Origin of the sequence: Paracoccus sp. MBLB3053 (genome assembly GCF_031822435.1) — a bacterium.
GTDB lineage: Bacteria > Pseudomonadota > Alphaproteobacteria > Rhodobacterales > Rhodobacteraceae > Paracoccus > Paracoccus aurantius.
On record NZ_JAVQLW010000004.1, the window covers coordinates 1 to 54,468 of the forward strand.

59 protein-coding genes and 1 pseudogene (1 of these 60 only partly in view) are annotated in these 54,468 nt (G+C 62.7%); 39 read left to right on the forward strand and 21 right to left on the reverse strand.

Annotated features, from left to right (window positions below):
• The 3 genes from RGQ15_RS18540 to RGQ15_RS18550 form a co-directional block, all read left to right on the forward strand.
• On the forward strand, nt 1-876 hold an 876-nt coding region (locus RGQ15_RS18540), incomplete at its 5' end, for a heme/hemin ABC transporter substrate-binding protein (protein WP_311162244.1).
• Nucleotides 876-1,949, forward strand: a complete 1,074-nt coding sequence (locus RGQ15_RS18545; protein WP_311162245.1) for a FecCD family ABC transporter permease — start codon at nt 876-878, stop codon at nt 1,947-1,949. The genes RGQ15_RS18540 and RGQ15_RS18545, both read left to right, overlap by 1 nt.
• Nucleotides 1,946-2,728, forward strand: coding sequence for a heme ABC transporter ATP-binding protein (locus RGQ15_RS18550; protein WP_311162246.1), 783 nt, complete (start codon nt 1,946-1,948; stop codon nt 2,726-2,728). The genes RGQ15_RS18545 and RGQ15_RS18550 overlap by 4 nt, the downstream gene beginning before the upstream one ends.
• Before the next feature lie 323 nt (nt 2,729-3,051).
• Here RGQ15_RS18550 and RGQ15_RS18555 read toward each other — a convergent pair whose 3' ends face one another.
• Genes RGQ15_RS18555 through RGQ15_RS18570 form a run of 4 tightly spaced genes read right to left on the reverse strand, consistent with a single transcriptional unit; the run spans nt 3,052 to nt 6,462 of the window.
• The gene (locus RGQ15_RS18555) at nt 3,052-3,765 is read right to left on the reverse strand and encodes a GntR family transcriptional regulator (protein WP_311162247.1); all 714 of its coding nucleotides are present in this window, start codon (nt 3,763-3,765) and stop codon (nt 3,052-3,054) included.
• Nucleotides 3,766-3,770: 5 nt separating this feature from the next.
• Nucleotides 3,771-4,619, reverse strand: a complete 849-nt coding sequence (locus RGQ15_RS18560; protein WP_311162248.1) for an ABC transporter permease — start codon at nt 4,617-4,619, stop codon at nt 3,771-3,773.
• Entirely contained in the window at nt 4,616-5,428 is an 813-nt protein-coding gene (locus RGQ15_RS18565; RefSeq protein WP_311162249.1) for an ABC transporter ATP-binding protein, read from the reverse strand. The genes RGQ15_RS18560 and RGQ15_RS18565 overlap by 4 nt, the downstream gene beginning before the upstream one ends.
• A complete protein-coding gene (locus RGQ15_RS18570) occupies nt 5,425-6,462 on the reverse strand; it encodes an ABC transporter substrate-binding protein (protein ID WP_311162250.1) in 1,038 nt (345 codons plus the stop codon). Before RGQ15_RS18570 ends, RGQ15_RS18565 begins: the two co-directional genes overlap by 4 nt.
• A 177-nt stretch (nt 6,463-6,639) precedes the next feature.
• Here RGQ15_RS18570 and RGQ15_RS18575 point away from each other — a divergent pair, with 177 nt between their 5' ends.
• Genes RGQ15_RS18575 through RGQ15_RS18590 form a run of 4 tightly spaced genes read left to right on the forward strand, consistent with a single transcriptional unit; the run spans nt 6,640 to nt 9,639 of the window.
• Nucleotides 6,640-7,341 (forward strand): fumarylacetoacetate hydrolase family protein, encoded by a 702-nt coding sequence (locus RGQ15_RS18575; RefSeq protein ID WP_311162251.1) that lies wholly within the window; start codon nt 6,640-6,642, stop codon nt 7,339-7,341.
• Entirely contained in the window at nt 7,338-7,955 is a 618-nt protein-coding gene (locus tag RGQ15_RS18580; RefSeq protein ID WP_311162253.1) for an RraA family protein, read from the forward strand. The genes RGQ15_RS18575 and RGQ15_RS18580 overlap by 4 nt, the downstream gene beginning before the upstream one ends.
• A complete protein-coding gene (locus RGQ15_RS18585; RefSeq protein ID WP_311162254.1) occupies nt 7,952-8,821 on the forward strand; it encodes an NAD(P)-dependent oxidoreductase in 870 nt (289 codons plus the stop codon). Before RGQ15_RS18580 ends, RGQ15_RS18585 begins: the two co-directional genes overlap by 4 nt.
• Complete coding sequence (locus RGQ15_RS18590) at nt 8,821-9,639, forward strand: sulfite exporter TauE/SafE family protein (RefSeq protein ID WP_311162256.1); 819 nt, start codon at nt 8,821-8,823, stop codon at nt 9,637-9,639. Before RGQ15_RS18585 ends, RGQ15_RS18590 begins: the two co-directional genes overlap by 1 nt.
• A gap of 249 nt (nt 9,640-9,888) precedes the next feature.
• On the opposite strand, the gene RGQ15_RS18595 is transcribed toward RGQ15_RS18590, so the two are convergent.
• The 3 genes from RGQ15_RS18595 to RGQ15_RS18605 are packed head-to-tail and all read right to left on the reverse strand — an operon-like array spanning nt 9,889 to nt 11,553.
• A complete protein-coding gene (locus tag RGQ15_RS18595; protein WP_311162257.1) occupies nt 9,889-10,122 on the reverse strand; it encodes a hypothetical protein in 234 nt (77 codons plus the stop codon).
• A 40-nt stretch (nt 10,123-10,162) separates the two neighbouring features.
• A complete protein-coding gene (locus tag RGQ15_RS18600; protein WP_311162259.1) occupies nt 10,163-10,870 on the reverse strand; it encodes a GntR family transcriptional regulator in 708 nt (235 codons plus the stop codon).
• Nucleotides 10,867-11,553 carry a GntR family transcriptional regulator gene (locus RGQ15_RS18605; RefSeq protein WP_311162261.1) on the reverse strand — a complete coding sequence of 229 codons (687 nt, stop codon included), beginning with the start codon at nt 11,551-11,553 and terminating at the stop codon, nt 10,867-10,869. The genes RGQ15_RS18600 and RGQ15_RS18605 overlap by 4 nt, the downstream gene beginning before the upstream one ends.
• 198 nt (nt 11,554-11,751) lie before the next feature.
• Between RGQ15_RS18605 and dctP the strand changes: the two genes are divergently transcribed.
• The 5 genes from dctP to RGQ15_RS18635 all read left to right on the forward strand — a co-directional run bounded on the left by dctP (nt 11,752) and on the right by RGQ15_RS18635 (nt 15,765).
• Nucleotides 11,752-12,744 (forward strand): TRAP transporter substrate-binding protein DctP, encoded by a 993-nt coding sequence (dctP, locus tag RGQ15_RS18610; protein ID WP_311162262.1) that lies wholly within the window; start codon nt 11,752-11,754, stop codon nt 12,742-12,744.
• A gap of 73 nt (nt 12,745-12,817) precedes the next feature.
• A complete protein-coding gene (locus RGQ15_RS18615) occupies nt 12,818-13,324 on the forward strand; it encodes a TRAP transporter small permease (RefSeq protein ID WP_311162263.1) in 507 nt (168 codons plus the stop codon).
• On the forward strand, nt 13,321-14,622 hold the full coding sequence (locus RGQ15_RS18620; RefSeq protein ID WP_311162264.1) for a TRAP transporter large permease: 1,302 nt from the start codon (nt 13,321-13,323) through the stop codon (nt 14,620-14,622). Before RGQ15_RS18615 ends, RGQ15_RS18620 begins: the two co-directional genes overlap by 4 nt.
• Before the next feature lie 17 nt (nt 14,623-14,639).
• Nucleotides 14,640-15,068 carry a type II 3-dehydroquinate dehydratase gene (locus RGQ15_RS18625; protein WP_311162265.1) on the forward strand — a complete coding sequence of 143 codons (429 nt, stop codon included), beginning with the start codon at nt 14,640-14,642 and terminating at the stop codon, nt 15,066-15,068.
• 388 nt (nt 15,069-15,456) lie between these two features.
• Complete coding sequence (locus tag RGQ15_RS18635) at nt 15,457-15,765, forward strand: type 2 periplasmic-binding domain-containing protein (protein ID WP_311162267.1); 309 nt, start codon at nt 15,457-15,459, stop codon at nt 15,763-15,765.
• A 219-nt stretch (nt 15,766-15,984) separates the two neighbouring features.
• Here RGQ15_RS18635 and RGQ15_RS18640 read toward each other — a convergent pair whose 3' ends face one another.
• On the reverse strand, nt 15,985-16,737 hold the full coding sequence (locus RGQ15_RS18640) for a helix-turn-helix transcriptional regulator (protein ID WP_311162268.1): 753 nt from the start codon (nt 16,735-16,737) through the stop codon (nt 15,985-15,987).
• A gap of 187 nt (nt 16,738-16,924) precedes the next feature.
• Between RGQ15_RS18640 and RGQ15_RS18645 the strand changes: the two genes are divergently transcribed.
• The 6 genes from RGQ15_RS18645 to RGQ15_RS18670 are packed head-to-tail and all read left to right on the forward strand — an operon-like array spanning nt 16,925 to nt 22,879.
• A complete protein-coding gene (locus tag RGQ15_RS18645; protein WP_311162270.1) occupies nt 16,925-18,133 on the forward strand; it encodes an amino acid ABC transporter substrate-binding protein in 1,209 nt (402 codons plus the stop codon).
• A gap of 54 nt (nt 18,134-18,187) precedes the next feature.
• Nucleotides 18,188-19,063, forward strand: coding sequence for a branched-chain amino acid ABC transporter permease (locus tag RGQ15_RS18650; RefSeq protein WP_311162271.1), 876 nt, complete (start codon nt 18,188-18,190; stop codon nt 19,061-19,063).
• On the forward strand, nt 19,060-19,971 hold the full coding sequence (locus RGQ15_RS18655) for a branched-chain amino acid ABC transporter permease (RefSeq protein WP_311162272.1): 912 nt from the start codon (nt 19,060-19,062) through the stop codon (nt 19,969-19,971). The genes RGQ15_RS18650 and RGQ15_RS18655 overlap by 4 nt, the downstream gene beginning before the upstream one ends.
• Nucleotides 19,968-20,693 carry an ABC transporter ATP-binding protein gene (locus RGQ15_RS18660; RefSeq protein ID WP_311162273.1) on the forward strand — a complete coding sequence of 242 codons (726 nt, stop codon included), beginning with the start codon at nt 19,968-19,970 and terminating at the stop codon, nt 20,691-20,693. The genes RGQ15_RS18655 and RGQ15_RS18660 overlap by 4 nt, the downstream gene beginning before the upstream one ends.
• Nucleotides 20,686-21,441: an ABC transporter ATP-binding protein gene (locus tag RGQ15_RS18665; RefSeq protein WP_311162274.1), complete on the forward strand. Its 756-nt coding sequence runs from the start codon at nt 20,686-20,688 to the stop codon at nt 21,439-21,441. Before RGQ15_RS18660 ends, RGQ15_RS18665 begins: the two co-directional genes overlap by 8 nt.
• Nucleotides 21,428-22,879, forward strand: a complete 1,452-nt coding sequence (locus RGQ15_RS18670; RefSeq protein ID WP_311162276.1) for an aldehyde dehydrogenase — start codon at nt 21,428-21,430, stop codon at nt 22,877-22,879. The genes RGQ15_RS18665 and RGQ15_RS18670 overlap by 14 nt, the downstream gene beginning before the upstream one ends.
• Before the next feature lie 139 nt (nt 22,880-23,018).
• Here the strand turns inward: RGQ15_RS18670 and RGQ15_RS18675 are convergent.
• A pseudogene (locus RGQ15_RS18675) lies at nt 23,019-23,226 on the reverse strand (IS6 family transposase); the annotation flags it as partial.
• A gap of 80 nt (nt 23,227-23,306) precedes the next feature.
• Here RGQ15_RS18675 and RGQ15_RS18680 point away from each other — a divergent pair.
• From RGQ15_RS18680 to RGQ15_RS18690, 3 genes are all read left to right on the forward strand, one after another.
• Nucleotides 23,307-24,409 (forward strand): IS3 family transposase gene (locus RGQ15_RS18680; protein ID WP_311162278.1). Its coding sequence is split into 2 segments (ribosomal slippage): nt 23,307-23,568 and nt 23,568-24,409, totalling 1,104 coding nucleotides; the frame shifts between segments, so codons are not numbered across the junction.
• A 510-nt stretch (nt 24,410-24,919) separates the two neighbouring features.
• Nucleotides 24,920-25,513: a DUF433 domain-containing protein gene (locus RGQ15_RS18685; RefSeq protein ID WP_311162280.1), complete on the forward strand. Its 594-nt coding sequence runs from the start codon at nt 24,920-24,922 to the stop codon at nt 25,511-25,513.
• 6 nt (nt 25,514-25,519) lie between these two features.
• Nucleotides 25,520-25,918, forward strand: a complete 399-nt coding sequence (locus tag RGQ15_RS18690) for a DUF5615 family PIN-like protein (protein WP_311162282.1) — start codon at nt 25,520-25,522, stop codon at nt 25,916-25,918.
• 132 nt (nt 25,919-26,050) lie between these two features.
• On the opposite strand, the gene RGQ15_RS18695 is transcribed toward RGQ15_RS18690, so the two are convergent.
• The 3 genes from RGQ15_RS18695 to RGQ15_RS18705 all read right to left on the reverse strand — a co-directional run bounded on the left by RGQ15_RS18695 (nt 26,051) and on the right by RGQ15_RS18705 (nt 27,798).
• Nucleotides 26,051-26,689: a 3'-5' exonuclease gene (locus tag RGQ15_RS18695; protein WP_311162284.1), complete on the reverse strand. Its 639-nt coding sequence runs from the start codon at nt 26,687-26,689 to the stop codon at nt 26,051-26,053.
• Nucleotides 26,595-26,972 carry a UvrD-helicase domain-containing protein gene (locus tag RGQ15_RS18700; RefSeq protein ID WP_311162285.1) on the reverse strand — a complete coding sequence of 126 codons (378 nt, stop codon included), beginning with the start codon at nt 26,970-26,972 and terminating at the stop codon, nt 26,595-26,597. Before RGQ15_RS18700 ends, RGQ15_RS18695 begins: the two co-directional genes overlap by 95 nt.
• A gap of 388 nt (nt 26,973-27,360) precedes the next feature.
• Complete coding sequence (locus tag RGQ15_RS18705) at nt 27,361-27,798, reverse strand: Rrf2 family transcriptional regulator (protein WP_311162286.1); 438 nt, start codon at nt 27,796-27,798, stop codon at nt 27,361-27,363.
• 159 nt (nt 27,799-27,957) lie between these two features.
• Between RGQ15_RS18705 and RGQ15_RS18710 the strand changes: the two genes are divergently transcribed.
• From RGQ15_RS18710 to RGQ15_RS18735, 6 genes are all read left to right on the forward strand, one after another.
• The gene (locus tag RGQ15_RS18710) at nt 27,958-28,854 is read left to right on the forward strand and encodes an NAD(P)/FAD-dependent oxidoreductase (protein ID WP_311162288.1); all 897 of its coding nucleotides are present in this window, start codon (nt 27,958-27,960) and stop codon (nt 28,852-28,854) included.
• Between the two features lie 4 nt (nt 28,855-28,858).
• The gene (locus tag RGQ15_RS18715) at nt 28,859-29,506 is read left to right on the forward strand and encodes a class I SAM-dependent methyltransferase (protein WP_311162290.1); all 648 of its coding nucleotides are present in this window, start codon (nt 28,859-28,861) and stop codon (nt 29,504-29,506) included.
• 539 nt (nt 29,507-30,045) lie between these two features.
• Nucleotides 30,046-30,495 carry a DUF3768 domain-containing protein gene (locus RGQ15_RS18720; protein ID WP_311162291.1) on the forward strand — a complete coding sequence of 150 codons (450 nt, stop codon included), beginning with the start codon at nt 30,046-30,048 and terminating at the stop codon, nt 30,493-30,495.
• Nucleotides 30,496-30,752: 257 nt separating this feature from the next.
• Entirely contained in the window at nt 30,753-31,073 is a 321-nt protein-coding gene (locus RGQ15_RS18725; protein ID WP_311162292.1) for a ParB N-terminal domain-containing protein, read from the forward strand.
• A gap of 3 nt (nt 31,074-31,076) precedes the next feature.
• On the forward strand, nt 31,077-32,594 hold the full coding sequence (locus tag RGQ15_RS18730) for a ParB/RepB/Spo0J family partition protein (RefSeq protein ID WP_311162293.1): 1,518 nt from the start codon (nt 31,077-31,079) through the stop codon (nt 32,592-32,594).
• A 250-nt stretch (nt 32,595-32,844) separates the two neighbouring features.
• Entirely contained in the window at nt 32,845-33,105 is a 261-nt protein-coding gene (locus tag RGQ15_RS18735; protein WP_311162294.1) for a WGR domain-containing protein, read from the forward strand.
• An 89-nt stretch (nt 33,106-33,194) separates the two neighbouring features.
• Here RGQ15_RS18735 and RGQ15_RS18740 read toward each other — a convergent pair whose 3' ends face one another.
• Complete coding sequence (locus tag RGQ15_RS18740; protein ID WP_311162295.1) at nt 33,195-33,443, reverse strand: hypothetical protein; 249 nt, start codon at nt 33,441-33,443, stop codon at nt 33,195-33,197.
• Between the two features lie 595 nt (nt 33,444-34,038).
• On the opposite strand from RGQ15_RS18740, the gene RGQ15_RS18745 reads away from it, so the two are divergent.
• Nucleotides 34,039-34,929 carry an ArdC family protein gene (locus tag RGQ15_RS18745; protein WP_311162296.1) on the forward strand — a complete coding sequence of 297 codons (891 nt, stop codon included), beginning with the start codon at nt 34,039-34,041 and terminating at the stop codon, nt 34,927-34,929.
• 133 nt (nt 34,930-35,062) lie between these two features.
• On the opposite strand, the gene RGQ15_RS18750 is transcribed toward RGQ15_RS18745, so the two are convergent.
• Nucleotides 35,063-35,725 carry a hypothetical protein gene (locus RGQ15_RS18750; protein WP_311162297.1) on the reverse strand — a complete coding sequence of 221 codons (663 nt, stop codon included), beginning with the start codon at nt 35,723-35,725 and terminating at the stop codon, nt 35,063-35,065.
• The gene (locus RGQ15_RS18755) at nt 35,725-36,441 is read right to left on the reverse strand and encodes a nucleotide-binding protein (RefSeq protein WP_311162298.1); all 717 of its coding nucleotides are present in this window, start codon (nt 36,439-36,441) and stop codon (nt 35,725-35,727) included. The genes RGQ15_RS18750 and RGQ15_RS18755 overlap by 1 nt, the downstream gene beginning before the upstream one ends.
• A gap of 645 nt (nt 36,442-37,086) precedes the next feature.
• On the opposite strand from RGQ15_RS18755, the gene RGQ15_RS18760 reads away from it, so the two are divergent.
• The 5 genes from RGQ15_RS18760 (at nt 37,087) to RGQ15_RS18780 (ending at nt 42,504) form a co-directional block, all read left to right on the forward strand.
• Nucleotides 37,087-37,641: a ribbon-helix-helix protein, CopG family gene (locus RGQ15_RS18760; protein ID WP_311162299.1), complete on the forward strand. Its 555-nt coding sequence runs from the start codon at nt 37,087-37,089 to the stop codon at nt 37,639-37,641.
• A complete protein-coding gene (locus RGQ15_RS18765; protein ID WP_311162301.1) occupies nt 37,634-39,463 on the forward strand; it encodes a relaxase/mobilization nuclease domain-containing protein in 1,830 nt (609 codons plus the stop codon). Before RGQ15_RS18760 ends, RGQ15_RS18765 begins: the two co-directional genes overlap by 8 nt.
• A gap of 30 nt (nt 39,464-39,493) precedes the next feature.
• Complete coding sequence (locus RGQ15_RS18770) at nt 39,494-39,739, forward strand: DUF6429 family protein (RefSeq protein ID WP_311162302.1); 246 nt, start codon at nt 39,494-39,496, stop codon at nt 39,737-39,739.
• On the forward strand, nt 39,736-40,731 hold the full coding sequence (locus RGQ15_RS18775) for a tetratricopeptide repeat protein (protein WP_311162303.1): 996 nt from the start codon (nt 39,736-39,738) through the stop codon (nt 40,729-40,731). The genes RGQ15_RS18770 and RGQ15_RS18775 overlap by 4 nt, the downstream gene beginning before the upstream one ends.
• Nucleotides 40,732-41,253: 522 nt before the next feature.
• Nucleotides 41,254-42,504, forward strand: coding sequence for an IS256 family transposase (locus RGQ15_RS18780; RefSeq protein WP_311162305.1), 1,251 nt, complete (start codon nt 41,254-41,256; stop codon nt 42,502-42,504).
• 686 nt (nt 42,505-43,190) lie between these two features.
• Here the strand turns inward: RGQ15_RS18780 and RGQ15_RS18785 are convergent.
• Nucleotides 43,191-43,319 carry a hypothetical protein gene (locus RGQ15_RS18785; RefSeq protein ID WP_281352155.1) on the reverse strand — a complete coding sequence of 43 codons (129 nt, stop codon included), beginning with the start codon at nt 43,317-43,319 and terminating at the stop codon, nt 43,191-43,193.
• A gap of 424 nt (nt 43,320-43,743) precedes the next feature.
• On the opposite strand from RGQ15_RS18785, the gene RGQ15_RS18790 reads away from it, so the two are divergent.
• Together RGQ15_RS18790 and RGQ15_RS18795 are read left to right on the forward strand one after the other, a co-directional pair.
• Nucleotides 43,744-43,905, forward strand: coding sequence for a hypothetical protein (locus RGQ15_RS18790; protein WP_311162307.1), 162 nt, complete (start codon nt 43,744-43,746; stop codon nt 43,903-43,905).
• 475 nt (nt 43,906-44,380) lie between these two features.
• Nucleotides 44,381-44,974 (forward strand): hypothetical protein, encoded by a 594-nt coding sequence (locus tag RGQ15_RS18795; protein WP_311162308.1) that lies wholly within the window; start codon nt 44,381-44,383, stop codon nt 44,972-44,974.
• 185 nt (nt 44,975-45,159) lie between these two features.
• On the opposite strand, the gene RGQ15_RS18800 is transcribed toward RGQ15_RS18795, so the two are convergent.
• The gene (locus RGQ15_RS18800; RefSeq protein ID WP_311162309.1) at nt 45,160-45,624 is read right to left on the reverse strand and encodes a hypothetical protein; all 465 of its coding nucleotides are present in this window, start codon (nt 45,622-45,624) and stop codon (nt 45,160-45,162) included.
• Between the two features lie 294 nt (nt 45,625-45,918).
• On the opposite strand from RGQ15_RS18800, the gene RGQ15_RS18805 reads away from it, so the two are divergent.
• Together RGQ15_RS18805 and groL are read left to right on the forward strand one after the other, a co-directional pair.
• Entirely contained in the window at nt 45,919-46,233 is a 315-nt protein-coding gene (locus tag RGQ15_RS18805) for a co-chaperone GroES (protein WP_155097028.1), read from the forward strand.
• Nucleotides 46,234-46,277: 44 nt separating this feature from the next.
• The gene (gene groL, locus RGQ15_RS18810) at nt 46,278-47,915 is read left to right on the forward strand and encodes a chaperonin GroEL (RefSeq protein WP_311162310.1); all 1,638 of its coding nucleotides are present in this window, start codon (nt 46,278-46,280) and stop codon (nt 47,913-47,915) included.
• Between the two features lie 842 nt (nt 47,916-48,757).
• Here the strand turns inward: groL and RGQ15_RS18815 are convergent.
• Entirely contained in the window at nt 48,758-48,964 is a 207-nt protein-coding gene (locus RGQ15_RS18815; RefSeq protein WP_311162311.1) for a cold-shock protein, read from the reverse strand.
• Nucleotides 48,965-49,235: 271 nt separating this feature from the next.
• Here RGQ15_RS18815 and RGQ15_RS18820 point away from each other — a divergent pair, with 271 nt between their 5' ends.
• Nucleotides 49,236-49,667 carry an alkaline phosphatase family protein gene (locus RGQ15_RS18820; RefSeq protein ID WP_211596481.1) on the forward strand — a complete coding sequence of 144 codons (432 nt, stop codon included), beginning with the start codon at nt 49,236-49,238 and terminating at the stop codon, nt 49,665-49,667.
• A gap of 44 nt (nt 49,668-49,711) precedes the next feature.
• On the opposite strand, the gene RGQ15_RS18825 is transcribed toward RGQ15_RS18820, so the two are convergent.
• Entirely contained in the window at nt 49,712-50,458 is a 747-nt protein-coding gene (locus RGQ15_RS18825) for a Crp/Fnr family transcriptional regulator (RefSeq protein WP_311162312.1), read from the reverse strand.
• A gap of 175 nt (nt 50,459-50,633) precedes the next feature.
• Between RGQ15_RS18825 and RGQ15_RS18830 the strand changes: the two genes are divergently transcribed.
• Nucleotides 50,634-52,607, forward strand: a complete 1,974-nt coding sequence (locus tag RGQ15_RS18830; RefSeq protein WP_311162313.1) for an alkyl/aryl-sulfatase — start codon at nt 50,634-50,636, stop codon at nt 52,605-52,607.
• A 238-nt stretch (nt 52,608-52,845) separates the two neighbouring features.
• Here the strand turns inward: RGQ15_RS18830 and RGQ15_RS18835 are convergent, their stop codons facing one another.
• Together RGQ15_RS18835 and RGQ15_RS18840 are read right to left on the reverse strand one after the other, a co-directional pair.
• Nucleotides 52,846-53,166 carry a hypothetical protein gene (locus tag RGQ15_RS18835; protein WP_311162314.1) on the reverse strand — a complete coding sequence of 107 codons (321 nt, stop codon included), beginning with the start codon at nt 53,164-53,166 and terminating at the stop codon, nt 52,846-52,848.
• A gap of 335 nt (nt 53,167-53,501) precedes the next feature.
• Nucleotides 53,502-54,468, reverse strand: partial view of a DUF1254 domain-containing protein gene (locus RGQ15_RS18840; protein ID WP_311162315.1) — the 3' portion only. Its footprint extends 641 nt past the window's final position; 967 of the gene's 1,608 nt are visible here — the last part of the coding sequence; its start codon lies off the right edge, out of view; the stop codon is at nt 53,502-53,504.

The following is a 54,468-nucleotide window of genomic DNA, read 5'->3' on the forward strand; positions in this document are numbered from 1 at the left end:
ATGAAACGGCTGCTGCTTGGGGCGTTGCTTCTGGCCGCGCCCGCCCATGCCGAAAGCTATCCTAAGGCCAGCCGTGTGCTGTCCCTGGGCGGCTCGGTCACGGAAATCATCTATGCGCTTGGCGAGCAAGACCGTCTGGTCGGGCGTGACACGACCTCGAACTGGCCGCCCGAGGCCAATGCTCTGACCGATGTCGGCTATATGCGCGCGCTTGCGCCTGAAGGCGTGCTGTCGGTTTCGCCCGATCTGATCCTTGCCGAGGAAGGCGCGGGTCCGCCCGAAACCGTCGCGGTCCTGAAATCCGCCAATCTGCCCTTTGTCAGCATCCCCGAAAGCTATGATGTCGCGGGGGTTCTGGCCAAGGTCGACGCCGTGGCCGAGGCGCTTGGCGTGGCGGATAAGGGCAAGACCCTGCATGACAAGCTGGCCGCCGATCTGGGCGCGGCCGAAACCCGCGCCAAGGCGGTCGATGGCCCGAAAAAGGTGCTGTTCGTCCTGTCTTTGCAAGGCGGTCGCGTGATGGCGGGCGGCGAGACAACCTCGGCCGATGGCATCATCCGTCTTGCCGGGGCGGAAAACGCGCTTGGCGGCGTTCAGGGCTACAAGCAAGTCACCGACGAGGCCGTCATCAAGGCAGCGCCAGACGTCGTCGTGATGATGCGGCGCGGCAATGCCATGGCCGACGCGACTGCCAATGGCGCTGCGGATGATACGGCGGCCATTCAATCGGCGCTGGCGCTTCCCGCGATTGCCGAAACGCCTGCGGGCCGCAATGGCCGCATTGTCATCATGGACGGGCTGAAACTGTTGGGCTTCGGCCCCCGGACGGGCGAGGCCGCGGTCGAGTTGCATGATCTCGTCTACGGAACTCCGTGATGGACGCGGTTTCCCACCCACCAACGGTTCGGATCAGCGGGGATCGCAGCCATCGCGCGCGACTTACCGGCTGGATTTTGGTGGCGGTTCTGCTGGTGACGACGGTGCTGTCGCTGGGCTGGGGCGCCTCCGGGACCTCGCTTACCCGCGCAGTCTCGGATCTGCTGGCGGGGCGCGAGCTTGCCTTGCAGGACCGGGTCGTGCTGTTCGATATCCGCCTGCCGCGCATGCTGATGGGGATCTGCGTCGGGGCCTCGCTTGCAGTATCGGGCGCGCTGATGCAGGGGCTGTTTCGCAACCCGCTGGCTGATCCGGGCATTGTCGGCGTCAGTTCGGGTGCCTCGCTGGGCGCGATCATGGCCATCGTGCTGGGCGGTGCGCTGCCTGCCTCGATCGGCGCTTGGCTGGGCTGGTCCCTGGTGCCGCTGGCGGCATTCGCGGGCAGTTGGCTGACCACGATGGCGCTTTACCGGATTGCAACGCGGCAGGGGCGGACCTCGGTCGCGACCATGCTGCTTGCCGGGATCGCCCTTGGCGCGATCATGAGCGCGATCGCCGGTCTGGTGATCCTGCGCGCCAATGACAGCCAGCTGCGCGACCTGACCTTTTGGGGACTTGGCTCGCTGGCCGGGGCGAATTGGCCAAAGCTCGCCGTCGCGGTTCCGGTCATGGCGGCAGGCCTGCTGGCCGCGCCGCTGCTGGCGCGCGGGCTGAACGCATTGACCTTGGGCGAGGCTGCTGCGGGCCATGTCGGCATCCGCGTTCAGCGGATCAAGAACCGCGCCATTCTGAGCGTCGCCGCCGCCACCGGGGCGGCTGTCGCAGTCTCGGGCGGGATCGGGTTCGTCGGCATCGTGGTCCCGCATCTTCTGCGGCTTGCCAATGGGCCGGATCATCGCTGGCTGCTGGTGAATTCGGGCCTGCTGGGCGCGATCATGCTGCTTTGGGCGGATATGACCAGCCGCACGCTGATCGCCCCGGCGGAACTGCCCATCGGCATCGTCACCGCGATGATCGGCGGGCCGTTCTTTCTGTGGATTCTGCTGCGCAATAGGGGAGTGCTGGACCTGTGAGCCTGATCGTCGAAGACATCGCGGTCAGCCTTGGCCGCAAACAGATCTTCAGCGGGGTCTCGATCGCCGCGCAGGCGGGGCAGTTCACCGCCATCGTCGGGCCGAATGGCTCGGGCAAGACCACCCTGATGCGCGCGCTGACCGGCGAGTTGCCGCACAAGGGCCGGATCACCTTGGGCGGGCACGACATCGCCGCGCTCGCGCCCGAGGAATTGGCCCGGCGACGCGGCGTGCTGCCCCAGGCGGCCGCGCTGTCCTTTCCCTTTACCGTCGCCGAGGTCGTCCGCATCGGTCTTGAGGCGCGGGGCGAGCGCGCCGATGCCCTGATCCCCGCCGCTTTGGCCGCGGTCGACCTGCCGGGCTTTTCCGGGCGGCTTTACCAGCAGCTTTCGGGCGGAGAGCAGCAGCGCGTGCAATTGGCCCGCGTGCTGGCTCAGGTCTGGCAGCCCGTCGGGCCCAATGGTCCGCGCTGGCTGTTTCTGGATGAACCGGTCATCAGCCTCGACATCGCACATCAGCTGACGGTGATGCGGCTGGCAGCGGATTACGCTCGCCGGGGCGGCGGTGTTCTGGCGGTGATGCATGACCTGAACTTGACGGCGCTCTTCGCGCAGAAGATCATCCTGATGGGCCGAGGCCAAGTCCTTGCGCAGGGCCGACCGGCAGAAGTGATGACCGACGCGATTTTATCCGAGGCCTATGGTTGCGCCCTGCGGGTGAACGAAGTTCCAAAGGACAGCATCTGGATACTGCCGCAAGCCACGTCCCTGGGCGGATAAGAGAAGGCGGTGCCGAAGATCACTACAGCGGTGGCGCAGATCTCTGGGCAATGCCCTTGGCGTGCGATCGATGCCAGCGGCGTCGTGCGGGACATACTTGTTCAACCGCGCCGGAACGCAAAGGCGGAATAGCGCTTTCCGGGAAAGCTGATCGCGCGTTTCGGGGCGCCGCATGTCGTCGTCACGGACAAGATGCGCAGCTACAACACGCCGATTGCCGAACTCGCGCTTGGTGCGGCCCGTCGCGCGCGCAAGGGCCAGAACAACCGTACCGGGGGCACTCCACTGCCCGATCGGACGAAGAGAAAAGATGATGAGGCGGTTCAATCCTCCGCACCAGGCGCAGCGTCGGTGCACCCCGCCGGGCGCAGCGCCGCCAGGGTGGCTTGATAATGCTCGCTCAGCAACCGGCAGGCCAGTTCAGCATCGCGGCTCAGAACGGCGTCAAGAATGGCCTGATGCTCGGCCAGCGCGCCTTCGCGACGGGCCTGGCTGGAATGGGTGTTCATCGAGACGTTCCGGTAGCGTGCCGCCTGATCCATCATCGTCGCGCAAAAGGACAGCAGCCAGCTTGAGCCGCAGTGGTCGATCAGCTGCATGTGGAACTCCTTGTGGCGGATGTCCCATTCCTCGGATATCTCCCGCCCGTCATCGGGCATCAGCCGGCGCGAGGTGCGCGACAAGCGGTGAAAGCTGACGACCAGCGCCTCTTCCCACGCTTCGTCGGAACGGGCGATGGATTCCTGCAATGCGCGGGTTTCCAGCCAGATGCGGGTCTTGACCAGCTCCTCAAGATCGCCCATCTCCAGCGGGGCGACAAAAAAGCCGCGCTGGCTCTTGCGTTCTACCAACCCCTCGGCAGAAAGCCGGTTCAGGGCCTCGCGCACGGGGACAGCGCCGATTTTGTAGCGTTCGGACACCGTCTCGATGCGCAGCTTCATGTCGGGAAGAAGCAGCCCCTGCAGAATGTCGCGGCGGATCAGGTTATAGACCTGTTCCGACAGGCTGCGCATGTCGCTTGGCAACTTCTCTCCCATCGCGTTCAACCAAGGCCACCCGGCCGTTGGTCCTTGTTCCAGAACACGAACCGGCGTTGTGCCCAGACGACGGTGAAATACAGACAAAGTCCCAGCAGGCTCAAGTAGAGGATCAGCGCAAAGACGCGCGGCGTGTCCATCTGGCTGGCGGATTGCCGGATCAATGCCCCGAAGCCCTTGCCGCCGCCCAAAAATTCGCCAGTGATCGCCCCGGCCATGACGCCCACCGCCGCGATTTTCAGGCCGGTGAACATATAGGGCAGGCCGGTCGGCAGTTTCAGCCGCAGCAGCGTCTGCATCCGCGTCGCGCCCATGGATTTGAAAAGCATCCGTTCGTTTTCGGTGGCGGCATAAAGACCGGCAGCGGTGGCGACGACGATGGGAAAGGTCGCGATAAAGGCCGCGAGCGCCACCTTGGAGGCAATGTCGAAGCCCAGCCATGCGATGAAGAGCGGCGCGAAGGCCACCTTGGGCATGGTGTCGATCGCGACCAGATAGGGCATGACCGCGCGTTCGCCGAATTTGGTCTCGCCGACCAGAACGCCCAGCAGGAAACCGATGCTCGCCGCGATCAGGAAGCCGAAGAAGACCGTTTTGGTGGTCGTCCAGAGCGCGCCGAGCATGTAATCGCCGGTGATCAGATTGCGCCCCACGAAGATCAGATCCGCAAGCGTTTCGGCGGGGCTTGGCAGGATGATCGGAGATACCCAACCCCAGCGTGTCACCAGATCCCACAGCGTGACGACAGCGATGAACAGAAGCGACATGGCGAGCCAGCGCGGCATGGCGTCGATCCAGCTGGTTTTCTCGATCCAGACGGTGTCAGGCAGGTCGTCGGAAGCGGTCTCGGTCATTGCTCGGCCTCCTTGCCCAGCAGGTCGCGGATATGGGCCACGATCCGGCCGAATTCCGGGGTATTGATCATGTCCAGCGTGCGCGGCCGGGGCAGGGGGATCACCACCTCCTCGACGATGCGGCCGGGACGCGGCTTCATCACCAGGATGCGGTCGGACAGGATCACCGCCTCGGCCAGGGAATGGGTGACGAGAAAGGCGGTGGCGCGGGTCTCGTGGCAGATCCGCTGCAACTCCATGTTCATGAAATCCCGCGTCAGCTCGTCCAGCGCGCTGAAGGGCTCGTCCAGCAGCAAGACCGCCGGCCGGGTGATCAGCATCCGGCAGATCGAGGCCCGCTGCGCCATGCCGCCGGACAATTCGCCCGGATAGACATGCGCGAAATCGCCCAGACCCACGAGGTCCAGCAGATCCTGTGCCCGCGCGCGGGCGGCGCGGGCGGCGGATTTGCCCTGCCGGATCTCGATCGGCAGGACAATGTTTTCAATCGTGGTCATCCAGGGCAGCAGCGTCGCCTGCTGAAACATCATCCCGATATCGGCGCGGGTGCCGATGACGGGCTTGCCCTCGAGCGTGACGCGACCCGAGGTCGGCGGCATGAGTCCCGACATGATCTTCAGCAGCGTCGATTTCCCGCAGCCCGACGAGCCGATGACCGAGACGAACTCGCCCTCGCGCAGGGTCAGGTTCACATCCGTCAATGCGACCAGGCGATTGCGCGCATAGGTCTTGGACAGGCGCGAGATCTCATAGACCGGTCGGGGAATGGCGGCGCTGTCCGGAAGGATCTGGGACTCGGCCATCGTCATGACGCGTTCCAGCCCTCGACGAATTCATTGCTATAGACCGCCGAGAGGTCATCGAGCGGCTTTTCCAACGCCCCCGAGGCCACGGCGGCGTCATGGATCATCTGCCAATGCTCGGGGGGCTGATAGCCGTAGCCCTTGGCGGCAAAGGCCTCGGTGGGCGTCATCCGGTCGATCGCCGCCGCCAGAAGCGCTGCGGCGAATTTCTTGTCCTCGCCCTCCTGCGGGTTGCCGGTGGCGCAATGGGCCAGGGCCTTGTCATGGTTCGCCGGATCGCTGGCAAAGCGCATTCCCCGCACCAGGGCGCGCCCGAATTTCGGCGCAAGATCCGGGGTCGCGGCCATCTGGCTTTCCAGCATGGCGATGCCATTGCCAAAGAAGCCCAGATATTTCTCGGGCGTGATTTCACGCAGTTCCAGCCCACGCGCACCAAGGATCGCCGCATCCGAGATCGCACCCGCATAGGAGCCGACCTCGTCGCGCAGGAAGGCGACCGCAGCCGTTCCGCCATCGCCAACCGGCAGGAAGGTATAATCCACCCCGTCCTTCATCCCGAGATCCGTCAGGATGGCGCGGGTGAACGACACCTCGGCCCCGTCCGCCGTGCCGACGCCGACGACCGTCCCCTTCAGGTCCGCCGGGCTTTGCACCGCGCTGTCTTTCTTGACCAGAAGGCCAAAGACCGATTTCGGAAACAGATTATAGATGAACTTCACGTCCACGCCGCGCGCCCGCGCGCCAAGGACCGGCCCCGGTCCGGGGGCGCCGATCTGGGCCTGCCCGGCCGACATGGCCTGCAGCACGGCCGAAGAGCCGTCGATGGCCTGCAGGGTGGGCGCAAGCCCTTCTTCGCCGAAATAGCCCTCGCCGAGTGCCACCCAATAGGGCAGCCAGGTCAGGGCCGAGGGGTTTGGTACGGCGAATGTGATTGCCGTCTGCGCCCGCACGATCCCGGGACGCCCAATGGCAAAGGTCGCTGCTGCCGCTGCCGCAAGTCCCCCGAAGGCACGGCGGGAAAGTCTCGTTGCTTCCGTCATCTCGTTTCTCCTCCCATGTCGCGGGTGGCGGGCCTCCTCAGATCCGCATCCCCTTGTCGAGGCTATACCATCTGCGAAGAAAATCAAAAAAATATACGATCCGAAAAAATTTAGGTTGGAATATCTTTATCCAGATGCATGATCGGGCAAGCGGGTCGTTTGCCCCGAGGAGGAGATATGATGGCTTATGCCCTGACACCGCCCCAGCAGGCCTATCTGGACATCGTCGGCAGCGACGAGAAATTTCCGGTCCGGCGGATCTATTGCATCGGCAAGAACTATGTCGCCCATGTCATCGAAATGGGCGGAGAGGTCGAGCGCGACCCGCCGGTGATCTTTCAGAAACCGAATGATTCCGTGGTCCGCAATGGCGGCGAGATCCCCTATCCGGTCTATACCGAGAATTTTCATTATGAGGGCGAATTGGTCGTCGCGCTGAAATCCGGCGGGCATCATATTGCCGTGGCCGAGGCGGCGGGACATGTCTTTGGCTATGCGGTCGGGCTCGACATGACGCGGCGCGACCATCAGGCAAGGGCGCTGGAAAACGGCCTGCCCTGGGAGATCACGAAATCCTTCGATCACTCGGCCCCGATCGGTCCGATCAGCCGGATCGAGGATACCGGCGTCCTGACCGCAGGCCGGATCACGCTTTCCGTCAATGGCGAGACGCGGCAGGATGGCGATATCGGCTGGATGATCTGGAAGATCGACGAGATCATCTCGAAGCTCTCCGAACAGTTCCGGCTGGCGCCCGGCGATGTCATCATGACCGGAACGCCGGCAGGCGTGGGCGCGGTGGTGCCGGGGGACGAGCTGGTCGTGCATGTGGACGGGTTGCAGGATCTGCACCTGCGGATCGGCGGCCCGGCGGCGTGACCCCTTATGCCAGATTAGCGGAACTTGGCGCGGCCACGCTGGGCGAGGCATGGCCCCAGGCGCGCATCGTGACCGCGCCGCCGCGGCCGCTTGCCCCGGACATGGCACTGGCCGGGCCGGCCGTGACGGTTCGGTGCCAGCCGGGCGACAATCTGGTGCTGCACAGGGTCATCGCCCAGGCCGGGCCGGGCGATGTGCTTGTCGTCGATTATGGGGGCAGGACCGACAGCGCCCCTTTTGGCGAGATCATGGCGCTGGCCTGTCAGCTGCGCGGCATCGCCGGTCTGATCATCGACGGCGCGGTGCGCGACAGCAGGGCGATCATCCGTGCGGGTTTTCCGGTCTTTGCCCGCGGCCTGACGATCCGTGGCTCGACCAAACGGCATGTCGGCGCGATCGGCCCGAACCTGCTGCTCGCCGGAACCGAGGTCGCTGCGGGTGATCTGGTGGTGGCCGATGCCGATGGCATGGTCGTGGTCGCGCGGGATCAGATCGACACAGCGCTTGATGCCGCGCAGGCCCGCGCCGCGCGCGAGGAACACATCATGGCGCGGCTGCGGGCCGGGGAAAGCACGCTAGAGATTTTTGGCCTTGGGCCAAAGGAGGACGGATGAGCGAGGTGATCGGCATTGCCGGAGTGGGTCGCATGGGCAGCGCCTTTGCGCAGCGTCTGATCGGAACCGGGCATCAGGTCCGGGTCTGGAACCGCAATCCCGATCGCTGTGCCCCGGCGGTCGCGGCGGGGGCCGAGCAGGTCGATATGGCGGGGCTGGCCGCCTGTCCGGTCATCATTACCTCGCTTGCCGATGATCTGGCCGTGTCTCAGATCACCAAGGCGCTTATCGACGCGGGTCTTGGCGATGGCCTGTTGATCGAGATGTCGACGCTCTTGCCGAGCGAGGCCGCGGCGCTGGCGCAGCAGGTCGGCGCGGCGGGGGTGGAATTTCTGCATGCTCCGGTCGGCGGGACGGTCGAGCCCGCGCTGAAAGGGCAGTTGCTGGGCATGGCGGGCGGAAGCGCCGCGGCTTTCGCGCGCGCCCGGCCGGTTCTGGACCATCTGTGCCGCCGGGTCGAATATCTGGGCACACCCGAGGCAGCGGCACGGATGAAGCTGGCGATCAACCTGCCGCTCGCGATCTATTGGCAGACGCTGGGCGAGGCGCTGGCTTTGCTGCGCGGCGCGGGCATCGCGCCCGAACTCGCGATCAGCATGATCGCGGACAGTTCCGCCGGACCGACCGTGCTGAAGAACCGCCAGCAGGTCGTGGTCGATACATTGGCGGGGCAGGATCTGGCCGGCACCTTCGACCTGGCTGGCCTTGCCAAGGATCTGAACCAAGCCTTGGTTCTGGCGCGGGGCGAAGGCGCGGATATGCCGCTTTCCGATGCGACCGCCCCGCGCTATGCCCGGGCATTGGAGCAGGGGCATGGCGGGCTTGACGGCGCGAGCCTGTCGCGACGTGCGGCGGGCTGGCCGTGATGGATGTCGCGACCCTGATCGAGCTTGTCCTTGCGCTGGCCGTCTCGGGCGCTTTGATCGGTTTTCTCGCGGGACTGTTCGGGATCGGGGGCGGCGCGATTTCCGTGCCGGTGTTTTTCGAGATCTTCCAGCTTCTTGGCTACGCGCCAGAAATTTCGATGCCGCTCGCGGTCGGAACCTCGCTCGCGGTGATCGTGCCCACCTCGATCGCCTCGGCGCGCGGCCATTGGCATCGCGGAACGGTTGACATGGCTTTGCTGCGCATCTGGGCGATCCCGATCCTGATCGGAGTCCTGGCGGGCTCGGTCATTGCCCGATATGCCGACCCTTGGGTCTTTCAGGTCGTTTTCGTCGCCGTCGCGACGGTCATCGCCATCAGGCTGCTGACCGGGGGCCAAGGCTGGCGCCTTGCCGAGACGCTGCCCGGCCGCGCCCTGCTGACGATCTATGGCGCGGTGATCGGCTTTCTTTCGGCGTTGATGGGGATCGGTGGCGGCGCGCTGTCGAATCTTGCCATGACCTTGCACGGCGTGCCGATCCATCGTGCGATCTCGACCTCGGCCGGGGTCGGGGTGCTGATCGCGATTCCCGGCACCCTGGGCTATATGGCCGCGGGATGGGGCAGGGCCGGTCTGCCCCCCGACGCGCTTGGCTTCGTTTCGCCCATCACCTTCGCCCTGACCATTCCCACGGCGCTGCTGACCGCAAGGCTGGGCGTCAGGCTGGCCCACGCCCTGTCGCGGCGGCATCTTGAAATGGCCTTCGGCCTGTTCCTGCTGACAGTATCGGCGCGGTTCCTGCTCGGATTGCTGGGATAGCCCCGGTACGGAACCCGTCCCCGAAGCTGCGACATGTCTTTGGCCGGCTGGACGCCCACATCGGGAAGTGGCCATGACGGTCCCGCCGCCCGCACGCCGCGCTGGGGCCAATGCAATCCGCCGGGCGAGCGGAAGCCCCTGCATCGTTTGTTCGTGCATTCGAAAGCGCACGCGTAACGGTGCTCGACCGCCCGCCACAGCCAGAATGTCTTGCCGACCGTCTTCACCTGCCTCTCGTCCGGATGCCAGCTATCTCAGTGTCGCGGCTGTCTGCGGCGAAAACCATGGGCAATTCGCGGGACGAATTTGGCGATCCAATCGCCGGACGGTCTCGCAGGAAACGTCGAGACCGCGCTGCCGCAGGAACTCTTTCTCCTTGCGCAGGCTGAGATCGAAGCGGGCTTGGAGCCGGACGGCCTGGGCGATGATTTCGGGCGTGAAACGATCGCGCTTGTAGCTGATCGGCGGCTGGGTGATCCGCATCTGCCAGGCCGAAATCGCGCCGACCCCAATGACCGATCCGTTAACGTGACATCTCGGTCCCGTGTCCCGAGTCCCATCCGGGTGCCAGCGACAGGGCCTGCTCGACCCCTGCATTCAGGTGGTGGCGCAGCAGGGCGACGGCGGCTTCGGCGTCGCGGGCCAGCGCAGCGTCCTTCAAGGCCCCGTGTTCCGGGCGCGAGGCCGAGGGGCGGAAGGCCAGCGCGATCATCTGGTAGCGCAGGTACTTGTCGAAGACTTCGGCATGGGTGCGGATCATCAGCCGCGACCCACAAGCCGAGATCAGCGCTTGGTGGAAGCGCCAGTCGCTGAGCCGCCATTCCTCGATCCGGCTTGTATCGCCGGCCTCGAGGCGCTCTTCATGCGCGTCCAGCCGGTGATGCGCGGCGATCACCGCGACCTCCCATTCGAGCGTGCCTGCGGCGAAGCTGCGGCGCAGGGCCTCTTCCTCCAGCAGCAGGCGAAGCCCGGCGATCTCGCGCAGGCCCTCGGCCGAGACCGGGGCGACCTGGAAGCCGCGCTGCCCCTCGGCCAGAACAAAGCCGTCCGCCGCCAGCCGCGACAGCGCCTCGCGCAGCGTGCCAGGCGAGGCAGGGTAGTCGGCGCGCAACTGCTCCAGCCGCAGCCTATGGCCGGGCATCAGCCTGCCCATGATGATATCTTGGCGCAGGCGCTGATAGATACCCGCGCCGACCGTCTCGCGCGCGGGAGGGTTCGCCACCGCGCTCATGCGGCACCTGTCGTTTCGATCAGTCCATGGTTGATCGTGTGCTCGATGCAGGCCCCGATGTGGCGGCGCAGAGTGGCACAGGCGGCGTCGGTGTCGCGGGCGAGGGCCGCCGCCAGCAGGGCGTCATGCTCGCGCTTGGCGGCCTCGCCGCGAAACATCACCAGAAGGATCTGGTAACGCTGGAAGCGGTCGAAAATGCGCTGATGCGTGTCCAGCAACTCGGTCGAGCCGCAGGCGGCGATCAGCGCGAGGTGGAATTCCCTGTCATATCGCTTCCAGGTCGCCGTGATCCCCGGCTCATCGGCCATCATGCGGGCCTCGAGCCGGGACAGCTTGTGATGCGCGGCGACAACGCCCGCTTCCCATTCAAGGTCTCCCGCCGCGAAGCTGGGACCGATAGCGTGGCATTCCAGAAGCGCCCGCATGTCCGAGATCTCGCGCAGGTCCTCTATCGAGATTGGCGCGACCTCGAAGCCCTTCTGGGCCTCGAAGAGGATCAGCCCCTCCGCGGCAAGGCGGCTCATCACCTCGCGCAAGGTCGCCACGCTGACCGCGTAATCGTCGCGCAGCCGCTCGAGCCGCAGCCTCGCGCCCGGTGCGAGCCTGCCGAAGATGATATCCTCGCGCAGGCGCCGATGCGTCGCGTCGCCCGACGAGCCGGGCCCTGGCGGTGCCGCTTCCATGAATGTCCTCCCTCGCGCCATTTCAGCGCAGGTGGTCAGGATGCACAAGATCGACCCGATGTGCCAGATCATCAGAGAAAATATGGTTCATCCGATGATCCGGTGATTCATTGTTGATCGGCAAGCTATCCGATGCCAAGCTTGCCCGTAAGGCGGGGCGCGAGGGGAGTCGCGTGGCCGTCCGACAGGGAGGAAAGAATGACCATCAAAGTGACGCGGCGCCGTTTCGCCGCCCTTGGCGCTGCCGCGATGGCCGCGCCCTTCGTTGCGCGGATGGCCCATGCGGCCGATCCGATCAAGCTGCGTTTCTCGGCCGTCTTTTCCGAGCAGGACATCCGCGCCCAGATGATGAAGAAATTCGTCGAGGGGATCGGCCCGGATTTCGCCTATGAGGGCTTCTATGGCGGCACGCTCTTCAAGCAGGGGACCGAACTGGTCGCCCTTCAGCGCGGCAACCTGGAAATGTCGAACATCGCGCCGCAGGACGTCTCGAACCAGGTTCCGGCCTGGTCGGCGCTGACCTCGGGCTACCTGTTCCGCGACGCCGACCACCTGGGCAAGTTCTTCGCCTCGGATGCGGGGACCGAGATGAAGAAGCTGGCCGAGGATCAGTTGGGCATCAAGATCCTGGGGCCGACCTTCTATGGCACGCGCCAGCTGGGCGTGAACATCGACAAGAAGATCTCGACCCCCGAGGACATGGCCGGAATCAAGCTGCGCATGCCCGGCGGCGAGGCCTGGCAGTTCCTCGGGACGGCGCTTGGCGCGAACCCGACCCCCATGGCCTATGCCGAGGTCTATACCGGCCTTCAGACCGGCGCGATCGACGGCCAGGACAACCCGTTGCCGAATGTCGAGAACATGAAGTTCTACGAGGTCATGAAGCAGATCGTGCTGACCTCGCATCTCGTGGCCTTCGACCTGCTGACCATGTCCGGCAAGGTCTGGGAGGGGCTTTCCGACGAGCAGAAGGCCGCGGTGCAGAAGGCCGCCGACGAGGCCATTGCCTTCTCGACTGCGGCCCATGTCACGCGCGAGGAGGAGCTCGCCAAGTCCTTCGCCGAACGCGGGCTGCAGGTCTACAAGCCCGATGTCGAGGCCTTCCGCGCCCATGTCCAGAAAGCTTACATGGACTCGGCCCTGGCCAAGGACTGGCCCGAAGGCCTGGTCGAGCGCATCTCGGCGCTCTGATCCGGCCATGTGATCCCGGACGGCCCGCGCGTCTCATGCTCTTCGTGCGGGCCTGTTTCATGCGAGGTGTGTGATGTCCCTTTCACGGCTTGCCGGCTGGTTGTCGCGCCGGGCCGAGAACCTGCTGGTGGCGATGCTGCTGGTAATGTTCCTGGTCTTCCTGCTGCAGATCCTGTCGCGCTACCTGCTGAACCTGCCGATCGGCTGGACGCAGGAGGTCAGCGCGATGCTCTGGGTCTGGATGGTCTTGTTCGGCGCGGCCTTCGTCATCCGCGATGACGAGGAAATGCGCTTCGACCTGCTCTATCGCGGCGTCAGCCCGCGGATCCGGCGCGGCATGACGGCGGTCTCGGCGGGCTGCACGGTCCTGGCCTTCGCCGTGGCCCTGCCGGCGATCTGGGATTACGTCACCTTCATGAAGGTCGAAAAATCCGCCTATCTGCGGATACGCTTCGACTGGCTCTACTCCATCTTCGTGGTCTTCGCCGTGGCCATGATCCTGCGCCATGTCTGGATCGGCTTCCGCGCCATTTACGGGCCCGACACCACCGAGACCGGCAAGCCGGGGTCCGCGCAATGATCCTCGCAAGCCCTTTCGCGATCTGCATCCTCGCCATCACCGGCCTTGCGCTGCTTGGCCTTCCGATAGGGCTTGCCATGATGGTCGGCTCGATCGGCTACCTCTGGCTCGCCGGCATGGACATGGGCACCGTGGCCGAGCAATTCCTGAACGGGATGTATTCGAACTACATCATTCTCGCGGTGCCGCTGTTCATCTTCGCGGCCGAGATCATGAATTCCGGCTCGATGACCGAGCGGCTTCTGCGCTTCTGCAACGTGCTGGTCGGGCATTTCCGCGGCGGGCTGGCGCAGATCAACGTCATCCAGAGCCTGATCTTCGCCGGCATGTCGGGCAGCGCCGTGGCCGATGCGGCGGGCTCGGGGCGGATGATGCAGAACATGATGACGCGCGAGAACCGCTACACGCCCTCCTATGCGGCGGCGTTGACGGCGGTGACGGCGGTGGTCGGGCCGATCATCCCGCCCTCGATCCCGATGGTGGTCTATGCGCTCGTCTCGGATGCCTCGATCGGCTACCTCTTCCTTGCGGGCGTGGTGCCGGGGCTGATGATGACTCTGGTTCAGATGGTGCAGGTCGTGCGCGACGCGAGGCGCAACGATTTCCCCGTCGAGCCCCGCGTGCCGCTGCGCGAGGTGCCTCGCATCACGCTGGCGGCGATCCCGACCCTGCTGATGCCGGTGATCCTGCTCGGCTGCATCTATTCGGGCGTGACCACGCCGACCGAGGCCGCCGCCATCGCCGCCGCCTATGCGGTGCTGGTCTCGGTGCTGATTTATCGCAGCATGACCTGGCGCGAGGGCTATGCCGCGTTGAGGACCTCGGCCAAGACCTCGGCCGCGATCGGGATGATGATCGGCGGGGCCATGGTCTTCAACTATGTCGTCACCATCGAGAACATCCCCGAGACCCTGCGCCGGATGATGACCGGCTGGGAGCTGACGGCGGTACAGTTCCTGATCCTCGTGAACGTCATCCTGCTGCTTCTGGGCTGCGTGCTGGAAGGAACGGCGATCCTGCTCATCATTGTCCCGGTCTTCATCCCGACGGCGCAGGCGCTGGGTATCGACATGGTGCATTTCGGGATCGTAGTGATCGTGAATATCATGCTGGGCCTGGTGACACCGCCCTATGGCCTTTTGCTCTTCATCGTCGCCGGCATCTCAAAGGCGCCAATGCGGGACGTCATCCGCGACAGCCTGCCGTTCCTGGGCTGGATGGCAATCTGCCTTGCCATCATCACCTTCTTCCCCGGCCTTGTCCTGTGGCTGCCCCGGCTTGCGGGCTATGGCGGCTGAACCCATGAGCATCTGACATGACCATCTACATCCTGAACGGCCCGAACCTGAACCGCTTGGGCAAGCGCGAGCCCGAGATCTATGGCCACACCACCCTGGCCGAGGTCGAGGCATGGTCCCGCGAGGCGGCCGGCGACCACGCCGTCGAGTTCCGCCAGACAAATGCCGAGCACCAACTGATCGACTGGATCCACGAGGCCATTGATGCTGGGGCGGCAGGCATCATCATCAACCCGGCCGGTCTGACCTTCACCTCGATCCCGGTGATGGATGCGTTGAAGATGTTCCCCGGCCCGGTGATCGAACTGCATATCTCAAACATCCACCGGCGCGAGGCGGTCTATCACGACTCGCTGATGTCGAAAGTCGCAACGGCTGTAATCGCGGGGCTCGGCCCAAAGGGCTATCCCACTGCGGTGCGCGCGATCCGCGATCTGATCGGCTAAGACCTCCTGCAGCGGCCGCCAGGTGTCGCGGGTGGGGATTTCCGAATTGACTCGGGAAGCCTGCAATCAAGGGTAGGGTCTGGCGATCAGGCGTGCATTTCGATCGCATAGCCGAGCCATAGGTCGAACGCATCATCGATGGCATAACGGTATGAGATTGCGGAAAGGCGGCAGCGGCGGGGCAGGTCAATGCGCCTTCTTTCGATGTGCGGGCGGCATTTTCTGGCGTTCTGGGCACCGCCCTCACCCAGACCCACGGGCTGGGTCCTTCGCTTGCCCTGAAAATTTTAGCAGAATGCGGCACGAGCGCTGAGGTGGAAAAACGCGAAGCACTTCACATCATGGCTCTGCCTGACGCGGAGGAAACAAGATATCGGGCGGCAAGCTGATGCAGTACACCCGACGCTCTTCCAGCCGAGCGACAGCTCTCTTGCGCCTGACCGCCACGACAATCGGGCGCAGGTCACAAGCGCAGAACGGCACCGACGCGCCTGCCAGGCCCGGTATCTTCGAGGATTTCAACCTGCTGGGCGCCGCGGCGCTGACCGGCCATGGTGTTGCGCTGTGTTCGCTGGCGTTGATCCACCCCGATCTCGCTGCCCGACATCTGGTCCAGCTCTCGAATACCTTGGCTCTGAACGCGTTCGATTGTTACCTGACCCAATCCAACCTGACCCCTAGATTCGGGAATTCTTGACTGCGCCTTTCCCGCATGGCGTTTCCTGCTCAGCGTCCTGTTTTCTCGGCAGAAGTTCACGCTGGGCACGGATTCAGGCGGTGAAGCTGACGGAGGCGACGCGTGTTATATGCAAGCGATCTTGGCCTTTGCCCGGACGATCTCGATATTGCGCGCCAAGGTGCCACCCCCTCGTTGTTCACCGCAATTATTCCAAGACAATTTCTCACCCCCTCAGTCTTACGGCCAAGCCGCGAATGACGGCGGGCCGCCGTCCTGCGCCATGCGCCATGCGCCAGGTGGTTGGCCAACTCGGCGGTGAAACACCCGGCAGAAGTATGCCGGGTCCTGATAACCCAATCGATAGGCTATATCGGCCACGCGCAGGGGTGTGCCAGTCAGCAGCATCTTGGCTCTGCCGATGAGTTCATCGTGCAGATAATCCTGCGGGCTGCGCCTGGTCTGTCGGCGCATCGCGCTGTTCAACTGAAAGCGCGTCACCGACAGCGCCTCGGCATAGGCATTCACAGTCCAATGTTCGTGCAAATGCTGGCCCGCCAGCAGCTTGAAGCGTTCGGCCAACGGCAATTGCCGCGTCATCTGGGTCGGGTCTGATTGCACCAGGCGCAAGAAATTGACCAGAAGCAGTGTGCAGGCCGCCTCGGCCATCAGGCCTCTGTCAGGCCGGGCCTCGGCCAGTTCGGTGGCGATATCCTCGAAAAGAAGAGCGATGCGCCCTTGTCGTGCGGCGGGCAGGCTGGCGATCAGGGTCATGCGCGTTAGTGGGGCAAAGCGTCCTCCGGCCTCGGCCTGCAGAACGATCCGCGCAAGCTCCGACTGGGTCAGAGACAGACCCACGGAATGCGATCCCGCCTCGATCCGCAGAAGCTTGCGCCGACCCACTGGCAGCCAGGCCATCTGACCCCCGCTCAGCTGACGCGACTGCTCCTGCAGCTGGATACTGCCGCCTTCCAACAGGATCAGCTGGGCCATCGTTCCATCTAGGCCGAATTCGCGGGGCGCGAGGGATGATCTGAGACGCCGGATTTCCATGGCGGGAGTCTAGCGTCACAGATGTGCTGCGAATAGTCACAAACGTGCAATGATACGCTGCCCGCACTGCGCGATGCTGGAGACGGGCCCGTGGCATCCGAACCCACCGGCCGAAGGGGAGGATACCATGATCGGATTTACGCGCCGGGCCGCCATCGGCCTGTTCTGCACGACTGCCGCCGTGACACTGAGCCTTGGGGCCGCGCAGGCGCAGGAGGTCGTGCGCATCGGCTATGTCGCATCGAAAAGCGGCCCCGCCGCCGCCGGGGCCGGGATTACCACCATCCCGAATTACGAGCTGTGGGTCCATGACGTGAACGCGGCGGGCGGGTTGAAACTGCCCGATGGCAGCCAGCACAAGATCGAGCTGATCGCCTATGATGACCGCTCCACCGCCGAAGAGGCGGTGCGCGCGGTCGAACGTCTGGTCAGCCAGGACAAGGTCGATTTCATCCTGCCGCCCTGGGGCACGGGCTTCAACCTGGCCATTGCGCCGCTGATGGACCGGCTGGGCTATCCGCATCTGGCGGTGACCTCGCTGACCGACAAGGCGCCGGAATTCGCCGCGCGCTGGACGAAAAGCTTTTGGATGCTGGGCGGCGGGCATGATTATGCGGGCGGGCTGGCCGATCTGCTGGACAAGGCCGTGGCCGACGGCACGATCAACAACAAGGTCGCGGTCATCTCGGTCTCGGATGGGTTCGGCATCGACCTGATCTCGGCCGCGCGCCCGATCTTCGCCGAGCACAAGCTGGATCTGGTCTATGACAAGGCCTATCCCGTTGGCACCACCGATTTCGCCGCGATCATCGAGGATGTGAAGGCCAGCGGCGCCGACAGCTTCGTGGCCTTTTCCTATCCGCCGGAAACCTTCGCGCTGGCCAAGCAGTCCCAGACCGCTGCCTTCAATCCCAAGGTTTTCTTCACCGGCGTCGGCACGCCCTTCCCCAATTATCCCGGCGTGGTCGAGGGCAAGCAGGAAGGCGTCATGTCCGTGGGCGGGGTCGATGGCACGTCTGACAAGATCACGGCCTATTTCAAGCGCCATGCCGAGGTGATTGGCACGCCCCCCGACAGCTGGGCCTCGGCCATCACCTATGCCAGCCTCGAGATGCTTCAGCAGTCGATCGAACGGGTCGGGCTGGATCGCGAGGCGGTCGCGGGCGAACTGTCCTCGGGCAAATTCGACACGGTGATCGGCGAGGTGAAGCTGCAGGATAACCAGCTGCGCGACCTGTGGCTGGTCGGGCAATGGCAGGGCGACACGTTCAAGGGTGTTTCACCGGCCGATAAGCACGGCGCAACTGCCCCGATCATCCCGAAGCCCAACTGGTAAGACGGCGGCCTTTCGGGCGAGCACCCGCCCGGAAGGCGCTGACGGAGAAAAACCTTGCTGTCCTCGACCCTGATCCTGGGGCTTGTCCTTGGCGGCAGCTATGCGCTGGTCGCCGTCGGGATGACGCTTCAATATGGTATCGCGCGGATCATGAACCTTGCCTATGGCGAATTCATCATCCTCGCGGCCTTCCTGACTTTTCTTCTCTTCACCCATCTGGGCCTCAGCCCGCTGGTCGCGCTGCTGATCGTGCCGCTGATCGGCTTTGGCGCGGGCTATCTGCTGTTTCAGTTGATGATGCGGCCTCTTGTCGCGCGATCGGGCGGGACGGGGCGGCTGGAAGCCGATTCGATCCTTGCCACGTTCGGCCTGCTATTTGTCCTGCAGGGTATCATGCTGGTGATCTGGGGCGGGAATTTCACCTCTTATGCATATCTCGATCAGGGTGTGAACGTGCTGGGCACCACGGTCGCGGCGAACCGGCTTCTGGCTTTCGGGCTTAGCTTCGTGATCGGGGCGGCGCTTTATCTCCTGCTGCAGCGCAGCCGCTGGGGGCTGAGCCTGCGCGCGGTCGCGCTGGCCCCGCAATCGGCGCCGCTGGTCGGGCTGAACGTCAAGCGCATCGCGGCGATCGGCTTTGGACTCGGCACGGCACTTGCGGCCGGTGGGGGCGTGATGGTGTCGATGTTCCAAACGTTTTCGGCCAATGACGGCGTCATCTTCACCATGAAGGCGCTGGTTGTCGTAATCATGGGCGGTGTCGGCAATGTCATGGGGGCGCTGATCGCGGGAGTTCTTCTGGGCCTCGTCGAGACATTCGTGGCCCGCTACATCGACCCGGGCCTGACGCTGGCTGCGACCTATCTTCTGTTCCTCGGGGTTCTCTTGTGGCGGCCCGAGGGGCTGTTCGGAAAGGCGGTGGGACGATGATGCAGCTACTGCCCTTCTACGCCGTTCTGATCCTCGCCGGTATCTCGACCTCCTGGATTGGCGATTACGGGGTCGGCCTTCTACTGGGCATGGCCAGCGCTGCCACCCTGGCCAGCGCCTGGGCGCTGTTCTCCGGCCCGACCCGCTATATCTCGCTGGCGACCGTCGCCTTTTACGGCATCTGTGCCTATGTCGTCGCGGTCTTTGCCGAAACCCAAAGCTGGCCCGTGATCCTGTTGATCGCCGCCGCCTTCGGGGCAGGGGTCGCGCTGGTCGTCGGGTTGTCGACCCTGCGGCTGGCCGGGATCTATTTTGTCATCTTCTCCTTCGGCCTCGCCGAGCTGATCCGGCAGCTGATCACCTGGTTCGAGGTCAATGTGACCGGCACGCTGGGTCGCTATATATTCACCGATTTCCAGCCGAAGCACCTGCTGTGGCAATTGCTGGCCCTGCTTGCCGTGACCCTGACGATCAGCGTCCGGATCAGCCGCTCGCGTCTCGGGCTGGCGCTGAAGGTCATCGGCGATGATGAAACCGTCGCTGCCCATGCCGGGATCAACCTCGCGCGAACCAAGCTGCTGCTTTTCGTTATCTCGGCCGTGCTGATCACCCTCGCGGGCGCGATCCAGTCGCCGCGTTGGGTCTATATTGAGCCCTCGATCGTCTTCAATCCGACCGTCTCCTTCACCGCCGTCATCATGGCGCTGCTGGGCGGGGCGAACCGAATCTGGGGGCCAATCCTTGGCGCGGTGCCGCTGTATCTGGGCTTCGAGTTCCTCTCGACCCATTTCCCCGATCATTTCTCGATCCTGCTGGGGCTACTTTTCATCCTCGTGGTCTTTGCCCTGCCGAATGGGGTTCTGGCCGCCATCGAAAAACTCGGTCGCCGGAAAGGGGGTGTCGCATGAGCCTCGTGCATGTTCAGGGCGTCACCAAGCGCTTCGGCGGGCTGTCGGCGGTGTCGGATCTGGGTTTCGCGCTCGAAAAGGGTGAAATTACCGCGCTGCTCGGGCCGAATGGTTCGGGCAAGACGACGATGATCAACATGATCTCGGGGGCGCTGGTCCCGACCGAGGGGCAGATCATCTTCAAGGGCAACCAGATCGGGGGGCTGTCGGCGGACCGGATCGCGCGGGCGGGAATCGCCCGGACCTTCCAGCTGGTCCGTATCCTGCCCTCGCTGAGCCTGATGGAAAACGTCATGGTTCCCGCTGCCTTCGGGCCGCGCCGGCTATGGGGGAAACCCGCGCGCGACCATGCCGAGACCTGTCTGGATCGCGTCGGCCTTGCCGGGAAACTTAACCTTTCGGCCGCCGATCTGACCTATATCGACCAGAAGCGGCTGGAACTGGCCCGCGCGCTGGCGGCCGAGCCGGATCTGCTGCTGCTGGACGAATGGCTGGCCGGGCTAAATCCGGCCGAACTGGGGCAGGGGATCGATCTGATCCGCCGCCTTGCGAGGAGTGGCATCACCATTCTGATAGTCGAACATATCATGGAGGCCGTGCGCGCCCTCTGCCCGCGCACCATCGTCATGGCAGCGGGACGCAAATTGGCCGATGGCGCAACCGTCGAGGTGCTGGCCCGGCCCGAGGTCATCACCGCCTATCTGGGAAGCGCCCATGCTTGAGATCCGCGATCTGACCATCCGCTATGGTCGCCATCTGGCCGTGGACGGGCTGAGCCTGCAGGTGGCGCCGGGCGAGACCGTGGCGCTTCTGGGCGCGAACGGGGCCGGGAAATCCTCGACCCTGAACGCCATTGCGGGGCGGGTCCGGCCCGCAGCGGGACAGATCAGCCTGTCCGGGGGAGACCTTCTGTCCCTGCCGCCGCATCACGTCGTCGATCTGGGCGTCGCGCTGGTGCCCGAGGGGCGCGGCGTCTTCGGCCCCCTGAGCGTCGAGGAAAACTTGCGGCTGGGTGCAAACCCGCTGCGCGCCCGCGCCCGAGAGGCGGCAACCCGGGACGAGATCTTCAGCCTGTTCCCGCGACTGGCAGAAAGACGGCGGCAGGCCGTCAACACCATGTCCGGCGGCGAACAACAGATGGTCGCCATCGCCCGCGCCTTGATGTCCGCCCCGGATTACCTGTTGTTAGATGAGCCCAGCCTGGGCCTTGCCCCCGTGGTGACCGAGGAACTTTTCGCGGCGCTTGCACAGATCAAGGCGCGGGGTCTGGCGATCCTGCTGATCGAGCAGAACGTCCGACTGAGCCTTGCCCTTGCCAGCCGCGCCTATCTTCTGACCAGCGGACGGATGGCCGGGGCGGGCGACAGCGCCGCCATAGCCGCAGATCCGAAACTGACCGAAATCTTTCTGGGCCGCAGGCCCGACACCGACATGACCGACAGGAAAGGCGTCTCACATGCACAAGGCTGATCTCTACATTGACGGGGCCTATTCATCGGCATCCAGCGCCAAGACATTCGAGCGCGTGAACCCGGTCACGGGCAAGCTTGCGACTACCGCCGCCGCTGCCACCAAGGACGATGCGGCGCGGGCGGCCGATGCGGCGGCGCGGGCCTTCGCGGGCTGGTCGCAGACATCCGCCGCCGAACGTCGCCGCCTGCTCTTCGCGGCCGGTCAGGCGCTTCTGGCGCGCGCCGATGATTTCGTCGCCGCCATGGCCGAGGAAATCGGCTCGACCGAGGCCTGGGCGCGTTTCAACGTCAAGCTGGCCTCGGACATGCTGATCGAGGCGGGGGCGCTGACCACCCAGATCAAGGGTGAGGTCATCCCCTCGAACCGTCCCGGCACCACGGCCCTGGCCCTGCGTGTGCCGGTCGGCGTGGTCTTTTCCATGGCGCCGTGGAACGCGCCGGTGATCCTTGGCGTGCGGTCCCTGGCGACGCCGCTTGCCTGCGGCAATACCGTGGTGATGAAGACATCCGAGCTTTGCCCGCGCACCCATGGCTTGATCGTCGAGACGATCGCTTCGGCCGGTTTCCCGCAAGGGGTTCTAAACGCGATCTCGAACGCGCCCGAAGATGCATCGGCCATCGTCGAGGAACTGATCGCCCATCCGGCTGTTCGGCGGGTGAATTTCACCGGCTCGACCCGCGTCGGGCGGATCATCGCGGAAAAGGCCGCAAAGCACATCAAGCCCGCGCTGCTGGAACTGGGCGGCAAGGCCCCCTTCATCGTGCTGGAGGATGCCGACATCGAGGCCGCCGTCGCGGCAGCGGCCTTTGGCGCTTACATGAATCAGGGCCAGATCTGCATGTCCACGGAACGGATCATCACCGTAGGCGAGGTGGCGGATAAATTCACCGAAGCCTTTGCCACGAAGGTCGCCTCGCTGAAGGCGGGCGATCCGCGCGAGGGGGCGACGCCCTTGGGGTCCGTCGTTAGCACGGATGCCGCGAACCGCATCCGCGAATTAGTGCAGGACGCGACCAGCAAGGGCGCGAGACTGATCGCGGGCGGCGGCGGCTCGGGCACGCTGATCGACGCCGTGGCGCTGGATCATGTCACTCCGGCGATGCGGCTTTACAGCGAGGAAAGCTTTGGTCCCGTGGCCGTCATCATCCGCGCGGGCAGCGTGGACGAGGCGGTTTCTGTCGCCAATGATAGCGAGATGGGCTTGTCGGCGGCGGTCTTCGGACGCGACCAGGCTATGGCCATGACCGTGGCAGCGCGGATCGAAAGCGGGATCTGCCACATCAATGGACCGACCGTCCATGACGAGGCCCAGATGCCCTTCGGCGGAGTCAAGGAGTCGGGCTATGGCCGTTTTGGTGGACAGGCGGGAATCAACGAGTTCACGGAGCTTCGCTGGGTTACCCAGCAGAACGGCCCATTGCACTACCCAATCTGAAGCGAGGCAGTGTGAATCTGTCAGCTGCCTTGTAAGAAACCCTGCTGACGTGACAACACCAGATGGCCCCTATCCCCATCCGGCGGGGGGCATCGCCAACTTGTTTTGAGGCTTGCGAATTCGGCCTGAGCTGGGTCTTTCAGGCGGTCATTTCAAGGGTGTATCCGGCCCACAGGTCATGGGCATCGGATCTGGCATGGCGATAGGAAGTGGCTGAGAGGCGATAGCGGCGGGGCCGGAAGATCGTGTTGATCTGGTCATGCGCGGCGAGGAACCTCTGTGCCAGCCTTGGTGACTTGAACTTGCCCAAGCTTCTCGCGGTTCCGGGTCGTTCGGCGGGGCCCTTTGCTCTGCCCCCTGAAAACTGGACCGTTTGAAACTGGAGTTTTCGGCTAACCTTCCCTGGCTGGGAGAGGAGCTGAGAACGATGAAGGCATCGAAGTTTACGGAGGCGCAGAAGGCGTTCATCCTGAAGCAGGGCGAAGAAGGGACGGCCGTTGCGGAGATCTGCCGCAAGGCGGGGATCAGCCAGGCGACCTACTTTAACTGGAAGAAGCGGTATGGCGGCTTGTTGCCCGACGAGATGCGGCGGTTGAAGGCGCTCGAAGACGAGAATGTGCGGCTGAAGAAGATCGTGGCCGACCTGACCTTGGACCGCGAGATGCTGCAGGATGTCATTCGCCGAAAGCTCTGAGGCCTGCCCGGACGCGCAAGCTTGTCGACGGGATGTTGGTCGATTGGGGTGTGTCGATCCGGCGGGCCTGCCGGGCGCTGCGGTTCGACACCTCGAGCTACCATTACAAATCCCGTCGCACCGGACAGGCCGGCCTTGAATTGCGGATCCGCGAGATCTGCGAGACGCGTGTGCGCTATGGCTACCGGCGCATTCATGTGCTGCTGCGGCGGGAAGGCTGGCAGGTGAACATCAAGAAGACGCGCAGGATTTACAATGAGTTGGGCCTGCAATTGCGCAACAAGCACCCTAAGCGCCGGGTGAAGGCCAAGCTGCGCGAGGACCGCCAGGAGGCCGCCGGGCCGAACGAGGTCTGGGCGATGGACTTCGTTCAGGACCAGCTTGCTTTGGGAAAGAAGCTGCGAATCTTGACCATCGTGGACATCCATTCGCGCTACTGCCCGGCGGCAGATCCCCGGTTCGCCTACCGGGGCGAGGATGTGGTCCAGACCTTGGAACGGGTCTGTCGGCAGACTGGCTATCCGCAGACGATCAGGGTCGACAACGGCAGCGAGTTCATTTCCCGCGACCTGGATCTCTGGGCCTATGCCAACGATGTCACCCTCGACTTTTCCCGACCGGGGAAACCCACGGACAACGGCTTCATCGAAGCGTTCAACAGCAAGCTTCGGGCGGAGTGTTTGAACGCCCACTGGTTCATGGATCTTGCGGATGCTCGCGAAAAGTTGGAGGCTTGGCGCAGAGATTACAACGAAGTCCGGCCTCACAGCGCGATCGGATACAACGTGCCGATCAACCTGCACATTCCCGGTGGCGCAACCAGCCCGCCCCCGTGATCGGAGCCGCGAAACTCCAGCCCGCGGCGGTCCAAACCCGGGGAGCAGAGCACCAACCTGCAGACTCTCGTTATGAATGAGGGACCAGCAGGGGGCAGGTCACCTGATGTAGCAGGCAGCATCCACGACTACTGGCGACGAATTTGAGAAGGAAGCGACTCTTCTCTCGCGAGCAAATGACTACCTCTTGGGACAGGGTAGGCTCTTCCTCAGCGCGTCACTGATAGCAGATCGCTTCCCTTTCGCGACACCTCACCGGGGATGTTTCGTAGGCCTAGTTGAGGCCTCAAACCGGATGTTGAGGGCCTTCGTCACGCTTAGAAGGGGAGAAAGCGCGGGATTCCCGGTCGGGGACAGTTCCTTATACAACGCTTCACGGCTCAAAGCCCGCATCGCGGGCGACCAGCGACATGCCCCGAGCCCGGACAATGGATACTGCGCTGACGTCGCTGTTCCTTGAAATCTCTAGCACGCCGCCATATATTTTCCCCATCTGGGAAAGGATTTGTCGTGAGCGCCGAGTTGACCATCAATGAAGTGGCCCACATCGCTGAGGTCCCGCCACGTAGTGTGGAGAAGGCGATTGAGACAGGCATCATGAAGCCGGTGAAGCGCCGTGCGATGTTCACGAACACGATGGCGCGATTTCTCAACGAAAATTCGGTTTGCTACTTCGCGGCAGTCGGGCACTCGACTTACCTTAAGGAACTACCTGTCAGCCGCAAAAAGATGCTGATGAAGGCAATCCAGGGGATGACAGGCCCAAGCCTCGTACCGCTTGATCTCGAGCCTGGGCTCTACCTCGATCTGCCATTGATCGCCGGTGCAAAACTTGAGGCCGCGCGTGCATATATGACCGACAAAAAGCGATACATCACCAGCGATCCTGAAATCTTTGGCGGGGTCCCGATCATCAAGGGCACCAGGATCCCTGTCTATGCGGTGCGCGACAGGCTGGCCGACGGCGATACGATTGACGATCTGTTGGAAGATTATCCGGATCTTGCCCGAAAGGCCTTCATCGCGGCCAACATCTATGCATTGACTCACCCGGAACGGGGACGTCCGGTGGCGGCGGGTCGCCCTTGGGAATCCGCAGCGTAACTTGGCATGAACCTGTTCTTTGACGAATGCGTTTCTGCGGGTGCGGCGGTGCATTTCCGCGACACGACGGACCATGCCGCTTGTCATACCCGCGACATCAATATGTCGGGTGCGCCTGACACGGAGGTGTTGGCCTATTGTATCGCGTTCGACCACATCTTGATCACGGTCAACGGCAAGGATTTTCGGAAGCTTTGCGCGACACCCGATCAGATGCATCCCGGGCTTATCATCGTTCCGTCCGTTTCCAAGGCGCGGCAGATCCTTTTGATCGAGGCCGCTCTCGCACTGATCAGCCAAGAGGCTCCGCCCGAAACACCTCAGGACTGGATGGTCAACCGCGTCGTCGAGGTGGATGCCCAAGGTGCGGTTACGCACGCGCAGTTGCCGAAGTTGGGGTCCTGAACACGCGTAACCGTGCTCGGGTTGGCCACATCGCGAGCATCAAGGTCGCTCGGTTTTGAGCGTAGTTGGAATGGTCCTGAACGGAGGCCGCAATCCCTCAGGAGGATGGCCGATCGCTGACGCCATCGGTCTTCACCCCCACATATCGCGCATGCTGGCGCGGATATCGACGCGGCCCGGGGCAGGGGCGGTGGCCTCGGTCGCGTGTGGCGGTGCCCACCGCGTGACGTCGAAATGCTCCAGCATGTCGCTGGTGATGAAGCGGGTGCGGGCGGCGAAGAGATGCCGGTCGCCGCGCTTGACCTGTTGCGTGACATAGAAGCGCAGGGGCATGCCGAGGGTCAGTTGGTCCTTGGCCCGGGTCATCGCGACGTAGAGCAAGCGCCGCTCCTCCTCGAGATCGGAGCTCTGGCCGGTCCCGAGATCCGAGGGGATGCAGCCATCGACCACGTTCAGCACGAAGACCGCCTTCCATTCCTGCCCTTTGGCGGAATGGATGGTCGACAGGATCAGGTAATCCTCGTCCTTCAGCGGCACGCCGGCCTCGGCGCTGGTCGCCTCGGGCGGGTCGAGCGTGACATCGGTCAGGAATTTCTCGCGGGTAGGGTAGGCCGAGGCGATCTGCTCGAGTTGCAGCAGATCGGCGCGGCGGAATTCGGCATCCTCATGGATGAGGTCAAGATGGGGTTCGTACCAGAGGCGGGCGCGACCCAAGGCCTCGGGCCAGCCGCCGAGTTGCAGCACGGCGACCAGTTCTTCCCAACCCGTCACCTTGGCGGGTGCCGGCCCAGGCCAGCGCCTCGGCGCCGTAGCCGGTGCCCATGACGCTTTCGGTGATCCGCGCCACCCGCCGCGTCAATTCCGAGGCCGCGCGCCGTGAGAAGGTCATCAGGAGGATGCGTCGTGGATCAGCGCCCTGTTTCAAAAGATGGGCGACGCGATGTGCGAGCGTATTGGTCTTGCCCGATCCCGCCCCGGCGATGATCAGCAGGGGATCCATACCATGCTCGACAGCCTGGCGCTGTGCCTCATTCAGGTTTTGCAGATAGCCCATGTCGCCCCTCGGTTCTTGCAGATGAATTAGCGCAATTGGAACGGAAAGGGAACGTTTTTGGCGGGTCGGGTCGCGCAGCCCGGCCCGAAGTAAACAGACGAGGGCAGGGCAGGGCAGGGGAGGCGGCCACCCTGCCTAGACGTCCTGATTCCGCCGCAGTGTCGAATGTCTTGCTAAAGTGACTCTCGCCGAGCGACTCAGCCTTAAAATCTTGGTCGCCCACCCATGCTCTGCCAAGCATTCCCGACCCAAATGCCAAGCAATTCTGACCCAAGTCACGCCGTCGCCCGACGAGCTTCTATTTTGGTGAGTGCGGTACTTGGCTGAGCCCTGCCCGAGCCGGTCGTTGCCGCTTAGGACCGTAACTCGGCTACGGCTGTCCTGCGCGCTATTTGTCCAAATGGATCGAAGCGGGAACCGGAGCGTTCGGGGCGATCTGATCCAAGGTTAGTGCGCTGAAGCGCTTCGCGAAGAGTGCCGTGGCCTCATCCATCGTTTCTGCCAGGACGGCGTTGACCTTGGTCTCGACGAGGCACTCCCCGTGTTCACTGCGACTGCCTATCGCAAACAGGTTCGGGCAACCCAATGCCTCGTAGACCGACATGAGCGTGATCCGCTCTAGCGGCTCTGCTAGCTGCCACCCCCCACCATGCCCTTTCTCCGACCGCACGATGCCAGCGTCGCGCAGACCCGCCATCGTACGCCGGAAGACGGCAGGATTAGTGCCCATGCTGCGCGCCAGCACCTCGGAGGTCAGCGGCGCATCCGCCTGAGCCATATGCAGCAAAACATGGAGCACGTCGGACAGACGAGTGTCTTTGTTCATCCTGGGACCTTTCCGCTTCTCTGCGCCGCGACCGCGATACCTGCCTATCTCGTACCTCCTATTGATACAAGACAGGACAAGGATTACGTACCTCCAAGTGATACAAGAATCGGGCACCACCGCTTGCGGTGTCTCCCGGTCGGATAGAAGGAAAATCAAGTGACCTATGATGCAATCATCGTTGGAGGCAGCTTTGCCGGTCTGTCTGCTGCGCTTTACCTCGTGCGCGCCCGTCGATCGGTCCTCGTCCTCGACACAGGAAAGCCGCGCAACCGTTTTGCGGCGGCCTCTCACGGTTTTTTCGCGCAGGACGGAAGCGACCCCCTGGTCATGCTCGAGACGATGCGCGAGCAGGTGAAGGCCTACCCGGGCGCATCCTTTATGGACGCGAAAGCCGTGGATGCCACGCGCACCGGCAACACCTTCCACGTCACTCTGGAGAACGGCGACGTAGTGTCCGGTACCAAGCTCCTGCTCGCCTATGGAATCACCGACATCTTGCCCGAACGTCCTGGCCTTCCCGAGCGGTGGGGTAAATCAGTCATCCACTGCCCCTATTGCCATGGCTATGAGTTCAGCGGTCAAAGGCTCGGGGTCCTCAATCTCTCCGAAGCCTCGATCCATCAAGCCAGCCTGATCGCCGAATGGGGGCCGACCACCTTCTTCCTCGACGGCGGCACCATTGACCCCGACGCCATGACCACCTTGCGAAAGCGTGGCGTCGGAATTGAACCGGGTACGGTAGCGGGTCTTGTCGGCGAAGGCGCCGGATTGACCGCCGTCAGCCTTGAGAATGCGCCCGAAAGGCCCATCGACGCGCTGTTCATTGCGCCTGCCAACCGCCCGAACAGTGACCTCGCCGAAAGGCTTGGGTGTGCCGTCGAGGCGGGGATGCTGGGGCCGATCATCACGGTAGATGATATGAAGACCACTACGGCGCCTGGGGTCCATGCAGCTGGGGACATCACGTGGTCCGGACACACGGTCACGTTCGCCTGCGCCGACGGGGTCATGGCCGCGCTCGCCATTCATCGGTCCCTGGCTTTTGGAGACTGACATCGTGACACATGAACACTCCCCCTTCACGAACGTGGCCACCGTCGCATCATATGCCGAGAATGCCCGGCGCAACGTACCGGGACTAAGTGACCTTCATCGCATGGTGACCTTGCTCCTTGCTGAACGAGCGCCAGAAGAGGCGCATATTCTGGTCGTGGGTGCTGGCGGAGGCATGGAAATTTCAGCCATGGCGGAAGCCCGGCCGATGTGGCGGTTCACCGGGGTCGATCCCTCAGTGGCGATGCTGCACCTGGCCAAGGAAGTGCTCAGGCCGTACTGTGATCGTGTCGATTTGATCGAAGGCACAGCTGAGGACCTGCCTTCGAGAACATTCGACGGTGCAACCTGCCTCCTGACTTTCCATCACCTCAACTGGCATGAACGTCTGCAGGCAAATTCGTCTCGCAGTCGGAAATGCCCTTTTCCGAGGTGGCGGACTGACACCCACTCCAACGCAGCCGCATCGCACCCCGCCAGCTGCGCCAATTGCTCGATCGCGACCTTCTCCCCGCGGAACAGGGGATCGATCGGAAAGGCAATGTCGCCACAGAATCGCTGCATGGAGCTTGCGCCGCCCCTCGCCGCGAGTCGGGACAGCAAAGACGATGCCGGCTCGAAAGCGGCATGCGGCACGGTCAGCGGCAACTGAGGAAAGGTATTTCCGGGGATGGCAGGGAGGCTCTTGGCCAAACGAGACTTCCGGGATCAGACAAAGGCAGGAATGTCCTGACCTTACGATCGCGAGCTCAACTGGGCAACGCCACTCCGCATTCTGGAAGTTCCGCCTGCGGGGTCAGGCATCTGACATGAAAGTCAGTTTTGCCTGACACCCCACACGCAGGTTTACGATCAGACACGCGGGGATTCGGACGAGCCGAACGCCCGCATTCCTGCTTGGGCCGCGCTGAAGCGCGTCCGTATTGGGAACCGCCGGTTCCCCCGCGCAAGTCCGGCGAACGGCGTCAGAGGCGGTGTCCCCAACCACGGTCTCGGCCAGAGGCCGAGCTGCGTGGCCGGGTGATACCCTTCCGCCTCTTCCTTGTCGCCGGGCTGGCGCGGGTCCCCCTCCAGCCCTCGCCGGGAGGCAGTCCGGCAAGAGAGGCGCCGCTTCGCGGACCTCACTTGCCAGACCGCCCCGATTGTTCGGCACCAGACTGGAACGGGGCCTCACCACGAAGGAGGCCAGATATGGCTCAGTACCAATGCAAAAGCTGCGGCGAGATCGAAGTCTCAAACCTCGCCGCTCCCGAGGCGTGTACCCAATGCGGGGAGCGCGGCGCGATCGATCTCGACGCTCAAACCGCAGAAATCGCCAAGGCCAATGACGCCTTTCGCGCCGCGATCCTTCAGGGCGGACATCCCGAGTTGCTCGGCCAGGTGGTTTGTACCCAAGGCGTCGCTGCCGAAGGCCTCGGCTTCGTGGCCCGCGCACAGATCGAAGTCGCGGGTTTTGCGAGCTTCACCGTGGAAAACGACCCTTACGGTGATCATTCCTTCGGTGCGCTGACCATCAACGGCAAGAAGCTCTGGTGGAAGATCGCTCTCTATGACGCCGATTACCGCTTCGGCGCCGCAGATCCCTTGGACATGGCCCAGACCCGCCGCGTCCTGACCCTGCTTTTCCCCAGCGAATACTGATCCCCGTCCCGGCCCTGCGCGGCAGGGCCGGGATCCCAAGGCGCAACCTGCGCCGGAAGGGAGGTGAGAGAAATCCACGATGAGATAATGCAGAGCCGCCGGATCGAGGCCTGGGCGCTTCTCAGGAAGGGCGATCCTTTTGGCATCGGCCGCCGCTTCCTGATCCAGCACGGGGCGATCTGAGCCCCCACGCCTCAGCCCAAGAGGGCTGGGGCAAGCCTAGCAGAATGTTTTCCAACATCACAAGGAATGTCCTGATGAATGAACAGAGCCGCATCACGCCTGACGCAACCCGCTTCCCGCTCTCGCAGCTGATCCTTTCCGCCATGAACCCGCGCCAGCATGTCGATGAGGCGGAGGTTGCGGAATTGGCGGAGAGCATCTGGACCGCTGGTCTGATCCAGAACCTTGCCGGCATCGAGACGGCAAGCGGTGAGATCGAGATCGTGGCAGGTGGTCGTCGTCTGCGGGCGCTGCAATTCCTCGCAGCCCGTCACGACGACCTTGCCCAAACCCGTCCCGAACTCGCCAACCCACCGGTGCGGATCGCGCCCGATATCCCCACCGCGCAGGCCTGAGCAGTGGCCGAAAACGCGGCGCGGCGCGATCTGCATCCGGCAGATGAGATCCGTGCCTATGGCAAGATGACGCAAAGCGGCGCGCCCGTTTCAACCATCGCCCGCGCCTTTGCCGTCAGCGAAAAACATGTCCAGCGCCGCCTTGCGCTGGCCGGGTTGCCGGACGCGGTGATTGCCGCTCTGGCCGCGAATGAAATCAGCCTCGGCATGGCGGCGGCCTTCACCATCAGCATGGACGCGGCGCGCAGCCTCGAGGTGCTGGAGCTCTGCAAGAGCCGGGATTGGTCCGAGCATCAGATCAGGAGGGCGCTCAAACCCGAGGCGGTGAAGTCGAGCGACCGTCGCGCCTGTTTTGTCGGGCTTGAGGCCTATCAAGCCGCCGGAGGCCGCGTCAGTCGTGATCTCTTCGCCGAGGATGTGCTGCTCGATGATCCGGACATCCTCGATACCGTCTCTACCGAGAAACTGGCCGCGCTTGCCGAGTCCTATCGGGACGAGGGCTGGAAATGGGTCGAAACCAGTTTGGAGAACTATATCGGCTACTACCAGATCGAGGAGGGGAAATTCGCGCGGCTCTACAAGCAGGAGGGCGCGCTTTCGGAAGACGAAGCCGCGCGCTTTGATGAACTCACCGCACTGGAGGAGGCCGAGGCGCTGGATGCCAAAGGCCGCGAGGAATTGGCCGCGCTGCAAGCCATCCTCGAGGGCAGGTACAGCGAGGCGCAGAAGGCGCATTCCGGCCTGATCCTCTATGTCGATCCGCGCGGCGCGGCGCTGATCTGTGCCGGGCTGGTGCGCAAGGAGGACAAAGCGGCAGCCATCGCCGCCGGGCTTTTGACCGCATCGCAGCACGAGCGCGAGGATGCGTCAAAATCGCCGATCTCGCAAAAGCTGCGCGAGGATCTCGACCGCGTCGCGCAAGGCGCAAGGCAACATGCCATTCTGCGCGATCCGGAGCTGCTCTTCGATCTTCTGGCCTTCCAACTGAGCCATGCGCTGCATTGGCAAAAGCCCTTTGGGATTTCTCTGGGCGAAGTGCCGAATTGGCCAACGACCGGGGCTGAGGGCTACGCGCTCGATCCGCGTCTCGCGGAACACCCTGCCCGCGACATGCAGGGCAAGGATCTCGCCAAGAGCTTCCGCGCCTTTCGCCAGAAGGGTAGCGAATATATCCGGGGCGAACTCACGCGCTTTCTCGCCGCGCAATATCAGGGAGGCGAGAAGAAGCTCACCGCGCTTGTCGAGAAGGAGGTCCAGCCCCGGACCCGCGAGATCTGGACCCCCAATGCCGCGAATTTCTTCTCGCGGGTCTCGGGTCCCTACCTTTCGCACATCTGGAGCGAATTGCTCGACCTTGCGGAAGATGCGCCGAGCGCCGTGGCTTTCGACCGGTTCAAAAAGGCCGAGAAGGCGGCGCAACTTGAAAGCCTCTTTTCCGACGCCGCCACGCGCGAGGCGCTTGGCGTCAGCAAGGAACAAGCCAGTCGCATCGCCAATTGGCTGCCCGAAGGCATGTCCTGACACGGAGGCGGGGCAGAGTGCCCCGCCATGTCTTTTCTGGCTCGGCGGCGCGTATGCGCTGCCTTGATCATGGGAACCGGTCATCGGCTTCGTGGTGAAGCGCGCCTTGGCCCCCGCATCTCGCGGGGCCTTTCTTTCCCGCGCGGCTAGCGCTTACCCCGCAGCTAGCAGGGCAGGGGGCCGGGATTTCAGGCCCTTGGCGATCGATCATTGGCTGCTATTCTCGCCTTCCTTGGAGGTCAGGGCACAGATGCGCGATCCCGAAGATCAGCTTGATGTCTTTCCGCGAGAAATGGTGCTGCGGCGGATCGATCCTGAACGCAATATGCGGCGCTTCTACCGCCTCTCGGTCGAGCCTGATCTCTTCGGTGGTGCCAGCCTGGTGCGGGAATGGGGTCGGCTGGGCAGGAAAGGCCGGCAAGTGAGCGAGCCCCATGTGGATGAAGGCCAGGCCATCAATGCGCTCATGCGACTTGTCGCTGCCAAACGCAGGCGCGGTTACCAGGCCTGATAACCGCGCTCCTATAACTCGGGCGCGGCCAGGACTCGGTGCCGTGCGACGCGGAAAGCTTTCGAAGCGTCCGACGAAACCGGGTTCACTCAGGCTTCGGCAGAGAGCGTCGCCAAGACTTCGGTGATCTGGGCCGGGTCATGCGGCAGGTCAATGCCGAGAAACTCGGCCGCAAGCTGGCGCAGCAGCACGATCTCGGTTGCCATCACTGCGGCCACCTTGCCCTGCAGATCGGCGAGATCGGGGGCATGCAGGGCGGCATCAAGTTCGCTCAGCGATGCCGCGGCACTGCTGATGGTCGTGAGGATTTCGGCGCGGGCCTCGCCGTCAAGTTGCATCGCGGGGGTTCCTTTCTCCTTGTTTGAGGCGGTGGGACTATTCTGATGAACGCCAGGATGCCACAGCCGGATCCGACGCTCGGCGGATTTCCGCCTTTCGCATGAATGGCATGGCGAGGGGGGCGCTGTTCAGCTCGCTTTGAGGACCCTCGGCCATGCAGAGGGGAGCACTGCGTAAAGGACAGGCGGGAAGGAAAAACGGAGGCCCGCACCCTGGGCGCGGTCCGCGATATGAAGCGGACGGCGTGGCGGATCGACCGGGCAGGGCCCGGCTCACCGCCCCACCGCGGTCCTTTCCGATCCTGATCTGTCCGCCTCGCATCCCCGGCGCGGTCGGATCAATGGGCAAGCGCCGCGCGGGGGGCGCGTCGTCGCGCGACCGGGCCGTGTCCTCGGCGCAAGCGCCTGCGGGCCGCACCACCCCGGTCCCGCGCCCCATGACCGCCCGCGCCGGGACCACGGGCCGGGCTTTGCCCTTCCCGCTCTGCCCTCCGGAAAACATCGGGGTTTTCCAGAGAACAGACGGAAAGGCTCCGCCCAGAGCGGACGAGGGGGCGAGAGGCCCAAACGCCGCGACAGCATTGGAGGGCCGAGAATGGCATTCGATCTTTATCAGCAGGTAACGGACAGCATCATTGCCAGCCTTGAGGCGGGCAGCCCGGCATGGCGCAAGCCCTGGACCGGCGAAGGCAGGGTGGCACAAATGCCCCTGCGCGCAAATGGCGAGGCCTATCGCGGCATCAATGTGCTGATGCTCTGGCTGGCGGCATCGGCGCAGGGTTATGGCAGCGCTTATTGGTTCACCTATAAGCAGGCCGAGGCCGCAGGAGGTCAGGTCCGCAAGGGCGAGAAAAGCGCCACCGTGGTCAAATATGGCACCCTTGCGCGGGAAGATGAGGAGAGCGGGGCGGAGAAGCGCGTCCCCTATTTGAAGAGCTATCGCGTCTTCAATGCCGATCAGATCGAGGGCTTGCCCGTGGAATTCCATGCCGCGGCCCCCGAACCTGTCCGCGATCTCGGCACAAAACCCGATCCGCGCCTTGAGGCTTTCTTCGCCGCGACCGGGGCCGAGATCCGTATCACCCCCGAGCCGCGGGCCTATTACGATCCGCAGGCGGATTACATCCATATGCCGCCGATCTCGAGCTTTCATGACGCGGCTGGATTCTATGGGACCCTTGCCCATGAAGCCTGCCACTGGTCTGGCCACGGCTCGCGCCTTGACCGGCTCACTCGTTTCGCCGCGCGCAAGGCCTATGCGTTCGAGGAGTTGATTGCCGAGATTGGCAATTGCATGCTCTGCGCCCAGCTTGGCCTGACGCCGGATTTTGGCCAATCGGCGGCCTATGTCGAAAGCTGGTTGCGCGCCCCGCAAGACGACAAGCGGATGATCTTCAAGGCCGCGACCGAGGCGCAGAAGGCGGCGGATTTCCTGCTGGCCTGCGCCGGAGAGGTGAAGTCGGTCGATCAAGGCGAGGCCGCCTAGCGGCCCGCGATCTTACCGCCAAGTTTCGGCCTGTCGCGTCCAGCGGCGGGCCCCGGCAGGGAAGCGGAAAATCCGGACGAGCCGGATTTGCGCCTGATATGCCCACGCCGGTCGCAAAACGCGCCGGTCGCGGTCAGTAGCCCGCGCGGGCGAGCCAGGTTTCGAGATGCGCGATCACCTTCCCCCGGACCCAGCGCGATAGCGCCGGGGTCAGCCCGGCCAGACCCTCGGGATCAATCTCCTGGCAGAGCCGGGCATGGGTGGCGCGGGAGAGGGTGATCGAGCTGTCGAAACGATGCGCCGATTGTTTGGCGCGCTCGGCAGGGATGTCGCGGTAGTCGATCCCGGCCTCGAGTGCCGCGACGAGCTCGGGGCGCAATTCGATCATGGCGCGGCGGAGCACGGTGCCGGTCGGGCAGCGCGCCTTCTCGGCCCATGCTGCCGCGCGGACGACCAAATCATCGGGCAGGCGATAGAGCACCCGGATCGTCACCATGTCCTCGCCCGAGGCCCGCAACCCGCGTTGCGTGGCAGGGGTGCTGCCAGTGCGCGGTACCGCAGCGCGCTTTCGCTTGGCTGATGCTGTGGCTGCTCCTTTCGGTTGCGGGTCATTGCTGGATCCACTTGGCGTCTCGGTCTCGGGCAATACGACTGTGTTTTCGGCTCGGCGTGTTGGCGGCAAAGGCTCTGCCAGTGGCGTGGGCGGCGAGTTCTCAGCTGCAGCTTCAAACTCCAGCCGCCGGCTAAAGCCGGGATCGGGTGCCGAGATCCGGCCCGGCAGCTTGAGCTTGGCCATTACGCCTCCTCCCGGATGGTGCGGTCGAGCTCCAAGAGGACCTCGTCCATTTCCTGCAGCGCCGTTCCGAGGTGGTTCGCGACGCCGGGATTCTTCGTCTTGCGGCGGATCTCGCCCAAGAGCCCCTGACCGTCGAGCCGGGTATACATCGCCCGGTTCATCACCACTTCGCCCAGAACCGGCATATTGCGGATCACCCTCTCATAGATCTCCTGCTCGGCTGCCGAGCGCGAGAGCGGTACGCGATTGAGCAGCACGCGGAAGGGCGGCAATTCGGCAGGATCCTCGACGCGGGATTTGAGCCGGACATACCAGAGCCCGGTCTCGAGGCTTTCCTCGTAATTATTCGCCGAGAGCATGCAGGGCGCGATCAGGAGATGCGAGATCAAAGCGAGATGATCCTGCGCCTCAGAGCCGCCACCAAAAGTGTCGACCAGGATCAGGTGCTCCTGGTCGGGCTGGGCAAAGATCGCGCTGATCTCCTCGATAACCATCGCCGCTGAGAGCGTCGGGATGACCCGGACCAGGTCATTCCAATGGTCCTGCGCCTTGGCGCGTTCCATCCATTTCCAGCTGCTGCGGCTCTCATCGGTGTCGAAGATCGTCACGCTCTCGCCGCGTTCGGCGGCAGCCGAGGCGAGCCCCATGATCAAGGTGGTCTTGCCGCAGCCGCCCTTGCGGTTCATCGCGGTCATGACACGAATGCCATTCTGCATCAGCTCTCCTCCGGTTCCGCCGTGCGCAATTCAACGCACCTCCCAAAAGGCAATACCCGCATAGCGCGATACGTAACACACGAAACACGACACGCGAAGCCATAAGCGGAAAGCGGCACATGCGATGCGGAACCCGTCTCGCAGCATGCGGGTCTTGCGCTTGGAGAACGCTCGTCTCCCCGCGCCAATTCAGCGGGTTTCGGCGCTGGCGAGCTCCTGCCGCGGCACGATGCGGCCGTGTCATGGGGTGCCGCCGCCGTCCCGGCCTCAGCTATCTGCACACTGCGCCGTCCAGATGCATGGCCAGTTTTAGGGCAAATCTTTCACCGCTTCGCGGTAACTTCGCCGTTTTGGGCGATGAAGCCGCGCCGCCGCTACACCACGCTCGCAGGTGCCAGGCAGTCCCACAACCCTGCCCGCAGGTCTTTGGGACTGCCTCACGGCAGCGGCTGCCCGAGGGGGCAGCCTCAGGGCGCGCCGCGCCCGAAACGGCCGGGCCTCCAGCCCGAAGCCTTGGGACGTGAAGCAAACGGACCCTTTGCGCCGCACCGATGGCCTCCCGGTCAGCGCGCCCTTCGCAAGCTCCGGTTGCGTTGACACAGGGAGTCGCATCTGGCAGCAAAGGGCTATGGCAGGAAATGCAGAATGTGTACAAAGCTCGCGCCCTGCCGGATCGGAGGAGCAGTGACGACAATCACGCAGGGCTCAGATCAAAGGCGAGGGGCGGCAGATGCTGCCGCCACTGGGATGGACGTTGCCAAGCTGAAGCGAGCCAAGACCCGGCGCATTCGGGAATCCGGGGCGACCACGACCTCGGGCAAGGCGGTGACGGTGCGGCTCTCGCCGGAAGAACTCGAGGCGCTTTCTCGGCTGCAGGCGCGCATGGGCGCGGGGTCGCGTTCGGATGCCTTGCGCTCGGTGCTGCGTGCCAGCGTCGGCATGCTGGAATTCCCGCCCGAGGAGGCCGCGAAGCTCGGCGAGATCAAAGCCGAGCTGCATAAGATCGGCGTCAATGTGAACCAGATCGCCTTGGCCGCCAATCGCGGGCGCGTCGATCTCGCCCGGGCCGAATGGCAGGTGCTGAACGAATTGCGCCTCACGCTGCCGAAGCTCCGGACCTGGCTCAATGCCGTGGTCGAGGAACAGCGCCGCCGTGGCGTGCGGCTCTTCCGCAGCTATTCGGAGCGTGCCGATGGCTAGGGCAACGGATCCTATCCTCGAGGAGTTGCGCCTACGCTATTTGCGCGGCGGCAGCACTTCCGCGCGGCAGCGCTTCACCACCCGGGCCAATAATCTCTGGCGTCTGGCTCAGGGCTCGAATGCCGCTGTGCTGAAGAAGATCCATAACGGCGGTACCCATAGCCGCAAGCAGCTCGGCAATCAGTTCGACTATCTCTTCTCCAAGGCGAGCGCGATCTTCGGCAATATGGTCGAGCATGACCCTGAGCGTCGCACCTTGAGCCGCGCGGAGCGCAAGACCATCGCCACGGATTGGGAAGATGCCTGGACGGGTGACCCGAAGAATGGTCATACCACGCATCTGCTTTTGTCCTTTCCGGCCGATGTCGCGCCCCATCGCGCATTGCAGGTCGCCGAGATCTGGGCCGCGGAAATGTTCCAAAGCGGCATGCATGTCGAGGATGAATGGGCCTATATCGCAGCTTTGCATAGCGATCGCAGCCATCCCCATGTCCATATTGTCCTCAACAATCGCGGGCTGGAAAACGATACCTGGTTCTACATGGCCAGGGGCCATGCCTTTGACGTGATCACGATGAAGGAGCGCATGGTCGAGATCGCCGCCGAACAGGGGCTTTTTCTCGACAGTGCCTCGCGCATCGAGCGCGGCAAGCTCACCTATGGTCCCTCGCGCGTCGAGCTCGAGCGCGCCTTGCGCGAAGGGCGCGAGGTTCGGGAAATGCCGCTGCACGGCGCAGCCGTGCGCGATGCCCTGGTGCAGATCCGCGAGAATGTCGCGACCTTGCAGCTCTTTGCCTCCATGGCGCGGCAGAGTCGCGAGGCGGAATTGGCCGTCAAGATCGAAGCGGTCGCGCAGATCCTTTCGCGCGGCGGAATCATTCAATCGACGGAGGACCTCATGCAGGCACAAGACGTTCAGAACCGTGGCGATCTCGGCCTCTATTACGATGCCTGGCTCGACCGGGTCGAAACCGGCATCCGGCAATTGCCGCAATCCGAGCAGGGCGAGACGCGGCGGGAATTCTATGCGGCGGCATCCGATGTCGCACGAGAATTGGGCGATGACCGCGGCGCTGCATTGATGCATCGCCCGGCGCGTGAGGCCCTGCATCGCAGCCAGATTGATGACCGCGCGATCACCCGCGATGGCACCACGCGCGAGATCGGCAATGACGGCATCGCCGAGATACGGGCGCAGATTTCCGATGCGGCGAAATCCGCCGGGCTTGATCCGGCCCAAATCCAGGACCGCATGGGCCAGGGCGCGGCCAATGCCTGGCAAGAGCGCGATTGGGTGCGGCGGGATATTCAGGCCGTGGCCGAAAGCCGGCATCTCGATCTCGCAAGCGAAAAGGACCAGGGGAAGGCGGCAGGCCTGGTCGAGAGTTTTTATGCCAAGGCGGCGGAACTCCTCGATCGCGCCCTTGAACCGCGCCGCGAGCATGACCGTATGTCACGCACGCTGCAGACCATGGCGCAGGCGCTGAAGCAGGACGGGCAGGTGGCCTTCCAGAGTGACGACCATGCCGGGCGCTTCGCCAAGGATCTGCGCCAGCGTTATGGCGAGGACCTGATGGCGCGGCTGGTCAAGGGCGACGATCGCGCCTTGGCGCTCGATATTCCGGACCCTGCGCAAAGGCGCGACATCGCGCGCGCCATCATCACGGCAGCCGAGCAGCATGAGAGCATGGGCATGAGCCTGAAGCAGGTTCAGGAGGCCAAGATGCGTTTGCAGGATCTGGGCGCGGATGAGAACCGGCGCGAGTCGGACCGCTCGCCATCGATCACCCGTGAGGATCGAGACCGCGACCGGGAACGCTAGGACCAAGGCAAAGGGGAGGAGGGCCGGGCAATGGAAATCGATGAGGACAAGATTGACGATTGCGCGCTGGCCTTGCTTTTCCTCACCCTGGATCGCGATCACCGGGCCTGGAAGGGCTTCGACTGGGCGGTACTGCAGCGTCTGCACGACAAGGGCTATATCGGCGATCCGGTCAATAAGGCAAAATCCGTTTGGCTGACCCAGGAAGGGGCCGCGCGATCCCGGGCGCTCTTGGAGGCCTATTTCTCAAAGCCAGCAGGCAAGGACAGTGCATGATTACTCTCAGGGTCTTTCCGGATGGGGCGGTGTTTGATCACGGCGGCGCCGAAGATCGCGGTGCGCCTGAACTGGACGCCTTGCTCGAGGAGCGGCGGCGGGGACGGATTGCGCCCGGCAAATACCTCTCCGCCTTGCGCGACTTGGTCGCGCGTGAGCCGGACTATATCGACGGCCACGCCCATCTCGGTGCGGCGCTGCAGGAGCAGGGCAAGACCAGACTCGCCTTGGGAGCTTGCCTTGCCGGGCTTGAGATCGGGCGCGCGGCCATTCCCATGGATTTCGAGGGGCCCATCACTTGGGGCATTCTTGAGAACCGGCCGTTTTTGCGCGCGGCGCAAGGTGCGGCAGTTTCAAGCTTTGCTTTGCGCCAGCATAGCGACGCCATTGGCCTGATCGAGGAAATGCAGCGCTGGAACCCGGATGATCATCAGGGCATGCGCTGGCTGCTCGGATCGAGCTATCTCCGCGCCGGCAGGATTGAAGATGCGGAGCTGGTGTTTCGAGAGAACTCGGAATACCCACCCTATCATTACGAGCTCGGCTTGCTCGAAATTGGCCGCAGCAATTACGTCGCGGCCGCGACCAGCCTGCGGCTCGGCTTTGCCGCCAATCCCTATATCGCGGAAATGCTTTGCGGCATGGCGGAGCCGCTGCCGCTCGGGATCTGGCATGCCAGCAATCTGGCCGAACCAGATACGGCACGGGACTATGTCCGTTTCGCGACCGATCTTTGGGAGAGGACACCGCCCGCGATTGCCTTCTTGCGCTGGCTGCACACGCATCCGAAAGTCATGGTCGAGCGGGCAGGGCTGCTCGCCCCGAGAGAAGCGTTGCTTTGGGAGGATGATCCAGAAAAGCGGCGCAAGCTGCTCGAGACAGAGGATGTCGCGCTCGTGGCGATAGACGACGCGCTGTCGCGCGAAATCATCGTCCGACGGGTTGGCATCCGTGGCGCTCCGCTCTGGCCCTGGGAAGCAGGGCGGTTATGAGATTGGCGTTTCTGTCTCGGATTTTTGCACGCGAGCGGCTCAAGCATCGACAAATTGCTAGTCGGCGCGCGTGCGCCTGACGGCCAGCAACCTGATCCGCGATCGACCTGTTGGGCGGTAAGCCGACCTTCGGCGGTGCGGCACAGCATCCGCAGTAATCTGAGATAGCAGCCATTCGTGCGCGTCGCAGCGAAACTTGGACCGTCACAGGCTCATCGGGCGGAAAGCTGACTTGCGGCAGCGCGGCACTGCATCCGCGGCAGTGTGAGATAGCAATCCTTCGTGCGCGTCGCAGCGAAAGTGGGACCGTCATGGGCCCATCGAGCGGTAAGCTGACCACTGCGGTGCGGCATGATCGTCAGGGCAGACCGCGGGAGCGGTCGTTCAGTCGGCGCGCAGCGGAAAACGTGGTCTCATGATCAAGGTGAGTAATGGGCGAAAGTTGGTGATGGTCTGAAGGGTGGCATATCAAGGCGGTGTTCAAGACGCCGTCAGTTCTCAGCAGAGAAAAGGATACGCCACATGTCATTGACTACCATCACGCAGCTGCCCGATCCATCCGGTTTCAGCGCCGACCCGTTCACCGACATCATCCGTGACGGCGCGCGCAAGCTGATCGAACAAGCGATCCACGCAGAATTGGCGGCGCTGATGGCCGCATTCTCTGAGGAAAAGCTCGAGAACGGCAGATCGCGGCTGGTGCGGCACGGTCACTTGCCGGAACGCGAGGTCATGACCGGGATCGGCCCAGTGCCCGTTAAGGTTCCTCGGGTGCGGGATCGCAAACCCGGTGAGGACAAGATCAGCTTCACGCCCAGCATCCTGCCGCGATACCTGCGCAAGGCGAAATCGGTCGAGGAATTGCTGCCTTGGCTTTACCTCAAGGGCGTCAGCACCGGCGATTTCAGCGAAGCGTTGGCGGCTCTTCTGGGCCCGAAGGCCGCGGGTCTTTCCGCCAAGACGATCACCCGGCTGAAGGCAGATTGGTGGAATGACTATGAGGCTTGGCAAAAACGCGACCTGGGCAACCGGCGCTTCCTCTACATCTGGGCCGACGGGGTCTATTTCAAACCTCGCATGGCCGAAGAAAAGCAATGCGTTCTGGTGATCGTCGGGGCCGATGAATATGGCCGCAAGGAACTTCTGGCGATGACCGACGGCTTCCGCGAGAGCGCCGAGAACTGGCGCGAGTTGCTGCTCGATCTCAAACGCCGAGGCCTGAAGCAAGACCCGAAACTGGCTATCGGAGACGGCGCTCTTGGCTTCTGGACCGCACTCCGCGAGGTCTTCGCCTCCACCCACGAGCAACGCTGCTGGGTGCATAAGACCATGAACGTTCTGAACGCGCTGCCCAAATCGCTGCAGGACAAGGCCAAGGCTCATCTGCAGGATATCTGGCAAGCCGAAACCAAGGCCGAGGCCAGCGCCGCCTTTGATTTCTTCGTCGAGACTTACGGGGTGAAATACGACAAGGCCGTTGCCAAGCTGGTCAAGGATCGCTCCGCGCTGCTCACCTTTTACGACTATCCGGCCGAACACTGGAAACACGTCCGGACGTCCAATCCAATTGAAAGCACCTTCGCTACCGTCCGGCATCGCACGCAGCGCACCAAGGGATGCCTTAGCCGCAAAACCGGGCTGGCCATGGCCTTCAAGCTGATGATGTCAGCGCAGCGCAAATGGCGCAAACTCGATGGCCAGAACCGCCTGCCGGAAATCATCCAAGGGGTTGAGTTCCGCGACGGCCTCCGCCAACTTCAAGCCGCCGCCTGATCAGGCGTCACCAACTTTCGCCCATATCTCTCAAGGTCGGGCGGTAAGCTGACCACTACGATGCGGCATGGCAGCCGCAGAAAGATTGCGAGAGCGGCCGTTCAGGCGTTGCGCAGCGGGAAACCGCGCCTCGAGAGCTAGATCGGGCGGTGAGCTGACCACTGCGGCGCGGCATTGCGAACGCAGCAAGCTGGCAATAACTGCCGTTCGTGCGCGTTGCCGAGAAATCTCGACCGTCACATGTCCTGCGGGCGGTTAGCTACCCACTGCGCTGTGGCACCACAGCCGCGGCATGATTGCGGGTTCAGTCGTTCAGGCGGTGCGCAGCGGGCCGCACCTGAGGCTGCCGTTGAGATAGTTCGGCAGGCGCTGCCCAAAGCGTGCGCCTACTGTGGCGGCCCGATGCGGATCATAGAGATATTCCTGCGCGGCGAAAGGCGGCAATGGCGCGAGGTTACGATACCGGCAGTGATTGGCCCCTCTCTCGGATTCTGCAACCTTTACAACCCAATCTCAGGCTTTTCCCTGCACTCGTCTCCGGTTCGCGATCGCGCGCGCTGCCAGATTTCTTGCTTCGCCTGGCGCGACACCCAAGGCAGAGCAATTCGTCAGGATTGCTCGAATGATCTGCAGTTCTGCTTCAGCGTGTGTCGCGGATTTCTCTGCCGGTTGCGCCTGCGCGCCAGTCATTTAGGCTTACCCGAGACGAATCCGGACACTTTGTCCTTGGTGCTCGGTGCAGCCGCGATGACCTTGGGTTTGACCGTCTTGGGCTTCTTTTCGTCACGTTTTCGCTTGTTCATGCCCTTGGCCATTGGCCTGCTCCTTCGGATTGCCATCGGGAATCGACGGATTTGAAAGCCTAGACCTTTCCTTGCGGATAGATACCCAGTTTCTTAGAATTCGACTTCATGGCCGCAGTCCGGGATCGAGGTGATTTTTCAGCGAGGGCCCTACGGCTGGTTGGTAGGCCGTGCATGTAAATGGCGGCAATGCGAGGAGGGGATTGGCTGTAACGCCTTGGTCCGTCCGATGGATAGTCAGGTCCGACATCCGACACCTTTGGCAGTGATAGGAAGGTCTTTCGCTGCTGTCGCGAATGACGGGATCTTACTTTCTTCCGGGCGTTAACTAGGGGCTACGCGATTTCGCCGCGACGCCCGATGTAATTTAATGCCGAAGGCCCCAGCTTATGTGTATCCCCCGGTATGTTCCGGCGGTGTCATGGAGGACCCGACAATGGGTGCCGACCAAGAACATAAGAAGCCAGTCCAACAGGAAAATCTCCCGCAGCAAACTCAAGAGGCGCCTGACATGCCTCAGCGCGGCGACGGAGAGAAAAGCAATCAAATCGAGCGGCCCGGCGAGCATGAAAAGCAGCAGCGCGACCAGCGCGGCTGACGGCGTCGAGCAAAGCCTGATCGCTCCCAGTTCCTGCGGGCGATCAGACACTACATTTCTAGAAAAGGCGCAGCGAGGTTCGGACTACCCGTCCGCACCGATGTGCTGAATGAATAACTCACAGGACAAGGCGGGGAGGTCGCGACCTCCCCGCCTTTTCAGCCTTTCACCCGAAGGAAACAAAATGAGGCAAGACATCGAACTCGTGAACTGTCTCAGTGGGATACGTGAAACCTATGCCTCACCACCATGGCGTCTGGAAGGCGTTACCGCACATGCGCGGGGAAGCCTTATTAGACTTGTGCATGTGAACGGCGAGCAGACTGCCATTCCGGTTCTTCTTAAAGCCGACCACGTTTTGCCAATGTTTGCGGTCTGGTCAACTGATTAGCGACGGGTTCCGCTCGATCTCGGGCCATCGCAAAGATACCAACTGTCTGCTCTGGAGCATCGCCCCAGGCATCTTACATCAGCAATGCCGGTTCGTGTCCTTTCGCCCGGCAACAGGGAGGTCCATTTAATGGATTCCGAAGATATCACCGACAGCGTCGAGAAACGCCCTCTCCTACAGGACAGGGCGCGAGTAGGCGAGCGACGAAAAACAGGCGGGGCCGAGTATGACATGCTGGTTCGCGCCACGAACGGTATGGATGATCCGGCCACCAACGAGGCATGGTCGACAAGCAAAGGGGGCCATGACGAGCAGCCGCTGCATGGGGACGGGCAGACGGATGGTATAGGTGCGCATCTTGAGAGTCAGTTCAACGACCGAATGGACGCCCTCGCACTGCGTGTGAGCGAACTGGAACTGCAGGCGCTGCAAGAGGCAGAAAGCTCCGACCCTGGCGGCAGCGAGCAGACATTGAAAGAGGCCCTTGCATGGCTCGAGCGCGTGACCCCGGTTGTTCGTCGGCTTTACTGGGCGGTCAAGGAAGCGGCTCCGCAATTTGAAGGGCCGGACAGAACGGCGCTCGATCAGGCTGTGGGCGCGCTTGATGCATGGCAATCCGCCCATTCCCGGCTGCACGAGACGATTGCCGAAACAAAGGCGCGGGAGTTGGACCCGTGAGCATCTTTAGAGGCGTGAGACAGGTGGGAGAGGATCTGAATTAATCCGCTCTCGTGCTGGCGGGAAAAATTGGGTCACCTAGACAGGCGATCTTGAGGCAACCTGCAACGCGATGAACTTTGACCTTGCCCCGTGTCCCAGACTCTGACGAGACCGGGCCGAGCATCCTCGGATTTCGCATAGCGTCAGTACCTGAGCCCCCGCCCCAGGATTAGGACAGCACGTTCCTCCTGTGGCTCGTCCTCATCTCTCAGCGGCTGTTCGCTGATGACCGGACTGCTGGCCTGCAGCACATCCAGCATGTCGGGAAAGCCATGTGCCACATCCGGCATCCCCGCAATCTCATAGGCATTCTGTCCCAGTCCGGCATAATGGACGATCGTGCCGCCATGGCGCGTCAGCCTTGAGGCAAAGAAGGCGCAGGAAATCAGGCATTCGTCGCCAAGCTCACGCGTTTCATTCTGTCTCGCACGCCTTTGGACCATCTCCAGCAAACGGAGCGTCAGGCGGTCCGGCATGATGGGGTGATCGATGTAGTGTGCGAGCGTCGAAGCCAGATGAAATTCCAGCTCCGCGGACAGAACGACCTGGCTTTCGCACATTCCCTTGATCACCAGATCACGGGCAGCGGCGAGATATGTGTTCGTCATGCACCCCTCGGCATCAGTCTGAACGAACTCTTCCCATAGGAAAAGTTTGGCCTGACCTCCGGAGAGGTCAAGCCTGTCCTTCCTTTGAGGGCACTGGAATCACAGGCTATTGCTCAGAGTCCTCAAGCTGTTGGCAGTCTGTGTGTCTGAGTGACAAAAATCTTTCCCGGCCCTCTTGAAACCGTCTGGAGGCGTAGTAGGTCTTCTGTCACGTGATGCCGCTAGGGTCACGCGCGGCCCTTCCTCTGAGGCGAGGGGCCTTACAAACTGTTTGTCCAATTGAGGAGAACAAACATGGCGTTCAAACCACTCCACGACCGGGTTCTGGTCCGTCGCGTCCAATCGGACGATAAAACCAAGGGCGGCCTGATCATCCCCGATAGCGCGAAAGAAAAACCCGCCGAAGGCGAAGTCGTCTCGGTCGGCGAAGGTGCGCGCAAGGATTCGGGCGAGCTGATCGCACCGGCAGTTTCCGCCGGTGACCGCGTCCTGTTCGGCAAATGGTCGGGCACCGAAGTGACGGTCGACGGCGAAGAGCTGCTGATCATGAAAGAAAGCGACATTCTGGGCGTCATCGAGAGCCCTGTCGCAGCAGAAAAGGCCGCCTGAAGGCCATTTCCCCCGATCAAGTAGAAGACCAAGGAGTAATTCGAATGGCTGCTAAAGACGTCAAGTTCAGCACCGACGCCCGCGACCGCATGCTCAAAGGCGTGAACATCCTCGCGGATGCCGTCAAAGTCACCCTCGGCCCCAAAGGCCGCAACGTCGTGATCGACAAGTCCTTCGGCGCTCCGCGCATCACGAAAGACGGCGTCTCGGTCGCCAAAGAGATCGAACTGGCTGACAAGTTCGAGAACATGGGCGCCCAGATGGTCCGGGAAGTCGCTTCGCGCACCAATGACGAAGCCGGCGACGGCACCACCACCGCCACCGTTCTGGCCCAGGCGATCATCCGCGAAGGCATGAAGTCGGTTGCGGCCGGCCTGAACCCGATGGACCTGAAGCGCGGCATCGACCTCGCGACCGCCAAAGTCGTCGAAGCGATCAAAGCGGCTTCGCGTCCGGTCAACGACTCGGCTGAAGTCGCCCAAGTCGGCACCATCTCGGCCAACGGCGAAGCCTTCATCGGCCAGCAAATCGCCGAAGCCATGCAAAAAGTTGGCAACGAGGGTGTGATCACCGTCGAAGAAAACAAAGGCATGGAGACCGAAGTCGAAGTCGTCGAAGGGATGCAGTTCGACCGCGGCTACCTGTCGCCCTACTTCGTCACCAACGCCGACAAGATGATTGCCGACCTGGAAGACGCCTACATCCTGCTGCACGAGAAAAAACTCTCGTCGCTGCAGCCGATGGTCCCGCTGCTGGAAGCAGTGATCCAGTCGCAAAAGCCGCTGATCATCGTCGCTGAAGACGTCGAAGGCGAGGCTCTGGCCACGCTGGTCGTCAACAAGCTGCGTGGCGGCCTGAAAATCGCTGCCGTCAAGGCTCCGGGCTTCGGCGATCGCCGCAAGGCCATGCTGCAGGACATCGCGATCCTGACCGGCGGTCAGGTCATCTCGGAAGACCTGGGCATGAAACTGGAAAACGTCACCGTCGACATGCTCGGCCGTGCGAAGAAAGTTTCGATCAGCAAAGACAACACCACCATCGTTGACGGTGCTGGCGAGAAAGCTGAAATCGAAGCCCGCGTTGCCCAGATCCGTCAGCAGATCGAGGAAACCACCTCGGACTACGACCGTGAGAAGCTGCAAGAGCGCGTTGCCAAACTGGCCGGTGGCGTTGCCGTCATCCGCGTCGGCGGCATGACCGAAATCGAAGTCAAAGAGCGCAAAGACCGCGTTGATGACGCCCTGAACGCGACCCGCGCTGCGGTTCAAGAAGGTGTTGTCGTCGGTGGTGGCGTTGCTCTGGTTCAAGGCGGCAAGGTCCTCGAAGGCCTGACCGGTGCGAACTCGGATCAAGACGCTGGTATCGCCATCGTCCGCCGCGCTCTGGAAGCTCCGATGCGTCAGATCGCTGAAAACGCTGGCGTCGACGGCGCTGTCGTTGCTGGCAAAGTCCGCGAGTCGACCGACAAGTCGTTCGGCTTCAACGCCCAGACCGAAGAATATGGCGACATGTTCAAGTTCGGCGTCATCGACCCGGCCAAAGTCGTGCGCACCGCGCTGGAAGACGCGGCGTCGGTTGCTGGTCTGCTGATCACCACCGAAGCCATGATCGCCGAGAAGCCCGAGCCCAAAGCTGCGGCCGGCGGCATGCCCGACATGGGCGGCATGGGCGGCATGATGTAATCATCCCCCTGCCCCTCAAGGCAGAGAAGGCCGCCCTTAGGGGCGGCCTTTTTGCTAATGGCGAAGCCATAACCTGACGCATGCGACATGGATGCTTCGTGACGAATCTCCCGTTGAGGTGCTATGCTCGGCCGCTGCGCTAACTGCTTGCAAGGTCTCTGAGCGACCGCCTCGACGAATGCTGTCCTGCGGCACGAGCAGGGTTGGACAGGCGCAGTTGGCCGACCTTTCTTGCTTCGGTAAGCGTTACTGCACCACGCCCCGGGGCACGATCAAACCGGAGTTCAAAGCTCGCGATGCGCTCTAGAGTCTAGTTTCTGGCCAACCGGCAATGGGGACCTAGCAGATTCTTCCCGCTTGTTAGTATACATGACGGCTAAGCGGCGCTTGTCCTGCTGCTTTTGATTGGCCTTTCGTCGGATGGATCTTCTGTTGGGCATTCTAGCTTTCTGAATTCGATAACTTGGGAAGTTGTTTCGCACCGGACAAAATCCCGCGCCTTCCATACCCGAAATCGGACACGGATTGCGCGGGTTCTGGCTATACAGGCCCGTTTAATTCTTTTTGGCAGGTCTGCTTCTTTGCGGCTTTGACGCGTTTGGGACCGCGTTGTCAGCTTCCTTGGCAAGACGTTGGGCCCGTAGACTGGCCGTCAATTCGGCCCGCCTCGTGTTCTGCTCGTCGACGATGAGCCGGGCCTGAGAAGTGGTTCGCTCCATCGCAGTCATGGGTGTTGTTGCGAGGAACAGACTCTGCGATTTGTCCTTGGGTGGCATTCAAAGCCTCCACAGGTTTGGCCCGGCCATGAGCGGCCGAACCGAAGCGCCTTGGGGGCGAGCCACTTAGGAGAGGGCGAGGTCGCGCGCGGATTCGCGGCCATCACGCGAAGTCTCGACCTCGAACGTCACGGCCTGACCGTCATTGAGACGGCCAATTCCGGCGCGCTCAAGCGCCGATATGTGAACGAAGATGTCCTTGCCGCCGCTTTCCGGGGCAATGAAGCCGAACCCTTTTTCGGCGTTGAACCATTTCACGGTGCCTTTGGCCATCGTGAGATCTCCTGTCTGGTGTGTCACCCGCAACATGCGGCGACCGGGCACAGTCAGATCAAAACGCAGACTGAAGCCGAGGGGGAGACAGGATGCACAGGGAAATAACGTTGCACTTTTGCATTTGGGAATGACCCGGTAGAAAATCAATACCAGAGCAGCGTTCTAATAATGAGCAGCTCCTTGGATTGCCTATCTCCCCCCCGCCGCGACCTATGCCTCGCATCAGGCCCCGAAGGAGCTGATCGACAAGTTCTAGGGCGTGTTCGACATGGGCTGGAATGTCTATCGCGAAGAGACCTTCGAGCGCCCGAAGGAACGCGGGATCATCCTCGAGAATGCTGAGCTGACGCCCTGCCCTGCCAGCCTGTCTGCCTGGGACAGCCTGACCGACGGCGAGAAGCGGCTTTCCGCGCGCATGATGGAGGTCTTCGCGGCCTATGGCGAGCAGGTCGATTACGAGGTGGGGCCCGTGCTCGACTACGTCAAGATGCTGCCGGGCGCCGACAACGCGATGATCATCTATATCGTCGGCGACAACGGCGCCTCGGCCGAAGGCGGCTTCGGGCCTGGCCGTGTCCGGCGAATGTCGCAGGAAGGCTGCGAAAGCCTTGATAGCCCGAATATGAGACTGCGGCTCCTCGCCCATGCCGAGAATACTATGCCCTGTCACGCGCCCGACAACGGACCGCCGACTGGCTAATTCGAGCCCTTACCGGACGGTCGGTCCGAAGACACTTTCCTAAGCTATCCACCTAGTTCAGATTCGAAGGGATGGAGCACTGAGTTATCGCCGCACAAGGCGAGCAGTTGTGCTCGGTTGGTAACCCGTATCTTTCCATAGCCGAGTTCAACACAGGCGAGATCTCGCATTCTCCTCAAGACCCTCTGCAATGTCGGTTGTGACAACGCAACGAGTTCCCCCAGCTTCGCTTGGGATATTTCGACCCAACCGTCCGGATCCGGCGCATGTTCCAAGTGCATGAGTAGCCGCAGTGCTACGCGGGATTCCGATGAGGCGATGGAAATATTGGCCAGGAGGAAAAAAGTGGTCGCGAAGTTTTCGTAGGTGAGCGCATAGAAATCGTGGAGAAGCGCTGGATGGGATTTCACCAGTGCAAGGATCTCGTCCACGTCCAGATGAACAACCGTGGCGTCAGACGCTGCATGGACGGAAACAAGGCGTCTAGCCGATGACATCAATGCGAGATCACCTACCCAGAAGCCCGGATCGGCCTTGTGAAACGTAAAGTCGTTTCCGTCGGCACGCGGCACTGAAATATCAAGTGCTCCGTCGACCAGGCCAAAGATACCATTCGGCTCATCACCCACAGCGTAGAGCGTTGCCCCGGTCTCGAATACTTTGAGCCGAGCGATACTCGCGATCAAAGCGCGGCATTCTGTCGAACGCTGCCCGAACCAACCGGAGCGTGACAGCAGGTCGATGGCGCGATCCAGTCGGATCGCATTGCCGGGTGTGTCGCGCCGTCGCATCCAATCCCCTCAGATGAATTTTTTGCTTTCTTCATGGCAAGCTATGCTCGCGCAGACCACAGATCGAATCAGACTTGCCGTCAAGAGGAGTGGAACCGGATTGTGCGTGCGTCTTTCAGACTAGTCGCCCCATCCGCCTAAGACGGGCGCCCGTTGAGAATATCAGGTGAAAAATATGCCGATCGCGCAACGCTTACTGACTTCTGCAACTATTCTTGCAGCCTTGGCCCTACCGGCATCAGCACAAGATGATCCCCGAAAGGACGCAACCGACACCACCGTTTCGACCAATGCGAGACTCCTCGATTACCTGCCCTTCGACGACAAGACCGACTTCGAGGATGCCAATCGCGGTAAGCTCGCGGATCTGCCGCCGGAAATGATCAAGACAGCAGAAGGTGCCCTGATCTGGGATCCGGGCAAATACGGCTTCATTGAGGAAGGCTCTGAAGCGCCGCCGACGGTAAACCCTAGCTTGTGGCGTCAGTCCCAGTTAATCAACATCAGCGGTCTGTTCGAGGTAGTGAAGGACGGAATCTATCAGGTCCGCAACCTTGACCTGTCGAACATGACCATCATCGAGGGCAAGGAAGGCATCACGATCGTCGACCCGCTGGTGTCTGCCGAGACCGCCAAGATCGCGTTGGACCTTTATTACAAGACCCGCGGGGAAAAGCCCGTCAAGGCCGTGATCTATACCCATAGCCATGTCGACCATTACGGCGGCGTGCGCGGCGTCACCAGCGACGAGGACGTGGCGAGCGGCAAGACCAAGATCTATGCCCCGGAAGGCTTCCTGGAGGCAGCCGTGGCCGAGAACGTCTTTGCCGGCACCGCGATGAGCCGCCGAGCCAGCTACATGTATGGCAACCTGCTGCCGCCGGACGAAAAGGGTCAGGTCGGCGCAGGGCTTGGCACTACGACCTCGGCAGGGACCGTCACGCTTATTCCGCCCACCGATATCATCACCAAGACCGGGCAGAAGGAAACCATCGACGGCCTGACCTATGAGTTCCTGATGGCGCCCGGCTCGGAAGCGCCCTCGGAAATGCTGTGGTATGTCGAGGACTACAAGGCGATCGAAGCATCCGAAGACGCGACCCATACGCTGCACAACACCTATTCGCTGCGCGGTGCCAAGATCCGTGAGCCGCTGCCCTGGTCGAAATACCTGAACGAGGCCCTGGTGATGTGGGGCGATGACGCCGAGGTGCTTTTCGCGCAGCACCACTGGCCGACTTGGGGCAACGACAACGTCGTCGAACTGCTGGAAAAACAGCGCGACCTGTATCGCTACATCAACGACACCACGCTCAACATGGTCAACAAGGGCATGACCATGCGCGAGATCGCCGAGAACTTCAAACTGCCTCCGGTGCTGGACAAGTTCTGGGCGAGCCGTGGTTACTATGGTTCGATCTATCACGACGTGGCGGCGACCTATGTGCTGTATCTGGGCTGGTTCGACGGCAACCCATCGACCCTGCACGAGCTGCCGCCAGTCGAAGGCGCCAAGAAGTTCGTGGAATACATGGGCGGCGCGGATGCCGTCATGGAAAAGGCCAAGGCCGACTACGATGCCGGCAACTTCCGCTGGGTGGCCGAAGTCATGAACAAGGTCGTGTTCGCCGATCCGGACAACCAGGCGGCCAAGGACCTGACCGCCGACGCGCTGGAACAGCTGGGCTATCAGGCCGAATCCGGCCCTTGGCGCAACTTCTATCTGTCGGGGGCGCAGGAACTGCGCAAGGGCGTGGCCGAGCTTCCGACGCCCAACACCGCAAGTCCCGACACGATCGAGGCCATGTCGCTTGAAATGATTTTCGACTATGCGGGCGTGCGCCTGGACAGCGAGAAGGCGGGTGATGCCAACATCAAGCTGAACTTCGACTTCGGCGCGGATGGCAAATACTTGGTCGAGCTTGAGAACGGCGTCCTGAACCACACCAAGGACATTCAGGCCGATGACGCGGGAGCCACCGTGACCATGCCGCGCGCTGCGTTGAACAAGATCATGCTGGGCGAGGAGACGCTGGATCAGGCCACGACCGGGGGCGAGGTCAAGGTCACCGGCGACGCTGCAAAACTGACCGAGCTTGTCTCCTACCTCGACAAGTTCGAGTTCTGGTTCAATATCGTCACGCCGTAAGCAGCCTCGGAAAACGAGTGGGCGGGAAACCATCCCGCCCTCTATCCTAGAACAGGTCTCCTTGCAGGATTTTGTGGCGCGCCACCGCTGAGGCCCGCTATCGTCGACGAAACTCGATGCAGACCGAGGGAAATATCTCGGCCGTCGAATGTCCGCTTCGTCCGCATAGCCGTGCCCGGCGAACTACTCCTGAGCGGCCGCCAACTCGTCCGTCCGGGTGGACCGCAAACACCGTATTTCAGAAGCCTATGCCAAAGCTCACGCCACCTCGCCTCATGCATCCACCAGGCGACAGCCATCGGCTCGAGGTGAAAGGATTAGAGATCTCCTCTCCAGCCTTTTCCTTCTTCTGAAGAATATACCGCATCCGTTCATACTGGTCGCGGCAGGTCGTTTCAGCTGCGATCTGTGCGATATCCATGCGACTGAAGACATGCGGGTTGAGACCCATGATCGCAGCCTCTTGGACATGGCCCGGAGACAGCGGTTTGCTATCTGCAAGAGCCGATCCCGTCGCAACAGAGAAAACCAATGCGACAAGAGAGAGATTCCTGAACATCTGGGGCCTCCACATCTGATATGACTCCCATGGATGTGGTCACTCTGGTGGGCCGATAGTAGAGCAGCTGGCGAGGTAAGATTACCACCAGGTGGGGACAACGCCCATCAATTCGGCCAGACGAGCAGAGACCGGTCGAGGAGGAGGCGAAAACAACCCACCGTAGCAATGTCCCACATCGCTGCCGCCGAAGATGCAACTGCAGGGTTGGCTGCTGCAGCTTCGCGAACGTCCGCTATGTCCGCATCGAGCGTTCGCAGCCTTTCGCACGTGCAATCCCCATTGCTGCCGCTCAGCCATGACCATGCCGCCGCCTGCTACCTTCGGGATTTACCTCACTGCACGAGTTCGATCTCGCTAATGCGCCATGACTTGTCGAAGAATGGCTCCAGCGGGCTGTAGAGTCTCAGGCAAACGAACCAGCCCTTTTCGGGGTCGGTCTGGATCCAGTTGCCGCGTGGCACACCCTCCGGCTGCGTTGAGGAGAAGTAGATTGTCGTCGAGCCGTCGGCATTGGCCTCGGCTGCGGGCGACGGGTAACTCTGGCTGCCGGCGCGCGGGTAGCGCTGCGGCGTGTCCAGCATGGAACGTGTCATGTTGTCGTAGACCGTCAGCGACCAGAAGTTCGCCTGCGGGATATCTTTCGGCAGCGTAACCTTGTAGGTCTTCGACCCGTCGAAATAGTTTCGGTCAGCATCCTTGGCGGTGATGAGGTATTGCGAACCGATCCCTGTCAGCCGCATGGCCATGGCAGGCGTGATCCCGGTAATGCCGTAGAAGAAGGCCGTGCGGGCATCCATCTGCCGGTAACCGGTCGCTGGGAACGGCTTTGCACCTTCTGCCGTGATTTCGGGAATTGGCGTTTCAAACTCGAAGCCGCTCTTGAAGAGCATATTGTACCAGGACGAGTCCGGATAATAGAACCAGTCCGGGTCACGCGGGTTCATGAGAAGGTTGCGCGACGCGGCGTTCGCCACGGCGACTGCGTCCGTCATGATCCCCTTCATGCGCTCATCCGGCTCGAAGGGCTTGTCCTTGACTATACCGAGGGCTGCGATCGGCCCCATCAGTTCGACGTCGAGCGCGGTGGCGGGTTCGCTCTGTACCACCTCGTTCAGAAGCTCGAAATAGCTCCAGTCGGATGGCGGGAGCGTGTTCATGACCATGCCCGTCCCTTCGTGGAAGACGGTCGCGGGCGGTTCGGAGATCTTCCCAAGATGGACATCGCCCTTCAGAAACTCTGCGATCGAAGTTCCGACCCCACCTGGCTTAAACGGATAGACCTTGGTCGATGCCTTGATC

Bases quoted from the DNA above. Each gene is read 5' to 3' on its own strand.
- RGQ15_RS18545 (WP_311162245.1), top strand. From the start codon at position 876: ATGGACGCGGTTTCCCACCCACCAACGGTTCGGATCAGCGGGGATCGC.
- RGQ15_RS18555 (WP_311162247.1), bottom strand. From the start codon at position 3,765: ATGGGAGAGAAGTTGCCAAGCGACATGCGCAGCCTGTCGGAACAGGTC.
- RGQ15_RS18560 (WP_311162248.1), bottom strand. From the start codon at position 4,619: ATGACCGAGACCGCTTCCGACGACCTGCCTGACACCGTCTGGATCGAG.
- RGQ15_RS18565 (WP_311162249.1), bottom strand. From the start codon at position 5,428: ATGACGATGGCCGAGTCCCAGATCCTTCCGGACAGCGCCGCCATTCCC.
- RGQ15_RS18570 (WP_311162250.1), bottom strand. From the start codon at position 6,462: ATGACGGAAGCAACGAGACTTTCCCGCCGTGCCTTCGGGGGACTTGCG.
- RGQ15_RS18575 (WP_311162251.1), top strand. From the start codon at position 6,640: ATGATGGCTTATGCCCTGACACCGCCCCAGCAGGCCTATCTGGACATC.
- RGQ15_RS18585 (WP_311162254.1), top strand. From the start codon at position 7,952: ATGAGCGAGGTGATCGGCATTGCCGGAGTGGGTCGCATGGGCAGCGCC.
- RGQ15_RS18590 (WP_311162256.1), top strand. From the start codon at position 8,821: ATGGATGTCGCGACCCTGATCGAGCTTGTCCTTGCGCTGGCCGTCTCG.
- RGQ15_RS18595 (WP_311162257.1), bottom strand. From the start codon at position 10,122: ATGCGGATCACCCAGCCGCCGATCAGCTACAAGCGCGATCGTTTCACG.
- RGQ15_RS18600 (WP_311162259.1), bottom strand. From the start codon at position 10,870: ATGAGCGCGGTGGCGAACCCTCCCGCGCGCGAGACGGTCGGCGCGGGT.
- RGQ15_RS18605 (WP_311162261.1), bottom strand. From the start codon at position 11,553: ATGGAAGCGGCACCGCCAGGGCCCGGCTCGTCGGGCGACGCGACGCAT.
- dctP (WP_311162262.1), top strand. From the start codon at position 11,752: ATGACCATCAAAGTGACGCGGCGCCGTTTCGCCGCCCTTGGCGCTGCC.
- RGQ15_RS18615 (WP_311162263.1), top strand. From the start codon at position 12,818: ATGTCCCTTTCACGGCTTGCCGGCTGGTTGTCGCGCCGGGCCGAGAAC.
- RGQ15_RS18620 (WP_311162264.1), top strand. From the start codon at position 13,321: ATGATCCTCGCAAGCCCTTTCGCGATCTGCATCCTCGCCATCACCGGC.
- RGQ15_RS18625 (WP_311162265.1), top strand. From the start codon at position 14,640: ATGACCATCTACATCCTGAACGGCCCGAACCTGAACCGCTTGGGCAAG.
- RGQ15_RS18635 (WP_311162267.1), top strand. From the start codon at position 15,457: ATGCAGTACACCCGACGCTCTTCCAGCCGAGCGACAGCTCTCTTGCGC.
- RGQ15_RS18640 (WP_311162268.1), bottom strand. From the start codon at position 16,737: ATGGCCCAGCTGATCCTGTTGGAAGGCGGCAGTATCCAGCTGCAGGAG.
- RGQ15_RS18645 (WP_311162270.1), top strand. From the start codon at position 16,925: ATGATCGGATTTACGCGCCGGGCCGCCATCGGCCTGTTCTGCACGACT.
- RGQ15_RS18655 (WP_311162272.1), top strand. From the start codon at position 19,060: ATGATGCAGCTACTGCCCTTCTACGCCGTTCTGATCCTCGCCGGTATC.
- RGQ15_RS18660 (WP_311162273.1), top strand. From the start codon at position 19,968: ATGAGCCTCGTGCATGTTCAGGGCGTCACCAAGCGCTTCGGCGGGCTG.
- RGQ15_RS18665 (WP_311162274.1), top strand. From the start codon at position 20,686: ATGCTTGAGATCCGCGATCTGACCATCCGCTATGGTCGCCATCTGGCC.
- RGQ15_RS18670 (WP_311162276.1), top strand. From the start codon at position 21,428: ATGCACAAGGCTGATCTCTACATTGACGGGGCCTATTCATCGGCATCC.
- RGQ15_RS18690 (WP_311162282.1), top strand. From the start codon at position 25,520: ATGAACCTGTTCTTTGACGAATGCGTTTCTGCGGGTGCGGCGGTGCAT.
- RGQ15_RS18700 (WP_311162285.1), bottom strand. From the start codon at position 26,972: ATGGGCTATCTGCAAAACCTGAATGAGGCACAGCGCCAGGCTGTCGAG.
- RGQ15_RS18705 (WP_311162286.1), bottom strand. From the start codon at position 27,798: ATGAACAAAGACACTCGTCTGTCCGACGTGCTCCATGTTTTGCTGCAT.
- RGQ15_RS18720 (WP_311162291.1), top strand. From the start codon at position 30,046: ATGGCTCAGTACCAATGCAAAAGCTGCGGCGAGATCGAAGTCTCAAAC.
- RGQ15_RS18725 (WP_311162292.1), top strand. From the start codon at position 30,753: ATGAATGAACAGAGCCGCATCACGCCTGACGCAACCCGCTTCCCGCTC.
- RGQ15_RS18735 (WP_311162294.1), top strand. From the start codon at position 32,845: ATGCGCGATCCCGAAGATCAGCTTGATGTCTTTCCGCGAGAAATGGTG.
- RGQ15_RS18740 (WP_311162295.1), bottom strand. From the start codon at position 33,443: ATGCAACTTGACGGCGAGGCCCGCGCCGAAATCCTCACGACCATCAGC.
- RGQ15_RS18745 (WP_311162296.1), top strand. From the start codon at position 34,039: ATGGCATTCGATCTTTATCAGCAGGTAACGGACAGCATCATTGCCAGC.
- RGQ15_RS18750 (WP_311162297.1), bottom strand. From the start codon at position 35,725: ATGGCCAAGCTCAAGCTGCCGGGCCGGATCTCGGCACCCGATCCCGGC.
- RGQ15_RS18755 (WP_311162298.1), bottom strand. From the start codon at position 36,441: ATGCAGAATGGCATTCGTGTCATGACCGCGATGAACCGCAAGGGCGGC.
- RGQ15_RS18760 (WP_311162299.1), top strand. From the start codon at position 37,087: ATGTGTACAAAGCTCGCGCCCTGCCGGATCGGAGGAGCAGTGACGACA.
- RGQ15_RS18765 (WP_311162301.1), top strand. From the start codon at position 37,634: ATGGCTAGGGCAACGGATCCTATCCTCGAGGAGTTGCGCCTACGCTAT.
- RGQ15_RS18770 (WP_311162302.1), top strand. From the start codon at position 39,494: ATGGAAATCGATGAGGACAAGATTGACGATTGCGCGCTGGCCTTGCTT.
- RGQ15_RS18775 (WP_311162303.1), top strand. From the start codon at position 39,736: ATGATTACTCTCAGGGTCTTTCCGGATGGGGCGGTGTTTGATCACGGC.
- RGQ15_RS18780 (WP_311162305.1), top strand. From the start codon at position 41,254: ATGTCATTGACTACCATCACGCAGCTGCCCGATCCATCCGGTTTCAGC.
- RGQ15_RS18785 (WP_281352155.1), bottom strand. From the start codon at position 43,319: ATGGCCAAGGGCATGAACAAGCGAAAACGTGACGAAAAGAAGCCCAAG.
- RGQ15_RS18790 (WP_311162307.1), top strand. From the start codon at position 43,744: ATGGGTGCCGACCAAGAACATAAGAAGCCAGTCCAACAGGAAAATCTC.
- RGQ15_RS18795 (WP_311162308.1), top strand. From the start codon at position 44,381: ATGCCGGTTCGTGTCCTTTCGCCCGGCAACAGGGAGGTCCATTTAATG.
- RGQ15_RS18800 (WP_311162309.1), bottom strand. From the start codon at position 45,624: ATGACGAACACATATCTCGCCGCTGCCCGTGATCTGGTGATCAAGGGA.
- RGQ15_RS18805 (WP_155097028.1), top strand. From the start codon at position 45,919: ATGGCGTTCAAACCACTCCACGACCGGGTTCTGGTCCGTCGCGTCCAA.
- groL (WP_311162310.1), top strand. From the start codon at position 46,278: ATGGCTGCTAAAGACGTCAAGTTCAGCACCGACGCCCGCGACCGCATG.
- RGQ15_RS18815 (WP_311162311.1), bottom strand. From the start codon at position 48,964: ATGGCCAAAGGCACCGTGAAATGGTTCAACGCCGAAAAAGGGTTCGGC.
- RGQ15_RS18820 (WP_211596481.1), top strand. From the start codon at position 49,236: ATGGGCTGGAATGTCTATCGCGAAGAGACCTTCGAGCGCCCGAAGGAA.
- RGQ15_RS18825 (WP_311162312.1), bottom strand. From the start codon at position 50,458: ATGCGACGGCGCGACACACCCGGCAATGCGATCCGACTGGATCGCGCC.
- RGQ15_RS18830 (WP_311162313.1), top strand. From the start codon at position 50,634: ATGCCGATCGCGCAACGCTTACTGACTTCTGCAACTATTCTTGCAGCC.
- RGQ15_RS18835 (WP_311162314.1), bottom strand. From the start codon at position 53,166: ATGTTCAGGAATCTCTCTCTTGTCGCATTGGTTTTCTCTGTTGCGACG.